52 protein-coding genes (2 of these 52 cut by a window edge) are annotated in these 56,452 nt (G+C 67.1%); 29 read left to right on the forward strand and 23 right to left on the reverse strand.

Features of this window, described 5'->3' with window-relative positions; all coding sequences use genetic code 11:
- A protein-coding gene (locus IEW24_RS20005) for a DMT family transporter (RefSeq protein ID WP_188581940.1) crosses the window boundary here: on the forward strand, positions 1–704 show its 3' portion. The gene continues 244 nt to the left of window position 1, outside the view; the window shows 704 of its 948 coding nt (coding positions 245–948); its start codon lies beyond the left edge, outside the window; the stop codon is at positions 702–704.
- Here the strand turns inward: IEW24_RS20005 and IEW24_RS20010 are convergent.
- Positions 701–1,471: an RluA family pseudouridine synthase gene (locus tag IEW24_RS20010; protein ID WP_188581943.1), complete on the reverse strand. Its 771-nt coding sequence runs from the start codon at positions 1,469–1,471 to the stop codon at positions 701–703. The genes IEW24_RS20005 and IEW24_RS20010 overlap by 4 nt on opposite strands.
- Positions 1,472–1,754: 283 nt before the next feature.
- Here IEW24_RS20010 and IEW24_RS20015 point away from each other — a divergent pair, with 283 nt between their 5' ends.
- Both IEW24_RS20015 and IEW24_RS20020 read left to right on the forward strand, forming a co-directional pair.
- Entirely contained in the window at positions 1,755–2,675 is a 921-nt protein-coding gene (locus IEW24_RS20015) for a DMT family transporter (RefSeq protein WP_244644558.1), read from the forward strand.
- Between the two features lie 122 nt (positions 2,676–2,797).
- Entirely contained in the window at positions 2,798–3,664 is an 867-nt protein-coding gene (locus IEW24_RS20020; protein WP_188581947.1) for a type 1 glutamine amidotransferase, read from the forward strand.
- A 216-nt stretch (positions 3,665–3,880) separates the two neighbouring features.
- On the opposite strand, the gene ispG is transcribed toward IEW24_RS20020, so the two are convergent.
- On the reverse strand, positions 3,881–5,218 hold the full coding sequence (gene ispG / locus IEW24_RS20025; RefSeq protein WP_373870099.1) for a flavodoxin-dependent (E)-4-hydroxy-3-methylbut-2-enyl-diphosphate synthase: 1,338 nt from the start codon (positions 5,216–5,218) through the stop codon (positions 3,881–3,883).
- A gap of 100 nt (positions 5,219–5,318) precedes the next feature.
- Complete coding sequence (locus IEW24_RS20030; protein WP_188581952.1) at positions 5,319–5,939, reverse strand: Fur family transcriptional regulator; 621 nt, start codon at positions 5,937–5,939, stop codon at positions 5,319–5,321.
- Positions 5,940–6,204: 265 nt separating this feature from the next.
- On the opposite strand from IEW24_RS20030, the gene IEW24_RS20035 reads away from it, so the two are divergent.
- The 4 genes from IEW24_RS20035 to IEW24_RS20050 all read left to right on the forward strand — a co-directional run bounded on the left by IEW24_RS20035 (position 6,205) and on the right by IEW24_RS20050 (position 9,268).
- Positions 6,205–6,990 carry a 3-hydroxybutyrate dehydrogenase gene (locus IEW24_RS20035; protein ID WP_188581954.1) on the forward strand — a complete coding sequence of 262 codons (786 nt, stop codon included), beginning with the start codon at positions 6,205–6,207 and terminating at the stop codon, positions 6,988–6,990.
- A gap of 10 nt (positions 6,991–7,000) precedes the next feature.
- A complete protein-coding gene (locus IEW24_RS20040) occupies positions 7,001–8,026 on the forward strand; it encodes a patatin-like phospholipase family protein (RefSeq protein WP_244644559.1) in 1,026 nt (341 codons plus the stop codon).
- 10 nt (positions 8,027–8,036) lie between these two features.
- Positions 8,037–8,462, forward strand: a complete 426-nt coding sequence (locus tag IEW24_RS20045) for a lipocalin-like domain-containing protein (RefSeq protein WP_188581958.1) — start codon at positions 8,037–8,039, stop codon at positions 8,460–8,462.
- 128 nt (positions 8,463–8,590) lie between these two features.
- Positions 8,591–9,268 (forward strand): hypothetical protein, encoded by a 678-nt coding sequence (locus IEW24_RS20050; protein WP_188581960.1) that lies wholly within the window; start codon positions 8,591–8,593, stop codon positions 9,266–9,268.
- 78 nt (positions 9,269–9,346) lie between these two features.
- On the opposite strand, the gene IEW24_RS20055 is transcribed toward IEW24_RS20050, so the two are convergent.
- The 5 genes from IEW24_RS20055 to IEW24_RS20075 all read right to left on the reverse strand — a co-directional run bounded on the left by IEW24_RS20055 (position 9,347) and on the right by IEW24_RS20075 (position 15,791).
- The gene (locus IEW24_RS20055) at positions 9,347–10,519 is read right to left on the reverse strand and encodes a serine hydrolase domain-containing protein (RefSeq protein ID WP_188581962.1); all 1,173 of its coding nucleotides are present in this window, start codon (positions 10,517–10,519) and stop codon (positions 9,347–9,349) included.
- Positions 10,520–10,593: 74 nt separating this feature from the next.
- Positions 10,594–12,591: an acetyl/propionyl/methylcrotonyl-CoA carboxylase subunit alpha gene (locus tag IEW24_RS20060; RefSeq protein WP_188581964.1), complete on the reverse strand. Its 1,998-nt coding sequence runs from the start codon at positions 12,589–12,591 to the stop codon at positions 10,594–10,596.
- Between the two features lie 13 nt (positions 12,592–12,604).
- A complete protein-coding gene (locus IEW24_RS20065) occupies positions 12,605–13,381 on the reverse strand; it encodes an enoyl-CoA hydratase/isomerase family protein (protein ID WP_188581966.1) in 777 nt (258 codons plus the stop codon).
- Entirely contained in the window at positions 13,378–14,985 is a 1,608-nt protein-coding gene (locus tag IEW24_RS20070) for a carboxyl transferase domain-containing protein (protein WP_188581968.1), read from the reverse strand. Before IEW24_RS20070 ends, IEW24_RS20065 begins: the two co-directional genes overlap by 4 nt.
- Positions 14,986–15,155: 170 nt before the next feature.
- Positions 15,156–15,791 carry a TetR/AcrR family transcriptional regulator gene (locus IEW24_RS20075; RefSeq protein WP_188581971.1) on the reverse strand — a complete coding sequence of 212 codons (636 nt, stop codon included), beginning with the start codon at positions 15,789–15,791 and terminating at the stop codon, positions 15,156–15,158.
- Between the two features lie 369 nt (positions 15,792–16,160).
- On the opposite strand from IEW24_RS20075, the gene IEW24_RS20080 reads away from it, so the two are divergent.
- The 7 genes from IEW24_RS20080 (at position 16,161) to IEW24_RS20110 (ending at position 24,597) form a co-directional block, all read left to right on the forward strand.
- Entirely contained in the window at positions 16,161–17,030 is an 870-nt protein-coding gene (locus IEW24_RS20080; RefSeq protein WP_188581973.1) for an ABC transporter ATP-binding protein, read from the forward strand.
- Between the two features lie 8 nt (positions 17,031–17,038).
- Positions 17,039–18,991, forward strand: a complete 1,953-nt coding sequence (locus tag IEW24_RS20085) for a long-chain fatty acid--CoA ligase (protein ID WP_188581975.1) — start codon at positions 17,039–17,041, stop codon at positions 18,989–18,991.
- Between the two features lie 109 nt (positions 18,992–19,100).
- The gene (locus IEW24_RS20090; protein WP_188581978.1) at positions 19,101–19,994 is read left to right on the forward strand and encodes a branched-chain amino acid ABC transporter permease; all 894 of its coding nucleotides are present in this window, start codon (positions 19,101–19,103) and stop codon (positions 19,992–19,994) included.
- Positions 19,994–21,064 carry a branched-chain amino acid ABC transporter permease gene (locus IEW24_RS20095; protein ID WP_188581980.1) on the forward strand — a complete coding sequence of 357 codons (1,071 nt, stop codon included), beginning with the start codon at positions 19,994–19,996 and terminating at the stop codon, positions 21,062–21,064. Before IEW24_RS20090 ends, IEW24_RS20095 begins: the two co-directional genes overlap by 1 nt.
- A gap of 87 nt (positions 21,065–21,151) precedes the next feature.
- Positions 21,152–22,438 (forward strand): ABC transporter substrate-binding protein, encoded by a 1,287-nt coding sequence (locus IEW24_RS20100; protein ID WP_188581982.1) that lies wholly within the window; start codon positions 21,152–21,154, stop codon positions 22,436–22,438.
- Between the two features lie 67 nt (positions 22,439–22,505).
- On the forward strand, positions 22,506–23,348 hold the full coding sequence (locus IEW24_RS20105; protein WP_188581984.1) for an ABC transporter ATP-binding protein: 843 nt from the start codon (positions 22,506–22,508) through the stop codon (positions 23,346–23,348).
- Positions 23,349–23,364: 16 nt separating this feature from the next.
- On the forward strand, positions 23,365–24,597 hold the full coding sequence (locus IEW24_RS20110; RefSeq protein WP_188581986.1) for a phenylacetate--CoA ligase family protein: 1,233 nt from the start codon (positions 23,365–23,367) through the stop codon (positions 24,595–24,597).
- Between the two features lie 273 nt (positions 24,598–24,870).
- Here the strand turns inward: IEW24_RS20110 and metH are convergent, their stop codons facing one another.
- The 3 genes from metH to IEW24_RS20125 form a co-directional block, all read right to left on the reverse strand.
- Positions 24,871–28,617 carry a methionine synthase gene (gene metH / locus IEW24_RS20115; protein WP_188581989.1) on the reverse strand — a complete coding sequence of 1,249 codons (3,747 nt, stop codon included), beginning with the start codon at positions 28,615–28,617 and terminating at the stop codon, positions 24,871–24,873.
- A gap of 84 nt (positions 28,618–28,701) precedes the next feature.
- On the reverse strand, positions 28,702–29,619 hold the full coding sequence (metF, locus tag IEW24_RS20120) for a methylenetetrahydrofolate reductase [NAD(P)H] (protein WP_188581991.1): 918 nt from the start codon (positions 29,617–29,619) through the stop codon (positions 28,702–28,704).
- A gap of 2 nt (positions 29,620–29,621) precedes the next feature.
- Positions 29,622–30,641: an ArsR/SmtB family transcription factor gene (locus IEW24_RS20125; RefSeq protein ID WP_188581993.1), complete on the reverse strand. Its 1,020-nt coding sequence runs from the start codon at positions 30,639–30,641 to the stop codon at positions 29,622–29,624.
- A gap of 256 nt (positions 30,642–30,897) precedes the next feature.
- Here IEW24_RS20125 and IEW24_RS20130 point away from each other — a divergent pair, with 256 nt between their 5' ends.
- The gene (locus tag IEW24_RS20130; RefSeq protein WP_244644560.1) at positions 30,898–32,127 is read left to right on the forward strand and encodes a L,D-transpeptidase; all 1,230 of its coding nucleotides are present in this window, start codon (positions 30,898–30,900) and stop codon (positions 32,125–32,127) included.
- A 98-nt stretch (positions 32,128–32,225) separates the two neighbouring features.
- Positions 32,226–32,699 (forward strand): GNAT family N-acetyltransferase, encoded by a 474-nt coding sequence (locus IEW24_RS20135; protein WP_188581995.1) that lies wholly within the window; start codon positions 32,226–32,228, stop codon positions 32,697–32,699.
- 9 nt (positions 32,700–32,708) lie between these two features.
- Here the strand turns inward: IEW24_RS20135 and IEW24_RS20140 are convergent, their stop codons facing one another.
- Complete coding sequence (locus IEW24_RS20140; protein WP_188581997.1) at positions 32,709–32,993, reverse strand: hypothetical protein; 285 nt, start codon at positions 32,991–32,993, stop codon at positions 32,709–32,711.
- 58 nt (positions 32,994–33,051) lie between these two features.
- Entirely contained in the window at positions 33,052–34,254 is a 1,203-nt protein-coding gene (locus tag IEW24_RS20145; protein ID WP_188581999.1) for an MFS transporter, read from the reverse strand.
- Positions 34,255–34,360: 106 nt separating this feature from the next.
- Here IEW24_RS20145 and IEW24_RS20150 point away from each other — a divergent pair, with 106 nt between their 5' ends.
- Complete coding sequence (locus tag IEW24_RS20150; protein WP_188582001.1) at positions 34,361–35,266, forward strand: LysR family transcriptional regulator; 906 nt, start codon at positions 34,361–34,363, stop codon at positions 35,264–35,266.
- 12 nt (positions 35,267–35,278) lie between these two features.
- Here the strand turns inward: IEW24_RS20150 and IEW24_RS20155 are convergent, their stop codons facing one another.
- Positions 35,279–36,811: a YifB family Mg chelatase-like AAA ATPase gene (locus IEW24_RS20155; RefSeq protein WP_188582003.1), complete on the reverse strand. Its 1,533-nt coding sequence runs from the start codon at positions 36,809–36,811 to the stop codon at positions 35,279–35,281.
- A 239-nt stretch (positions 36,812–37,050) separates the two neighbouring features.
- Between IEW24_RS20155 and IEW24_RS20160 the strand changes: the two genes are divergently transcribed.
- Positions 37,051–37,218, forward strand: a complete 168-nt coding sequence (locus tag IEW24_RS20160; protein ID WP_188582005.1) for a hypothetical protein — start codon at positions 37,051–37,053, stop codon at positions 37,216–37,218.
- Here IEW24_RS20160 and IEW24_RS20165 read toward each other — a convergent pair.
- Positions 37,209–37,550 (reverse strand): acyl carrier protein, encoded by a 342-nt coding sequence (locus IEW24_RS20165; protein ID WP_210324256.1) that lies wholly within the window; start codon positions 37,548–37,550, stop codon positions 37,209–37,211. The two genes, IEW24_RS20160 and IEW24_RS20165, sit on opposite strands and share 10 nt — an antisense overlap.
- 116 nt (positions 37,551–37,666) lie before the next feature.
- Positions 37,667–38,509: a helix-turn-helix transcriptional regulator gene (locus IEW24_RS20170; protein ID WP_188582009.1), complete on the reverse strand. Its 843-nt coding sequence runs from the start codon at positions 38,507–38,509 to the stop codon at positions 37,667–37,669.
- Positions 38,510–38,690: 181 nt separating this feature from the next.
- On the opposite strand from IEW24_RS20170, the gene IEW24_RS20175 reads away from it, so the two are divergent.
- Positions 38,691–39,479, forward strand: a complete 789-nt coding sequence (locus IEW24_RS20175) for a class I SAM-dependent methyltransferase (RefSeq protein WP_188582011.1) — start codon at positions 38,691–38,693, stop codon at positions 39,477–39,479.
- Positions 39,480–39,513: 34 nt separating this feature from the next.
- On the opposite strand, the gene IEW24_RS20180 is transcribed toward IEW24_RS20175, so the two are convergent.
- Both IEW24_RS20180 and gshB read right to left on the reverse strand, forming a co-directional pair.
- Entirely contained in the window at positions 39,514–39,825 is a 312-nt protein-coding gene (locus IEW24_RS20180; protein WP_188582013.1) for a polyhydroxyalkanoic acid system family protein, read from the reverse strand.
- A gap of 35 nt (positions 39,826–39,860) precedes the next feature.
- A complete protein-coding gene (gshB, locus tag IEW24_RS20185) occupies positions 39,861–40,805 on the reverse strand; it encodes a glutathione synthase (RefSeq protein ID WP_188582015.1) in 945 nt (314 codons plus the stop codon).
- Positions 40,806–41,070: 265 nt separating this feature from the next.
- On the opposite strand from gshB, the gene IEW24_RS20190 reads away from it, so the two are divergent.
- Complete coding sequence (locus IEW24_RS20190) at positions 41,071–41,385, forward strand: hypothetical protein (RefSeq protein ID WP_188582017.1); 315 nt, start codon at positions 41,071–41,073, stop codon at positions 41,383–41,385.
- 15 nt (positions 41,386–41,400) lie between these two features.
- Here IEW24_RS20190 and IEW24_RS20195 read toward each other — a convergent pair whose 3' ends face one another.
- The 3 genes from IEW24_RS20195 to IEW24_RS20205 all read right to left on the reverse strand — a co-directional run bounded on the left by IEW24_RS20195 (position 41,401) and on the right by IEW24_RS20205 (position 45,121).
- Positions 41,401–41,715 (reverse strand): hypothetical protein, encoded by a 315-nt coding sequence (locus IEW24_RS20195; protein WP_188582019.1) that lies wholly within the window; start codon positions 41,713–41,715, stop codon positions 41,401–41,403.
- A 66-nt stretch (positions 41,716–41,781) separates the two neighbouring features.
- The gene (locus IEW24_RS20200; protein WP_188582020.1) at positions 41,782–44,403 is read right to left on the reverse strand and encodes a ligase-associated DNA damage response DEXH box helicase; all 2,622 of its coding nucleotides are present in this window, start codon (positions 44,401–44,403) and stop codon (positions 41,782–41,784) included.
- Positions 44,404–44,488: 85 nt separating this feature from the next.
- Complete coding sequence (locus tag IEW24_RS20205) at positions 44,489–45,121, reverse strand: hypothetical protein (protein ID WP_188582023.1); 633 nt, start codon at positions 45,119–45,121, stop codon at positions 44,489–44,491.
- 342 nt (positions 45,122–45,463) lie between these two features.
- On the opposite strand from IEW24_RS20205, the gene olsB reads away from it, so the two are divergent.
- Positions 45,464–46,579, forward strand: a complete 1,116-nt coding sequence (gene olsB / locus IEW24_RS20210) for a l-ornithine N(alpha)-acyltransferase (protein WP_188582024.1) — start codon at positions 45,464–45,466, stop codon at positions 46,577–46,579.
- 167 nt (positions 46,580–46,746) lie between these two features.
- Positions 46,747–47,085 (forward strand): hypothetical protein, encoded by a 339-nt coding sequence (locus IEW24_RS20215; protein WP_188582026.1) that lies wholly within the window; start codon positions 46,747–46,749, stop codon positions 47,083–47,085.
- 119 nt (positions 47,086–47,204) lie between these two features.
- On the opposite strand, the gene katG is transcribed toward IEW24_RS20215, so the two are convergent.
- Positions 47,205–49,382, reverse strand: coding sequence for a catalase/peroxidase HPI (gene katG, locus IEW24_RS20220; protein WP_188582029.1), 2,178 nt, complete (start codon positions 49,380–49,382; stop codon positions 47,205–47,207).
- A gap of 128 nt (positions 49,383–49,510) precedes the next feature.
- Here katG and IEW24_RS20225 point away from each other — a divergent pair, with 128 nt between their 5' ends.
- Positions 49,511–50,437, forward strand: coding sequence for a LysR substrate-binding domain-containing protein (locus IEW24_RS20225; protein WP_188582031.1), 927 nt, complete (start codon positions 49,511–49,513; stop codon positions 50,435–50,437).
- An 82-nt stretch (positions 50,438–50,519) separates the two neighbouring features.
- Positions 50,520–51,881, forward strand: a complete 1,362-nt coding sequence (locus IEW24_RS20230; RefSeq protein WP_188582033.1) for an RsmB/NOP family class I SAM-dependent RNA methyltransferase — start codon at positions 50,520–50,522, stop codon at positions 51,879–51,881.
- 108 nt (positions 51,882–51,989) lie between these two features.
- On the opposite strand, the gene galE is transcribed toward IEW24_RS20230, so the two are convergent.
- The gene (galE, locus tag IEW24_RS20235; RefSeq protein ID WP_188582036.1) at positions 51,990–52,976 is read right to left on the reverse strand and encodes a UDP-glucose 4-epimerase GalE; all 987 of its coding nucleotides are present in this window, start codon (positions 52,974–52,976) and stop codon (positions 51,990–51,992) included.
- Positions 52,977–53,161: 185 nt separating this feature from the next.
- Here galE and galU point away from each other — a divergent pair, with 185 nt between their 5' ends.
- The 5 genes from galU to IEW24_RS29115 all read left to right on the forward strand — a co-directional run.
- The gene (galU, locus tag IEW24_RS20240; RefSeq protein ID WP_188582038.1) at positions 53,162–54,049 is read left to right on the forward strand and encodes a UTP--glucose-1-phosphate uridylyltransferase GalU; all 888 of its coding nucleotides are present in this window, start codon (positions 53,162–53,164) and stop codon (positions 54,047–54,049) included.
- 119 nt (positions 54,050–54,168) lie between these two features.
- Complete coding sequence (locus tag IEW24_RS20245; protein ID WP_188582040.1) at positions 54,169–54,774, forward strand: class I SAM-dependent methyltransferase; 606 nt, start codon at positions 54,169–54,171, stop codon at positions 54,772–54,774.
- A 91-nt stretch (positions 54,775–54,865) separates the two neighbouring features.
- Positions 54,866–55,447 (forward strand): histidine phosphatase family protein, encoded by a 582-nt coding sequence (locus IEW24_RS20250; protein WP_188582041.1) that lies wholly within the window; start codon positions 54,866–54,868, stop codon positions 55,445–55,447.
- Entirely contained in the window at positions 55,444–56,163 is a 720-nt protein-coding gene (gene pyrF, locus IEW24_RS20255; protein ID WP_188582043.1) for an orotidine-5'-phosphate decarboxylase, read from the forward strand. The genes IEW24_RS20250 and pyrF overlap by 4 nt, the downstream gene beginning before the upstream one ends.
- A gap of 32 nt (positions 56,164–56,195) precedes the next feature.
- On the forward strand, positions 56,196–56,452 hold the 5' end (the start) of the coding sequence (locus IEW24_RS29115) for a DUF1330 domain-containing protein (RefSeq protein WP_373870101.1). The gene runs 388 nt beyond the window's last position; only the first 257 of its 645 coding nucleotides appear in the window; it begins with the start codon at positions 56,196–56,198; its stop codon lies beyond the right edge, outside the window.

A 56,452-nucleotide genomic window follows, 5' to 3' on the forward strand; every position in this document is an offset into this window, starting at 1 on the left:
TGTTCGGCCGCTGGCGGCCACTCACCCGGCGGGACTGGCTGGTGCTGATCGTGGCCGGCTGCCTCAACAACGCGCTCTATCTCGGCCTCAGCTTCAGCGGCATGCGCACCGTGTCGTCCGGCCTGACGGCGGTCATCATCTCCGCCAATCCGCTGCTGACTGCGCTGGTCGCCGGTCCGGTGCTGGGCGAACGGCTCACGCTGCGCAAGCTGGCTGGCCTGCTGATGGGCATGGCGGGCGTGGCCATCGTGCTGCGATCGCGCCTCGTGAGCGGGCATGAGGATGTCGCCGGCACGCTGCTGGTCATCGCCGGACTGCTGGCGCTCACCGGCGGCACGCTGGTCTACAAGCGCCTCACCACCTCCGCGAACCTCTGGCAGGCGAGCGGCATCCAGTGCTTCGCGGCGGGCATCGCCCTGCTTCCGGTGGCGCTGGCGACGGAGAGCATCGCTGACATCCACCTGACGGCGTCCTTCCTCTGGGCCTTCGCCTTCATCGTGATCGGCGTGTCCATCGGCGGCTACAGCCTGTGGTACTTCATCCTCGGCCGCTCCAGCGCCACCGAGGCCACGGCGCTGCACTTCCTGATGCCGCCGCTGGGCCTGTTCTTCGGCTGGGCGCTTTTGGGCGAGGGCATCCCGCTGGTGGACATCCTCGGCATCCTGCCCATCGCGGCAGGCATCTGGCTGGTGACGCGGGGCTAGAACGCCGCGTCCGCCGCCTCCTCCAACGCCGCCACATCCAGCCCTAACGCCGTCAGCGTCTCCACCATGTGCTCCGGCAGCGGCGCGCGGCAGTCGATGGGCGGGCCGTTCTTGGCCACCGGCAGCACGATGCGGCGGGAATGCAGATGCAGCATCGGCCCGCCGGGCAGACGCGAGGCACCGCCATAGATGGCATCCCCGTGGATGGGGAAGCCGAGATGGGACAGATGGGCACGCAATTGATGGGTGCGGCCCGTCACCGGCGAGAGCGCCAGCACTGCCAGCCCGTCCACCCGCGCCAGCACGCGGAAATCGGTGATCGCCTCCTGCCCGCCCGGCGTGCCCCTGGGCACCGCCTGCATCCACCAGCCGCGATGGGGCGAACGCTTGGCCAGCGGCTGGTCGATGCGGCCGGTGTCCTCCACCGGGGCGCCCTTGGCCACCGCCACATAGGTCTTGTCCGCCTTGCCCTCGGCGAACAGGCGGTTCAGCAGGGCCAAGGCCTTGCCGTGGCGGCCGAGCACGAGGCAGCCGGAGGTGTCCTTGTCGAGCCGGTGCGCCAGTTCCGGCGCGCGCGGCAGGCCGAAGCGCAGGCCGTCCAGATGGTCGTGCAGCGTCTCGCCGCCCTTGGGGCCGGGATGCACCGGCAGGCCAGCCGGCTTGTCCAGCACCAGCACCATGCCGTCGCGATGGAGCAGGCGGGCGGCGAGCGGCGAGACCGGGGCGTCGGGCCGGGGTGCGGGCGGGGCTTTGGAGGGTGCGGACATGCGCCCCAGATAGCACGCCCGCCCGTCTTTGGCAGGGCGGCACGGCCGCGCTCGCTCCGCGCCATGCGCATGCGCTTGGGGAAGTGCATGCAGCTTTGTCTGTTTCGCCGCTTTGGAGCGGCGCGCTATCCCTTGTTTCAAAGGATTTAAAGAAGGCCGAAACGGCCTCCGGGGGAACAATGTCAGTCCATTACCACCCGGCGCAGGCCGGGACCGCATCGACGTGGCTTGGGCGCAGGCGTAAGCGCGTATCTGCCGTCGCGCGGCGTGCATGAGGCCCGGCATGCGCGCGCCCGGCTCTCCCTCCGGCACCTCCTCCACCATGCTCGGCATCGGCCTCATGTGCCTTGCCGTCATGTCCTTCGCGATCACGGATGCCACTGCCAAGTGGCTGAGCGGGCACATCAATGTCGCCATGGTGGTGTGGGCGCGCTACGTGATCCACTTCCTCCTCGCGCTGATGGTGTTCAATCCATGGACGGTGCCGGGCATCCTGCGCACCCGGAAACCCCTGCTTCAGCTCGGCCGCTCGGCGCTGCTGTTCGGCTGCACGGCGCTGAACTTCTCGGCCCTCCAGTTCCTGCAACTGGACCAGACCGTCTCCATCATGTTCTCGGCGCCTTTCTTCGTGGCGCTGTTCGCCGGCCCCCTGCTGGGAGAATGGGTGGGCGCGCGGCACTGGGTGGCGATCTCGTTCGGCTTCGCCGGCATCCTGCTGGTGGCCCAGCCGGGGGCGGGCGGCATACATCCGGCGGCGCTGCTCTCGCTGGCGGCTTCGGTCTGCTACGCGCTCTATTCGATCATCACCCGCATGCTGGCCAATCATGATCCCTCGGCCACCACCCTGTTCTATTCCTCACTGGTGGGGTCCATTGCCGCATCGATCCCGCTGCCCTTCCTGTGGGAGACGCCTTCCGAGCCCCTGGTTTATGGCGCCATGCTGGAGCTGGGCGCGGTGGCGGGCGTCGGGCACATGCTGTTGATCGTGGCCCATCGCCACGCCCCGGCAGCGACGCTGGCGCCTTATCTCTATGTGCAGATCGTCGCCATGGTAGGCCTCGGCTGGCTGCTGTTCGCGCAGGTGCCGAGCGCCTGGACCGTCGCCGGCGCGGCGGTGGTGGTGGCCTCGGGCATCTATCTCCTGCTCAACGAGCGACGGGAGCGGGCCGCCCGCACGCTGGATGCCACCATCGGCGGCGAGTGAAAGCCTTGGTAAATAAAGTGGGCGCATCCTCGCTTTCGTCAAAATGCGCCTTATGCTGCATGAGCTAACGCCCGTTGCGCGACCGCGCCGGGCCGGCAACCCCAACCGTACCCTGGTCCATCATGTCTGCTCCCCGTCTTCTGGTCGTCGAAGGTAATGTCGCCGAGGCCCGCGCCCGGCAGATCAGCTTCGGAGGCGAGGCGGCGAGCGAGGGCTATGCGCGGCTGCTGCGCGAAATCCTGCCGATGGGCGTGGTGGACATCTGCTATCCGGCCGACCCCGGCGCGAATCTCCCCGACGCGGGCGGGCTGGAGGGCTATGACGGCATCGCCATCACTGGCTCCTCGCTGAACATCTATAACGGCGGGCCGGAGATCCAGAACCAGATCGACCTCATCCGCGCCGCCTTCACCACCGGCACGCCCATCTTCGGCAGTTGCTGGGGGCTTCAACTGCTTACGACAGCTGCGGGCGGCAGCGTGCGGAAAAACCCGCGCGGCCGGGAGTTGGGCTTTGGGCGCCGCATCCGCGTCACCGAGGATGGCCGCGATCACGGCATGTTCGCTGGCAAGCCACCGGTGTTCGAAGCCATGACCGTGCATCTGGACGAGGTGGAAACCTTGCCCGAGGGTGCGACCCTGCTCGCTACCAACGACCATTCGCAGGTGCAGGCGGTGGAGTTCAAGGCCGGCCAGAGCAACGCCTGGGGCGTGCAGTATCACCCCGAATATCCGTTCCGCGAGATGGCGGCCATCTTCCGCCGCCTGCGCCCCTCGCTGGTGGCGGAAGGCTTCTTCCCCGACGAGGAGCAGGAAGAGGCGTTTATCGGCGATCTGGAAATGCTGGAGCGCGAGCCGGGCCATGCGGGTCTGCGCTGGAAGCACGGCATCAACGGCGCGCTGATCACCAAGGAACTGCGCACGGCTGAGATACGCAACTGGGTCGCCCATCAGGTGCTGCCCGAGCGCAGCCGGCGCGGCCGAGCCTGAGGGAGGCCCTCACCGAGGCACCCTCGCCTCAAGTGCACCGTTATGCCCGGGCTTGTCCCGGGTATCCACGCGGTGGCGCTCGAAACAGGCTTCAGAAGTCCGCACTGTCGGCACGGCGTGGATGGCCGGGACAAGCCCGGCCATGACGGTCTATTGCTTCAGAAACGCTGTGTGCAGAAGAACACTCGCAGCCGCCGAACCTGCGTAGCGCCCGCCTCACTCCGCCGCGGGCTTGGCAACCTCGGCCTGCGCGGCGACGCCGAAGCGTTTGGCCACATATTCTTCCACCATCTTGCGGAATTCGGCCTGCAGGTTGGGGCCGCGCAGCGTGCCCACCTTCTTGCCGTCCATATAGATGGGCGCGCTCGGCACCTCGCCGGTGCCGGGCAGCGAGATGCCGATGTCGGCATGCTTCGATTCGCCCGGCCCGTTCACGATGCAGCCCATCACCGCCACGTTGAGCGTCTCGACGCCGGGATAGAGCTTCTTCCACTCCGGCATGCGCTCACGGATCATGTCCTGCACGCCCTGCGCCAGCTCCTGGAAGGTGGTGGAGGTGGTGCGGCCGCAGCCGGGGCAGGCGGCCACCAGGGGCACGAAGGTACGCAGGCCCATGGTCTGCAGGATTTCCTGCCCCACCTGCACCTCGCGGGTGCGGTCGCCGCCCGGCTCGGGGGTCAGCGACACGCGGATGGTGTCGCCGATGCCCTGCTGGAGCACGTAGCCCATGGCCGCCGTGGAAGCGACGATGCCCTTGGAGCCCATGCCCGCCTCGGTCAGGCCGAGGTGCAGCGCATAATCGGCGCGGCGCGAGAGCTCCGTATAGACGGCGATCAGATCCTGCACCGCCGAGACCTTGGCGGACAGGATGATCCGGTTGCGGGCAAGGCCGATCTCTTCCGCGAGCTGGGCCGAGAGGAGGGCCGAGCGGATCAGCGCCTCGCGGGTGACGGCGCGGGCTTCCGCCGGCTTCGGCAGCTTGGCGTTCTCGTCCATGAGCGCGGTGAGCAGCTCCTGATCGAGCGAACCCCAGTTGGCGCCGATGCGCACCGCCTTGTCATGCTTGATGGCGGTCTCGACGATGGCGGTGAACTGGCGGTCCTTCTTGGCGCCGAAGCCCACGTTGCCGGGGTTGATGCGGTATTTGTCCAGCGCCTCGGCGCAGGCGGGATGGTCCGCCAGCAGCTTGTGGCCGATGTAATGGAAATCGCCCACCAGCGGCGTGGTGATGCCCTGCCGCAGCAGGCGCTCCTTGATGCGCGGCACGGCGGCGGCGCTCTCGTCGCGGTCCACCGTGATGCGCACGATTTCCGAGCCGGCGCGGCTGAGCGCTGCCACCTGGCGGACGGTCGCTTCGATGTCGGCGGTGTCGGTATTGGTCATCGACTGCACCACCACGGGTGCATCGCCGCCCACCAGCACATGGCCCACGGGCACCGCCACCGTAGGGCGGCGGAAGGCGGGGCCGGCTTCCAGAAGCTGATCGGGAACGACAGGGACCGGCGCGCACCCGGCCAGATCCGGTCCGGGGGAAGCGGGGGTGTCCAGCGTCATGACCATTTGTCCTTTGCCGGCTAAACCGGGCTTGTCCACGCCGCGCGGGCGCTCTTCGGCCACGCCGGCCCGTCGGAGGTAGGCGTCCGGCGCCTGCCCGTCAACCGCCGCTGCGGTCTTCACCTGCGGGAGCGGGCACGGCTTGCCCCCGGCAATGGGCGCAGCAGCCGGCCACTTCCAGCACCCGCTGGCGGGGCTCGAAGCCGGCCGAGCGCGCGGCCCAGGCCAGATCGCGGCCGACCGCGTGCGAGCCGACCTCGCGGGTGGAGCCGCACTGCTCGCAGATCAGGAACACCACCACGTCATCCGCCTCATGCGGATGGCCGCAGGCGAGGAAGGCGTTGCGGCTCTCGATGCGATGGGCGAGGCCCTCGGAGACGAGGAAGTCCAGCACGCGATAGACGGACATGGGTGGCGGCTTGTCGCCGAGATCGCCCAACCGCTCCACGATCTCGTAGGCGCCGAGCGGCACATGGCTCTCGGCCAGCACCTGCATCACGCTGCGGCGCAGGGGGGTGAGGCGCAGGCCCTTATCGGCGCACAGCTTCTCCACCCGCGCCAGCGCGCCGGAGACGCACTCGCCATGGTCATGGTCCGGGCCGTGGTCGTGCCCGTGATGATGGCCATCGTCATGCGCATGGTCCGCATGCGCATGCGAATGATCGTGCGGCGGGTGATCGCCGCTGACCGGGGCGTCCGGCGGGGGAGCAACGGAAGTCATAAGAGACAATGTAGCGGGCCGCGCGCTTCCTTGCCATGCCCTCCATCGTCCGACCGACGCGGGCGCAAGCGACACGCAAGGGAAGCGGCCAGAAATCTTTCGGGATCGACCGGACATGCCCGAGCACGAGCGTTGCGAAAACCGGTCAACCGTCGCAAGGTTCGGGCGCGGGCGGCTGCCCGCCGCCATGACGCTGCCGTCACACCTCTCGGCTACAAGAGGCGTGAGAGGCGCGCTCCGTCGCCAGACTTGAGGAACCGAAATCATGTCCATCAAGGGTAAGGTCGCCGTCGTCACCGGGTCCACCAGCGGCATCGGGCTCGCCTATGCGCGGGCATTCGCGGCGGAAGGCGCCAATGTGGTCATCAACGGCCTCGGGGATGCCGCCGCCATCGAGGCCGAGCGCGCCCGGATCGAGAGCGACTTCGGCGTCAAGGCGCTCTATTCCGACGCCAACATGCTCAAGGCCGAAGAGATCACCGGCATGGTGAAGCTGGCCGAGACCGAGCTCGGCGCCTGCGACATCCTCGTGAACAATGCCGGCATCCAGCATGTCGCCCCGGTGGAAGACTTCCCCATCGACACCTGGAACATGATCATCGCCATCAACCTGACGGCGGCCTTCATCGCCTCCAAGGCGGCGATCCCCGGCATGAAGGCGAAGAAGTGGGGGCGCATCATCAACACCGCCTCCGCCCATGCCCTCGTCGCCTCGCCCTTCAAGTCGGCCTATGTCTCGGCCAAGCACGGCATCGCCGGCCTGACCAAGACCATCGCGCTCGAGACCGCCACCCACGGCATCACCGCGAACGCCATCTGCCCCGGCTATGTCTGGACGCCGCTGGTGGAGAAGCAGATTCCCGATACCGCCAAGGCGCGCGGCATGACGGAAGAGCAGGTGAAGCAGGACGTGATCCTCGCCGCCCAGCCCACCAAGGAATTCGTGACGGTGGAGGAAGTGGCGGCGCTGGCGGTGTTCCTCGCCTCCGACAATGCCCGTTCCATCACCGGAGCCATGCATCAGATCGACGGCGGCTGGGTGGCCGAATAAGCCGCCCCCCGTGGCCAAGGCCATAAGCCTCGCACTGCAAGGGGGAGGCGCCCATGGCGCCTTCACCTGGGGCGTGCTCGATCGCCTGTTGCAGGAAGACAGCATCACCATTTCCGGCATCTCCGGCACCAGCGCCGGGGCCATGAATGCGGTGGTGCTGGCCTCGGGCCTTGCCAAGGGCGGGCCTGAGGCGGCACGCGCGGCGCTGGAGCAGTTCTGGCGCGACGTCTCCCGCGACGGGCGCATGTCGCCGCTCCAGCGCACCGCCTTCGACCGGCTGTTCGGTTCCTGGTCGCTGGCGCAGAACCCGGCCTATCTGGCCTTCGAGGTGGCCTCGCGCTTCCTCTCGCCCTACGATCTCAACCCGCTCAATATCAATCCGCTGCGGGACATCCTCACCGCCCATGTGGATTTCGAGGCCATCCGTGCCTCGGACGTGAAGGTGTTCATCTCCGCCACCAATGTGCGCACGGGGCGCGCCCGCATCTTCGGTCATGAGGAGATGACCGCCGAGGCGGTGATGGCCTCCGCCTGTCTGCCGCAGCTGTTCCAGGCGGTGGAGATCGACGGGGTGCCCTATTGGGACGGCGGCTACATGGGCAATCCGCCGCTGTTTCCGCTCTATGAGAAGGTGGAGGCGGAAGACCTGCTTCTGGTGCAGATCAACCCGATCCTGCGCGAAGAAACGCCGCGTACGGCGGCGGAGATTCAGAACCGCATCAACGAGATCACTTTCAACGCCTCGTTGCTGGCGCAGCTGCGCATGATCCAGCGCGGCACCGAGCTGATCGAGCAGGGGCTGCTATCGCGCTGGACGCTAAAGGATCACCGCCTGCGTCGCATGCGCCTGCACCGCATCGGCGGCGAGGACGAACTGGCGAAGATGGACGTGTCGTCCAAGATGAACCCGGAATGGGCCTTCCTGAAGCATCTGCACGACATCGGCCGGCAGAGCGCGGAGACTTTCCTCGCCGCCCATTTCGACGACATCGGCACCCGCAGCACGCTGGACCTCAAGCTTGAGCTGGAGGATTGAGGGGAATGTCATGACATCCGCAGCGAACCTGCTGGGCACATGGCGCATGCTGTCGTGGACGCGCACATCCGTCGCCACCGGCGTAGTTGAGGATGCGCTCGGCCCCAACCCCATCGGCTACATCGCCTATCACGCCGACGGCCGGATGATGGCCTTCGTCCAGCGGCGGGAGCGGCTGGTGCCGGACGGTCCGCTGACCCCGGCGCAGAAGGCGGAGCTGTTCGATTCCATGCTGGCCTATACGGCCGCCTATCGGGTCGAAGGTGACAGAGTGATCCACACGGTGGATGGCTCTTGGAACCCGCTCTGGGGCCGGGAGCCGCTGATCCGGCCGTTCACGCTCGACGGTGATCATCTGGTGATCAGCGGCGCACCGGGCCATGATCCCGTGACCGGCGACGAGGTGGTGTACCGGATGGAATTCGAGCGGGTGTAGGTGCGCGCCTTCTGCATCGCCCCCGTTTCCAGTGCGTGATCTTGCGTGAGGCCGCGTCACGGAACATCGTGCGCACCCGCCGGTTATTTTGCCGGCGGAGCGGTCGGTCGTTGCAAGGGAGCCGGGTGGTGCATCAGGGGCGCGCGGGATTTTTTCATCGTCTGGTTTTTGCGGCGGCGGGCGTCGGGGCCGCGTTCTGGGGCATGGCCGCGCACGCGCAAGCCGTGCCGCCGGGCTTCGATCAGCAGGCGGCCTTCAATCGTCTCCTGCTGTCGCCCACTATGCAGACATTCATCGCGACCAACGTCAATGCGCTCGAGAACCCGGTGCTGAAGGCGGAGTGCCCCAGCCTGAAGGTGCTGGAGGCCAACCGATACGACATCGTTCAGCGCCCCGTGTTCGAGCAGAACGGGCAGAGCGTGGGCCTGAAATCCGGCGTCTGGGTCAGCATGGTGAAGGTGGAGCGTTGCGGCCAACCGACCATGCGGCGGCTGCTCATCAAATATGAACCGGATCAGAAGCGCTTTCAGGCGATCCCTCTGCTGCCCGGCGATTTCCGTGGCAATCTGCAACTGGAAGTCGACGCCCGGCGGATCGTCATTCCCGGCGTCATGGCGCTCGCCAAATGCAGCGACGGCAAGCAAGTGTTCGCGCTCGACGTGAGATCCGGAGGTCCGTCCACGGCGGAGGGCTGGTCGGAGAGCTGGAGGCTGCAAACCTGCGGCCGGAAGGCAACGGTGACGGTCCTCTACCGCAAGGTCGGCGACGGCATGGACATCACCGGCAAGGACATCAAGGTGGAGTGAGGCGGGCGTAGCCGGCCATACCCGGCACGGCACCGGCGGCGCGCTCGACCGGCCGGCGGTGCTTGAAGGCCGGCCCCCTCAATCCTCCAGCCTGCTCACCGCCGGCCAGCCGAACACGCCGGTCGCGCGCTTGAGGATGGCGTCCACCAGCACGTTGCCGCTCTCAGAGCCGGTCATGATCACCATGCCCTGCCCGCGCTGCGGGAAGAACAGCATGTAGGCCTGATAGCCGGGGCTCTGGCCGCGCTTCATGGCGATGAGGTCGTTGCCCGTGCCGGCCACCGCAATGCCCAGCCCGTAGGGGCCCTTGGCCTGCGCCGTGAACATCAGGCGCGCGGTCTCCGGCTTCAGCAGAGCATTCGCCTCACCGCGATAGGCCGCCGAGACGATCACCATCAGCCGCGCCAGATCGGCCGGCGTGGACCACAGCCCGGTGGCGGCGAGCTCAGGCAGCACGCGCCAGCCGCCCACCAGCGCCGTGCCCGAGGCCTCGTGGCCCAGCGCCAGCGAATAGGCGCGCTCCTTGGGCGGGGGCTGGCGGAAGAAGCTGTCGATCATGCCGGTGGGTTTCAGCACCAGCGCTTCCATGGCGGTGGCGAAGGGAAGGCGCGTCACATCCTCGATCAACTGCTGGATCACCTCATAGGAGCCGGCCGAATAGGCAAAGCCGCTGCCCGGCACCCGCTCCACCTTGATGGGCGGAGCGTTGGACCAGGTGTCGCCGGCAAGGATCTGCTTGAGAGTGGGAATGCGCGAGCCCGGCGGATAGCCGGCGTAGGCCGGCACGCCGATGCCGGCTGTCATGCTGAGCAGGCCGCGCAGCGTCACCGGATGGCCGCGTGTGAACTCGCTTTCGGGGATATGCCAGGATTTCAGCTGGGCATTGACGTCGCCGTCCAGCGACAGCCGTCCGTCTTCCACCAGCCGCAAGGCGGCGATGGCGGTGACGAATTTGGACAGTGTGCCGGCCTGAAACGGGCTGACCGAACTGTCGCTGCCCAGCGCACCGGCCTCGGCGAGCTTGCCGCCCTCCACCACCGCGAGGCTCACCGAGGTGATGTGGAGGAGGGTCATGGCGTCCCGCAGACCCATGCGGTCGGGGCCGGTGAGGGACAGGCCCTCGTTCAGTTCTTCCAGCTTGGCGCGGATGTCATCCTGCGCGCGCGCGGCAGGGACGAAGCCGGCAAGGCCGAATGTGAGCGCGAGCGCAAGGATGAGGACAGTGACGACCGGGCGGCGATCGGCAAACATGAAGGTACACGCTCCGGGACGGATGCAGTGCGGTACTCAACCACAATCATGGTTGCAACTGAAATTGCTTTTGTTCAGTTCAATTCCTCCAGCACCAGCAGTTCCGCACCCTCGTCCACCAGATCGCCCACGGAAAAGTGAAGCTTGGCCACGCGCCCGTCGCGAGGGGCGGTGACGGTGTGCTCCATCTTCATGGCCTCCACCACCACCAGCGCGGTGCCCTTTGTCACCTCCTGCCCATCCTCCACGGCAATGCGAATCACTGTGCCGGGCATGGGCGCAACGAGACGGCCGGCGGTGCCTGTGGCATCGATCGAGGCAACGCGGGGATCGACGAAATCGATCGCGCGTTCGGTGCCGCCGGCAAAGACGGTGAGCTTCATGCCGGAGCGCACCACCCGCGCTTTCAGCCGCACGCCGGCGAGTCGCGCCGCGAGCGTGCCGTCCGCCTCCCGCGTGCCTTCCACCGGCAACGGTCCGCCCGGCAGGTCCAGCACGAAGCCGTTCGGCCGGTAGTGGGCGCGCACCGCGATGCGGGCGCCCTGATCGGAGAAGGTGAGGTCCACGTGCGCCGCCCTGTTGAGCCGCCAGCCGGGGGCGAGGCCCCAGGGCGAGAAGGGGTCCGCCGGATCGGCGGCGGCGGCCGAGACGCGAGCCTCTTCCAGCAGGATGGAGAGAGCAGCGAGCGCCAAAGTGCGGTCGTCCGCCGGCTCCGGCATAGGCAACAGGTCGGCCGCATGGCGGGCGATGAAGCCAGTGTCGAGATCCGCAGCGGCGAAGGCCGGATGGCCGGCGATGGCGGCAAGGAAGGTGCGGTTGGTGGCAAGGCCCACCACTTCGGTGGCGGCGAGCGCGGCGGCGAGCCGCCCCACCGCCTCGGCCCGGTCGGTACCGGCGGCGATGATCTTGGCGATCATCGGGTCGTAATGGATGGAGACGCTGTCCCCGGCCCGCACGCCTGCATCCACTCGTACGCCGGGCACGTCCACCGGCAAGCGGAGGTGATCGAGCCGGCCGACCTGGGGCAGGAAATCCCGTTGTGGGTCTTCCGCATAGAGGCGGACTTCGATGGCGGCACCCTGAAGCGGAATCTGCTCCTGCGTGAGCGGCAACGGCTCGCCGCGTGCGACCCGCAACTGCCACTCCACCAGATCCTGCCCGGTAATGGCTTCGGTGACGGGATGCTCCACCTGCAGGCGGGTGTTCATCTCCATGAAGAAGAAGCCGTCGCCCTCGGCGATGAATTCCACCGTGCCGGCGCCCACATAGCCCACGGCTTTCGCGGCATCGACGGCCGCCTTGCCCATGGCGGCGCGGCGCTCGGGCGGAAGGCCGGGCGCGGGGGCTTCCTCCACCACCTTCTGGTGGCGGCGCTGGATGGAGCAGTCGCGTTCGTGCAGATAGACGGCATTCCCGTGCGTATCGGCGAACACCTGCACCTCGATATGGCGAGGACGGGTGAGATATTTTTCGATCAGCACCCGGTCATCACCGAAAGCACCTTTCGCCTCGCGTTGGGCAGAGGCGAGGGCGTCGGCAAACTCGCCGGCCACATTGACCACCTTCATGCCCTTGCCGCCGCCGCCGGCGGAGGCCTTGATGAGCACGGGATAACCGATGCGGTCCGCCTCGCGGGCAAGCAGCGTGGGATCCTGATCGGTGCCGTGATAGCCGGGAACCAGCGGCACGCTGGCCTTCTCCATCAGCGCCTTGGCAGCGCTCTTCGAGCCCATGGCGCGGATGGCGGAGGCGGGCGGCCCCACGAAGATGATGCCGGCGTTGACGCAGGCGTCGGCAAACTCCGCATTCTCGGAGAGGAAGCCGTAGCCGGGGTGGATGGCATCCGCCCCGCTCTTCTTTGCGGCCTCCAGAATGGCGTCGATGCGCAGATAGCTCTCGCGGGCGGGGGCGGGGCCGATGGGCCAGGCTTCGTCCGCCACTTCCACGTGCAGCGCGCGGGCGTCCGCGTCCGAATAGACCGCCACCGTGGCGATGCCCATGGCTTTGGCGGTGCGCATGACGCGCACGGCGATTTCGCCGCGATTGGCGACGAGCAGCTTGCGCAGGCTCATGCTGTTCCTCCGCTCATGATCTGCCCCATTCGGGTTTGCGTTTTTCGAGGAAGGCGGCGAGCCCCTCGCGCCCGTCCGCGCTGGCGCGCTGGTCGGCGATGCGATGGGCGGTGTTGGCGATAACGTCGTTTGAGAGCGGCCGGTCTACGGCGGCGATCAGCGCCTTGGTGGCCGCCACCGCCTCAGAACTCGCGGCGCGCAGGGCTTTCAGGTAGCGGGCGAGGGCGCCGTCCAGCTCCTCCGGCGGCACCACCTCATGCACGAGGCCGAGGCGGCGGGCGGTCTGGGCAGAGAAACGTTCGGCGGTGAGGAAGAAGCGCCGAGCCTCCCGCGCGCCCATGGCCCGCACCAGATAGGGGCTGATGACAGCCGGGATGAGGCCGATGCGCACCTCTGTGACGGCGAATTCCGCCTCCGGCACGGCCACTGCGATGTCGCAGCAGGCGATCAGCCCGAGCGCCCCGGCGAAGGCCGAGCCCTGGACGCGGGCAAGGGTGGGCTTGGGGCAGGTGTCGATCACCTGCATCAGCCGGGCGAGCTTTTCCGCATCCGCCACGTTCTCGGCGTGGGAATAGGCGGCCATGCGGCGCATCCAGTTGAGATCGCCGCCGGAGCAGAAGGTCGGACCTTCCGCCCGCAGCAGGATGGCGCGCACGGTGGAATCCGCGCCCGCCGCTTCGTAGGCTTGCGTGAGCGCGTCGATCAGCGTGTCGTCGAAGGCGTTGTGCACCTCCGGCCGATTGAGAGTGAGGAAGGCGACGCCGTCCTCGTGGGAGATGAGAAGGCTCACATCCGGAACACGCCGAAGCGCGTCTCCCTCTCGGGGGCGTTCAGCGACGCAGACAGGGCCAAAGCCAGCACCATGCGGGTGTCGGCGGGGTCGATCACGCCATCGTCCCACAGCCGGGCAGAGGAATAATAGGGATGGCCCTGCACCTCGTATTGCGCCTGGATGGGGGCCTTGAAGGCGGCTTCTTCCTCGGCCGCCCAACTGCCGCCGCGCCCCTCGATGCCGTCGCGCTTCACCTGTGCCAGAACGTTGGCCGCCTGCTCGCCACCCATTACCGAGATGCGCGCATTGGGCCACATCCAGAGGAAGCGCGGATCATAGGCGCGCCCGCACATGCCGTAATTGCCAGCACCGAATGAGTTGCCGATCACCACGGTGAATTTGGGCACGCTGGCGCAGGACACCGCCGTGACCAGCTTGGCGCCATCCTTGGCGATGCCGCCGGCCTCGTATTTGCGGCCAACCATGAAGCCGGTGATGTTCTGCAGGAAGACCAGTGGGATATTGCGCTGGCAGCAAAGCTCAACGAAATGCGCGCCTTTCTGCGCGCTCTCGGAGAACAGGATGCCGTTATTGGCGATGATGCCCACCGGATAGCCGAAGATGTGGGCAAAGCCCGTCACCAGCGTCTGGCCGTAAAGCGGCTTGAACTCGTCGAATTCGGAACCGTCCACGATGCGGGCGATGATCTGCCTCACGTCGAACGGCTTCTTCGGATCCTGCGAGACGATGCCGTAGATCTCCTCCGCATCGTAGAGCGGCGCCTTCGGCGGCCGGATCTCAAGCCCGTGGTCCTTGCGGCGGTTGAGCCCGGCGACGATGGTGCGGGCGATGCCGAGCGCATGCGCGTCGTTCTCCGCCATGTGGTCGGAGACGCCCGAAGTGCGGGTGTGCACGTCCGCCCCGCCCAGTTCTTCCGCCGTAACCACCTCGCCGGTGGCGGCCTTAACCAGCGGCGGGCCGCCGAGGAAGATGGTGGCCTGGTTCTTCACCATGATGGACTGGTCGGCCATGGCCGGCACATAGGCCCCGCCCGCCGTGCACGAGCCCATCACCACCGCGATCTGGGCGATGCCCTCCGAGGACATGTTGGCCTGATTGAAGAAGATGCGGCCGAAATGCTCGCGGTCCGGGAACACCTCGTCCTGATTGGGCAGGTTGGCGCCGCCTGAGTCCACCAGATAGAGGCAGGGCAGATGGTTTTCCCGGGCGATGGCCTGCGCCCGCAGATGCTTCTTCACCGTCATGGGAAAGTAGGTGCCGCCCTTCACGGTGGCATCATTGGCCACGATCATGCACTCGCGGCCCGATACGCGGCCGATGCCGGTGATGATGCCGGCGGCGGGCACCTCGTCGTCATAGAGGCCGTGGGCAGCCAGCTGCGAGAGTTCGAGGAAGGGCGAGCCGGTGTCCAGCAGGGTGCGAATGCGATCGCGCGGCAGCAGTTTTCCGCGCTTCAGGTGGCGTTCGCGGGCCACCGTCCCGCCGCCTTCCGCGATGTGATCCACGGTCTGGCGCAAGTCGGCAACGCTGGTCGCGAGCGCCTCCCGGTTGCGGGCGTAGGCGTCCGAGCGGCGGTCTACCGCATCCTCGATGATGGCCATTGGGTCCGTCCCTCGAGCGTTTCACCCTTCATCCGGTGGAGCGGACGCACGGCTCCACCGGCCGGAAAACCGGCCTCAAGGGTCGCCAGACGTATCCTCCACCGCCGGTCAGCGCCGGCTTCTTATGGAAACGATCGTGCGTTTTTTTAATTGCGCCCGCAAGGGGCAATTCACGCCCGCTTCAATTGCCGCGGCGCGGCTGCGGTGGGCAGTACCCCCGCAGCCACCCCGCCGGTGACGAGATCGGTATAGATGATCACCAGTTCATCCTGGCTGAGGCGGCCTTCGGGCCGGTACCACATGCAGATTCCGGTGAGCATGGAGATGATGGCATAGGTGCTCACGCGCGGCTCGGTGACTTTGAAAACCCCCTCGGCGACACCGGCGCGCAGGATTTCCTCCAGCAGGCCCTCATAGCGCCGTCGCATGGCCACCACCTCGGCGCGGTGCGCCTCTTCCAGGCTGCGGATCTCCATGTTGGCGATGAACACATGGGCCATGCGCGTCATATGGTAGCGCAGGTGGAAGCCCACATAGGCGCGCAGCCGCTCCGTGGGCGTTGTGCACCCTGCGAGCGCTTCGTCCACCCTGGCCTGCAGGTCCTCCATGTGGTCGCGCACGATGTCGAACAGCAGGCTCTGCTTGTTGTCGAAATATTTGTAGAGCGAGCCCGATTGCAGGCCGACCTCGGCCGCCAGCTGCCGCAGGCTCATGGCCTCGTAGCCGTGCCGGTAGATCAGCTTCACGCCCGCCTGGCGGATCGCCTCGGCCGTGCGTGCGCCATTGGACCCCACTGTCCGCGCCATGTGCGCTTTCGTCCTTCGCCCCGACGGTTCGACGCTGCGATGCTGAACGCGCAGGGCCATCCGGTCTTGTGATTTCGGAAGGGGCGCATCGGCCTTGCGATGCCGGACCCTTCGGTGTCTGATGCTGCCGCGAACGCTGCGCGACGCGGGTTAGATTGATCGTCCTGTCGCCGCCGCGCAAGTGAGACATGTCTCTCTCGCTGCGCGAAGAGGGCTTGACCACATCAAAAAAAGAACGTTCGATTGTTTCTGCAACCCGACGCATGATCGGGGCAAAACAAGGCGCCCCACGCCAACTTTGAACGGGCGCCACACCGGAGGAAGCGCACGGCCATAAGGCCGGCGAACGCCTCCGCATGGGAGGACGGCATGGGAGGAGAGCCAAGCGGCGTTGCCGCGGGCGCGACGCTGCTCGACGTGCGTGATGTCTCGCTGCGCTTCGGTGGCCTCCGGGCGCTGAGCGAAGTCTCATTTTCCGTGGAGAAGGGCGAGCTGTTCTCCATCATCGGCCCCAACGGCGCCGGCAAGACCTCGCTTCTGAACTGCATCTCCGGACGCTACTCGCCCAGCGAGGGCCGCATCGGCTTCGAGGGCCGCGACATCACGCGCCTGAAGCCCAACAAGCGCGCCGCCATCGGCATCGGCCGTACCTTCCAGAACCTGGCGCTGTTCCACCACATGAGCGTGCTCGACAACATCATGGTCGGCCGCCACCATTTGCTGAAGAACAACTTCCTCACCGGCGCGCTCTACTGGATCGGCGGCGCGCAGAAGGAGGAACTGGAGCATCGCCGCAAGGTGGAGGACGTCATCGATTTCCTCGACATCCAGCATGTGCGCAAGGCCACCGCCGGTACCCTCTCCTACGGGCTGCGCAAGCGGGTGGAACTGGCCCGTGCCGTCGCCCTTGAGCCGAAACTCATTCTCCTCGACGAGCCCATGGCGGGCATGAACCTTGAGGAGAAGGAGGACATGGCCCGCTACATCGTGGACCTCAATGAGGAGTGGGGCATGACCATCATCATGATCGAGCACGACATGGGCGTGGTGATGGACATCTCTCACCGCGTGATGGTGCTGGATTTCGGCCGACGCATCGCCCACGGCCAGCCGGCTGAAGTGCTGGCCGATCCCCATGTGCGCAAGGCGTATCTGGGCGAGGAGGATGTGGAAGACCCGTTCGAGCAGGAGGCGCCCGCCGCCACCCCCGGCGCCGCCGTGCGCCAGCTCTCCGCGTGAGGCGCGCCATGACGCAGCTTCCGGTTCCGGCCTATCCGGATGTCACCCGCCACGACACCTTCCCCAAGCTGCTGGCGCTGCATGCGGCCGAGCACGGGGCCGACATCTGGCTGCGCGAGAAGGATCTCGGCATCTGGAACGCCTATACGTGGCGACAGGTGGAGGACCGCGTGCGCCAGATGGCGCTCGGCCTTCTGGAGCTGGGTGTCGGGCGTGGCGACGTCATCGGCATCATCGGCGACAATCGGCCGGAATGGCTGATGGGTGAGATCGCCGCTCATGCGGTGGGCGGGATGTCGCTGGGCATTTATCGCGATGCGCTGGCCGACGAGGTCGCCTATCTCATCACCTATGCCGGCGTGCGGGTGATCTTCGCCGAGGACGAGGAGCAGGTGGACAAGCTGCTCCAGTTGGGCGACCGCATCCCCACAGTGCAGCACATCGTCTATGCCGACCCGCGCGGCCTGCGCAAATATGACGATCCCCGCCTGATCCCGCTCTCCGACGTGAAGGCGCGCGGGGCCGAGCGGCATGCCCGCGAGCCCGGCTGCTATGCGGGGCTTGTGGCTGCCGGCAACGGGGATGACGTGGCGATCCTGTGTACCACGTCCGGCACCACCTCGCACCCCAAGCTCGCCATGCTCACCGGCGGGGCAATGCTGCGGCATTGTGCGGCTTATCTTGCCGCGGATCCGCGTACGCCGGAGGACGAATATGTCTCGGTGCTGCAGATGCCGTGGATCATGGAGCAGATCTACGCCTTTGGTCAGGCGCTCATCTCTCGCATGAAGGTGAACTTCGTGGAGGAAAGCGAAACCACCATGGCCGACATGCGCGAGATCGGCCCCACCTTCGTGCTGTTCGCCCCCCGCGTGTGGGAGCAGATTGCCGCCGACGTGCGCGCGCGCATCATGGATGCCTCCTTCTTCAAGCTCGCCATGTTCGAGTTCGGCATGGCGCGCGGCCTCAAGGCACTGGACGAGGGGCGGCGCTCAAGGCTGGCGGACTTCGTCCTTTTCCGCGCCCTGCGCGACCGGCTGGGCTTCTCTCGCCTCGTCTCGGCCGCCACCGGCGGGGCGGCGCTGGGGCCGGACACCTTCCGCTTCTTCCTGGCGCTCGGCGTGCCCATGCGCCAGCTCTACGGCCAGACCGAACTGCTCGGCGCCTATACGCTGCACGCGCGCGACGACGTGAATTTTGACACTGTGGGCAAGCCGTTCGCGGGCGTGGACATCCGCATCGACGATCCGGATCCCAACGGGCTGGGCGAGATCATCACCCGCCATCCCAATCCCTTCGCGGGCTACTACCTCAATGAGGAAGAGACCGCGAAGTCGCTGGAAGAAGGTGGCTGGCTGCGCACCGGGGATGCGGGCTATTTCGACAAGCGCGACCACCTCGTGGTGATCGACCGCGTGCGCGATCTCGCCCGCACCGTGCAGGGCGACCGCTTCTCGCCGCAATATATCGAGAACAAGCTGAAATTCTCGCCCTTTGTGGCCGAGGCCGTGGTGTTGGGTGACGGGCGCGAGAGTCTGGCTGCCATCATCTGCATCCGCTTCCCCATTGTCTCCAAATGGGCTGAAAAGAACCGCATCGCCTTCACCACATATACCGACCTGTCCTCGCGCCCCGAGGTGACGGAGCTGCTGCGTTCGGAGGTGGAGAAGGTGAATGCGACGCTTGCGGAAAAGCAGCGCCTCTCGCGCTTCCTGCTGCTCTACAAGGAGCTGGACGCGGACGACGGCGAGCTGACCCGCACCCGCAAGGTGCGGCGCGGCGTCATCAATGAGCGCTATGGCGAGATCATCGACGCCATGTATCGCGGTGATCGCAAGATCGACGTGGACACCACCATCGCCTTTCAGGACGGCACGAAGCAGCGCATCCGCACGGTGCTGAACGTGGTGCCTCTTGATCCCCAGGCGCCGGATGGCGCGGGCAAGAGGAGGGCGGCGTAATGGCTGTTCCTGCACGCGCGGATGGAGCGCCGTGGCCCGGCGAATGGGTGCCGACGGGTGGCCCGGCCGGATCCCGATCACACACTCTCCCCCTCACGAGGATCGCCCGATGACCTCCTCGCTCCTCATCCAGCTCATCATCAACGGGCTCATCATCGGCACGCTCTATGGCGTGGTGGGCATGTGCTTCGTGCTCATCTACAAGGCCTCGCAGGTGGTGAACTTCGCGCAGGGTGAGTTTCTGCTCATCGGCGCCTGGGCCTGCTGGTGGCTGCTCACCTACTGGCAGATCCCCTTCTTCTGGGGCTTCCTCATCTCCATCGCCTTCATGATGGTATTCGGCCTCGTGCTGCAGATGTTGGTGCTGCGCCCGCTCATCGGCGAGCCCATCATCTCCGTCATCATGGTGACGATCGGCCTCAGCATCTTCTTTCAGGCGCTGATGAAGTGGATGTTCGGCACCTTCGCCCAGCCCTTCCCGCCCATCTTCAGCGTACAGCGGGTGGAGATCCTCGGCCTTCAGGTGCAGACCGCCTATCTCATGTCCACGGCGGTGAGCCTTGCGATCATGGCGGGATTTGCGTGGTTCTTCAAATACTCGCGTATCGGCCTTGCCATGCGCGCCACCGCCTATTCGCAGCAGGTGGCGCAGTCGCTCGGCATCTCCGTACGCCAGATGTTCGCGCTCTCCTGGGGTATCTCGGCGGCGGTCTCGGCGGTTGCCGGCGTGGTGGTGGGCATCGTCAATGGCGTGTCCTCGGCGCTCTCCTATTTCGGCATCAAGGTGTTTCCGGCCGTCATCCTCGGCGGGCTGGATTCCATCTTCGGCGCGGTGGTGGGCGGGCTCATCATCGGCGTGCTGGAGAATGTCGCCCACTATTTCGACAGCCAGTTCCTCAAATGGGGCAACCTCTATGAGATCGCGCCCTTTTACGCCCTCATCCTCATTCTGATGATCAAGCCTTACGGCCTGTTCGGCACCCGCGACATCGAGAGGGTCTGATGGCGACCACTTCGCTCCGCCCCTGCGGCGACTATCGTTCCAGCTACCGGGCCGACCAGACGCTGTTCGACACCCGCCTCTCCATGCTGTTCTGCGCGGGCGGCGTGGTGCTGCTGCTGTTCGCGCCTTTTGTGCTCTCCGGTTATGTGCTGAGCCTGATGATCCAGATCGGCTATCTGGGTATCGCCGCGCTGGGCCTGAACATTCTGGTCGGTTTCTCCGGCCAGATCTCCATCGGCCATGCTGTGTTCTACGGCTTCGGTGGCTTCGCCTCCTGCTATCTGTCGCACAAGGGCGTACCGGTGCCGCTGGCCATTGTGCTGGCGGGGCTCTGGACCACGGCGGTGGGCCTGCTGTTCGGCCTGCCGGCAGCAAGGGTGAAGGGCCTCTATCTGGCCATCGCCACGCTCGCCGCCCAGTTCATCCTCCAGGACTTTTTCGTGCGCGCTACGTGGTTCACCGGCGGCACCTCCGGGGCGGTGGCTGAGCCTTTCACCCTGTTCGGCTTCGATATGTCGGGCGACCACCGCTATTTCTACGTGGTGCTGTTCTTCTTCGTGGTGCTGTATCTGGGCGCCGCGAACCTGATGCGCAGCCGCGACGGCCGGGCGCTGGTGGCGGTGCGTGATCATTATCTCTCCGCCGAGATGATGGGGGTTAATCTCACCAAATACCGCACCATGGCCTTCGGCATCTCCTCCTTCTATGCCGGCATCGCGGGTGCGCTCTATGCGCACTACATCGGCTACATGTCGGTGGAAGGGCTCGACATCCTGTTCTCCATCCAGTTCCTCGCCATGATCATCATCGGCGGGCTCGGCTCGGTGATGGGTTCCCTGCTCGGCACCATCTTCATGGTGCTGCTGCCCGAACTGACCGGCGCGCTGGCCGGCGCGCTTCAGGGCAGTGCCATCGACAAGGCGCTGCATCTGAAGGACGGCATCACCTACATGCGCGAGATGCTGATCGGTGCGGTCATCATCCTGTTCCTGATCTTCGAGCCGGATGGCCTCGCCCATCGCTGGCGCCAGATCAAGGCTTACTGGAAGCTGTATCCCTTCTCGTACTGAGTATCCGCTTAAATTGGGGATGGCCGGAACCGGAGGCAGAAGACCACCGGGCCGGGGTTGAGGAAACCGTCAAGAGGAGACAGACGCATGAGGACCGTTGCTTTATCGCTCGTCTCGGTGCTGGCGCTCGCTGCCGCCACGCCGGCGCTGGCCCAGCAGACCATCAATATTGGCCACCTCGCCGATTATTCCGGCGGCACCTCGGACGTGGGCCAGCCCTACGGACAGGGCGTGCAGGACACCATCGCGTTCATCAACAAGAATGGCGGGGTGAACGGCAAGACCATCAATTCCGACTTCAACGAATACGGCTATCAGGTGCCGCGCGCGCTGGCCGCCTTCAAGAAGTGGACGTCCGGCTCCGACAAGGTGGTGGCCATCCAGGGCTGGGGCACGGCGGACACCGAGGCGCTGGTCGCCATGGTGACCAAGGAGCAGATTCCCTATTATTCCGGCTCCTATTCCGCCTCGCTGACCGACCCCACCGGCAAGGCCGGCCCCAAGAGCGAGCGCGCCGCGCCCTATAATTTCTTCTACGGCCCGTCCTATTCTGATGCCGCGCGCGCCATGGTGCAGTGGGCGGCGGACGACTGGAAGGCCAAGGGCGGGCAGGGCAAGCCCAAGTGGGTGCACATGGGTGCCAACCACCCCTATCCCAACTCGCCGAAAGCCGCCGCCGAGGCCTATGCCAAGGAACTGGGATTCGACGTGCTGGAGCCCATCACCTTCGCTCTGACGCCGGGTGACTACACCGCCCAGTGCCTGACCCTGAAGCAGGGCGGCGCCAATTACGCCTATCTCGGCAATACGGCCGGCTCCAACATCTCGGTGCTGAAGGCCTGCGAGACGGCGGGCGTGAAGGTGCAGTTCCTCGGCAATGTATGGGGCATGGGCGAGGAGGCCATGAAGGCCGCCGGTACGGCTGCCAACGGCGTCGTCTTCCCGGTGCGCACCGCCGTGACCTGGACCGGCTCCGCGCCGGGGCTGGAGACCTTCAAGGAGATCTCCAAGCAGTCCGACCCCTCCGGCAACGCCTATCGCTCCGTGCATTACATGACCGCCGTCTGCACCGTCCTCTACATGAAGGAAGCCATGCAGTGGGCGGACAAGAATGGCGGCGTAACCGGGCCGAAGATCGCTGAGGGCATGTACCAGAAGAAGGACTGGGTGCCCGAGGGCACCACCGGCGTGTGCAACCCCTCCACCTGGACCAACACCGACCATCGCCCGACCATGACGGTGGACCTCTATCGCTCGGTGGTGAGCGGGCCGACGGACGGTTCGCTGGCCGAGCTGGTGAAGTCCGGCGCCATCAAGCTGGAGAAGGTCGCCACCATCAAGCTCGACCGCAAGACCGAGCTGCAGGGCTGGTGAGCCAAGGCTGAGGGCGGGGCGCCACCGCGCGCCCCGCCCTGACCATCTGATCAACGGAGAGACCGCCATGGCCGAGGCCGCGCTGAAGATGGACGCCCCGCCTGCCGCGAGCACGGGCACGCCGCTGCTGGCCGTGGACAATATCGAGGTGGTCTATAACGACGTCATCCTCGTGCTGCGCGGCCTCTCGCTGAAAGTGCCCAAGGGCCAGATCGTGGCTCTACTCGGCTCCAACGGCGCGGGAAAGTCCACCACGCTCAAAGCCATCTCCGGCCTGCTGAAGTCCGAGGACGGCGAGGTCACGCGCGGCGACATCACCTTCGAGGGCGAGCGGATCAAGGGCATCGAGCCAGACCGCATCGTGCGCAAGGGCATCTTCCAGGTGATGGAAGGCCGCCGCATCATCGGCGACATGACCGTGCTGGAAAACCTGCGCCTCGGCGCCTTCACCCGCCGCGACAATGGCGTGAAGGAGGATATCGAGCGCGTCTATCATTATTTCCCGCGCCTGAAGGAGCGCACGGGCCTTGCCGGCTATCTCTCCGGCGGCGAGCAGCAGATGCTGGCCATCGGCCGGGCGATCATGGCGCGGCCGAAGCTCATCCTCATGGACGAGCCCTCCATGGGCCTCTCGCCGCTGCTGGTGAAGGAGGTGTTCGCCATCATCAAGCAGCTCAACACCGATCTCGGCGTTACCATCCTGCTGGTGGAGCAGAACGCGCGCGTGGCGCTCTCCGTGGCCGATACCGGCTATATCATGGAGCAGGGCAAGATCGTGCTCGATGGCACCGCTGACCAGTTGCGCAACAATGAGGATGTGAAGGAATTCTACCTCGGGCAGGGCGGCGGCGAGGAGCGCAAGTCGTTCAAGAATCTGAAATCCTTCAAGCGCCGCAAGCGCTGGCTGTGAGCGAGGCGAGGCCGAGATGACCGTGACCTTCGACGCGCTGGAAACCCGCGACCCGCAAGTCCGCGAAGCCGAGCTGATGACGGCGCTGCCGCGCCAGATCGCGCTGGCGAAGACCCGCTCGGCCTATTTCGGCACCCTGCTGGCGGATGTGGACCCGGAGGCCATCACCAGCCGCGCGGCATTGGCGAAACTTCCCGTCACCCGTAAGTCGGCGCTGCTGGACTTGCAGCCCAAAAGCCTGCCGTTCGGTGGGCTGAACGGCACGGTGCCGGGCGGGCTCGCGCGCATCTTCATGTCGCCGGGGCCGATCTACGATCCGGAAGGGCGCAAGCCCGATTACTGGCGCTTCGCCCGCGCGCTCTATGCCGCCGGTTTCCGCGCCGGCGAGATCGTGCACAACTGCTTCTCCTATCACCTCACCCCCGCCGGCTCCATGGTGGAGAGCGGCGCCCATGCGCTCGGCTGCGCCGTGGTGCCCGGCGGTGTGGGGCAGACCGATCTGCAATTGCGCGCCATCGCCGACATCCGCCCCAACGGCTATGGCGGCACGCCCTCGTTTCTCAAGATTCTCCTCGACCGTGCGCGGGAGGAGGGCACGGACATCTCTTCCCTCACCAAGGCGCTGGTCTCGGGCGAGGCCTACCTGCCCGCCCAGCGCGCCGAGTTCAAGGCGGCGGGCGTCATCGCGCGCCAGTGTTACGGCACCGCGGACCTCGGCCTCGTCGCCTATGAGAGCGAGGCGGAGGAGGGGATGATCGCCGACGAGCATCTGATCATCGAGATCCTGCGCCCCGGCACCGGCGATCCGGTGGAGGAAGAGGGCGAGGTCGGCGAGGTGGTGGTGACGCTGCTGGAGGAGGACTATCCGCTGGTGCGCTTCGCCACCGGCGATCTCTCCGCCGTGCTGCCGGGCATCAGCCCCTGCGGGCGCACCAACACGCGCCTGCGCGGCTGGCTCGGCCGGGCGGATCAGGTGACCAAGATCCGCGGCATGTTCGTGCATCCGGTGCAGGTGACCGCCGCCGTGAAGAAGCACCCCGCCGTCGCCCGCGCCCGTCTCGTGGTGGAACGCGCGGGCGATCAGGACGACATGGTGCTGGAGTATGAGGCTTCCGGCAGCGTCGCCGAGGAGCGCCTGCTGGACGACCTGCGCGCCGCCACCAAGCTGCGCGCGCGCCTCGTGCCGCTGGCGCCGGGGACGCTCCCGGCTGACGCCAAGACCATCGAGGACCGCCGTCCGGTGGGCTGAGCGGGCGCTCAGTTCTCGGCGCGCTTCCTTTGGATACAGCCAGAGCCGAAGCGCAGTGCGCCGCCCCTCCCATAACAGACCGTCATCCCCGGACTTGATCCGGGGATCCACGTGGCTGTTCCGGGTATAACGCTTGGCAAGCAGCGGATCAGTCCCGCCTTCCCTTCACACGTCGCACCATCGGCCCGACGTGGATGCCCGGGTCAAGCCCGGGCATGACGCTTCCTCTGTGGGACAGCCCGGGCTCTGCTGGTCCGGACCGTTTCGCTCCCCTCACTCCGCCGCGGCGCGGCGGGTGGGGTCGTAGTTCAGGATGGGGGCGAGCCACTTCTCGCCCTCCGCCACCGTCCAGCCCTTGCGGGCGGCATAGTCTTCCACCTGATCGCGCTCGATGCGGCCGACGCCGAAATAGGCGCTTTCCGGATGGGCGAAATAGAGGCCCGACACCGCCGCGCCTGGCCACATGGCGAAGCTCTCCGTCAGCTCCAGCCCGATCTGGCTGGTGGCATCCAGAAGCTCGAACAGCGTGCCCTTCTCCGTATGGTCGGGCTGGGCCGGATAGCCCGGCGCCGGGCGGATGCCGCGATACTTCTCCGAGATCAGATCCTCATTGGTGAGACCCTCGTCCGGGGCATAGGCCCAGAACTGGGTGCGCACCAGATGATGCATGCGCTCGGCAAACGCCTCCGCGAGACGGTCGCACAGGGCCTTGAGCAGGATGGCGGAATAGTCGTCGTTGGCCGCCTTGAAGGCGTCGGTGCGCTCCTGCTCACCAATGCCGGCTGTCACCGCGAAGCCGCCGATATAATCATGCACGCCCGTGTCCACCGGAGCGATGAAATCGGCCAGAGCGAGGTTGGAGCGGCCCTCGCGGCGGGCGAGCTGCTGGCGCAAGGTGTGCAGCGTGGCACGCGGCGTCATGCGGCCCTCGTCGTGGAACAGCACGATGTCGTCGTCCACCGCATTGGCCGGCCAGAAGCCGATCACGGCCTTCGCCGTCACCCACTTCTCGTCGATCATCTTCTTCAGCATCGCCTGCGCATCGGCGAAGAGGTTGCGGGCGGCCTCGCCCACCAGATCGTCCTGAAGGATGGCCGGATACTTGCCCGTCAGCTCCCACGAGGCGAAGAAGGGCGACCAGTCGATGAAGGGCACCAGATCCGCGAGGTCGTAGTCCTCGAACACCTTGGTGCCGAGGAACGTCGGCTTGGCGGGGGCTTCCGCCTTGAAGTCCAGCTTCAAAGCGTTGTCACGGGCGCTCTTCAGCGGCACGCGCTGCTTGTTGGCATCGGCGCGGGCATGGGCATCGGCCAGCTTCACATATTCGGCCTTGATGTCGGCCATGTAGGTGTCGCGGGTCTCGGGGCTGAGCAGGTTGGAGACCACGCCCACCGCGCGGCTGGCGTCGGTCACATAGACCGCCTGCCCGCGATGATACTGCGGGGCGATCTTCACCGCCGTGTGGACACGCGAGGTGGTGGCGCCGCCGATGAGCAGCGGCACGACAAAGCCTTCGCGCTCCATCTCGGAGGCCACCGTCACCATCTCGTCCAGCGAGGGGGTGATGAGGCCGGAGAGGCCGATCACGTCCACCTTCTCCGCCTTGGCCACTTCGAGGATCTTGGCGGTGGGCACCATCACGCCGAGGTCGATGACCTCGTAATTGTTGCACTGGAGCACGACGCCGACGATGTTCTTGCCGATGTCGTGCACGTCGCCCTTGACGGTGGCCATGAGGATCTTGCCCGCAGCCGAGGCCTCGGTGATCCCCATTTCCTCCTTTTCCTTCTCCATGAAGGGCATGAGATAGGCCACCGCCTGCTTCATCACGCGGGCGGACTTGACCACCTGCGGCAGGAACATCTTGCCGGCGCCGAACAGGTCGCCGACGATGTTCATGCCGCTCATCAGCGGGCCTTCGATCACATGCAGCGGGCGGGCAGCGGCGGCCCGCGCCTCCTCGGTGTCGGCCTCCACATATTCGGTGATGCCGTTCACCAGCGCATGGGCGAGGCGCTTGTCCACCGGCTGCGTCCGCCAGGTGAGGTCGGCTTCCTTCTTCTCCTTGCCGGCGCCGCCCTTGAAACCTTCGGCCAGAGCCAGCAGGCGGTCGGTGGCGTCGGGGTTGCGGTTGAGCACCACATCCTCGCAGGCCTCGCGCAGCTCGGCGGGGATCTCGTCATAGACCGCGAGCTGGCCCGCGTTGACGATGCCCATGTCCATCCCGACCTTGATGGCGTGATAGAGGAACACCGCGTGCATGGCCTCGCGCACGGGCTCGTTGCCGCGGAACGAGAAGGAGAGGTTGGAGACGCCGCCAGAGATGTGGGCGTGCGGCAGGTTCTGGCGGATCCAGCGCGTCGCCTCGATGAAGTAGACGCCATAGGGCGCATGCTCCTCGATGCCGGTGGCCACCGCGAACACGTTGGGATCGAAGATGATGTCTTCCGGCGGGAAGCCGATCTCATCCACGAGGATCCTGTAGGCGCGCGCGCAGATCTCGGTCTTGCGCTCGAATGTGTCGGCCTGGCCCTGCTCGTCGAAGGCCATCACCACCACGGCGGCGCCGTAGCGGCGCACGAGGCGTGCATAGTGGCGGAACTGCTCCTCCCCCTCCTTCATGGAGATGGAGTTCACGATGCCCTTGCCCTGAATGCACTTCAGGCCCGCTTCGATGATGTCCCACTTGGAACTGTCCACCATCACCGGCACCCGCGAGATGTCGGGCTCGGAGGCGATGAGGTTCAGATACTCGACCATGGCCTTCTTGCTGTCGAGCAGGCCCTCATCCATGTTGATGTCGATGACCTGCGCGCCGCTTTCCACCTGATCGCGGGCCACATCCAGCGCCGCGCCGTAATCGGCATTGGTGATCAGCTTGCGGAAGCGGGCGGAGCCGGTGACGTTGGTGCGCTCACCCACGTTCACGAACGGGATCTGCGGCGTCAGCTCGAACGGCTCGAGGCCGGAGAGGCGCAGCATGGGGTCGAGCTCGGGCAGCGGGCGCGGCGGCTTGCCGGCCACCGCCTTGGCGATGGCGCCGATATGGTCCGGCGTGGTGCCGCAGCAGCCGCCCACGATGTTGACGAGGCCGGAGGCGGCGAACTCGCCCACCAGCTCGCCCATGGCCTCGGGGCTCTCGTCATAGAGGCCGAACTCATTGGGCAGGCCGGCATTGGGATAGGCGCAGACGAAGGTGTCCGCCACCCGGCCGAGCTCGGCGATATGGGCGCGCATCTCCTTGGCGCCCAGCGCGCAGTTGAGGCCGATGGAGAAGGGCTGCGCGTGGCGCAGCGAATACCAGAAGGCGGTGGGCGTCTGGCCGGAGAGGGTGCGGCCGGAAAGGTCGGTGATGGTGCCGGAGATCATCACCGGCAGGCGGCAGCCCTTCTCCTCGAACACGGTCTCCACCGCGAACACGGCGGCCTTGGCGTTCAGCGTGTCGAAGATGGTCTCGATGAGGATGATGTCGGAGCCGCCGTCCATCAGGCCGCGCACTTCTTCCGCATAGGCCACGGCCAGCTCGTCGAAGCTGGTGGCGCGGAAGCCGGGGTTGTTCACGTCCGGCGAGATGGAGGCGGTGCGGTTGGTGGGGCCGATGGCGCCGGCGACGAAGCGCGGGCGGCCGTCGCGCTTTTCGGCCTCATCGGCGGCCTCGCGGGCGAGGCGCGCGCCTTCCACATTCAGCTCATAGGCCAGCGCCTCCATGCCGTAGTCGGCCTGGGCGATGGTGGTGGAGGAGAAGGTGTTGGTCTCGACGATGTCGGCGCCGGCGAGGAAATACTTCAGGTGGATCGCCCGCACGTCGTCCGGGCGGGTGAGGTTGAGGATGTCGTTATTGCCCTTGATGTCCTGCGGCCAGTCGGCGAAGCGCGCGCCGCGATAGCCGGCCTCGTCCAGCTTCAGGCCCTGGATCATGGTGCCCATGGCGCCGTCGAGCACGAGAATGCGCTCGCGGGCGGCGGCGAGAAGGAGGGGCGTGCGGTCGGCCGGAGCGGCGGAAGCGGGGACGGTCGTCATGGGGCACCCGTGGAGCCGTGCCGCCGGGCGGGCGGCCGGAAAGAGGAACCGGCGGGACCATCCCGCCGGGACATCAGTTCGTCGTCAGGCCGAAGCCGCCTCGGCCTTCACCTCCACCGGGGCGCGCAGGCCCAGGAGGTGGCAGACGGCATACACGAGATCGGCGCGGTTCAGCGTATAGAAATGGATATCCGTGACACCACGATCAACCAGATCCATCACCTGCTCGGCCGCCACGGCGGCGGCGATCAGCTTGCGCGTTTCCGGGTCGTCGTCCAGTCCTTCGAAGCGGGCGGCCAGCCAGTCCGGCACACTGGCGCCGGTGGCGGCGGCAAACTTCGCGGCCTGCTTGAAATTGGTCACGGGCAGGATGCCGGGCACGATCGGAATGTCGATGCCACGCGCGTGCACCTTGTCCAGATAGCGGAAATAGACGTCGTTATCGAAGAAGAACTGGCTGATGGCGCGGCTGGCGCCAGCCTCCACCTTGCCCTTCAGCACGTCGATGTCGGCGTCCAGGCCCGGGCTTTCCGGGTGCTTCTCGGGATAGGCCGAAACGGACACCTCGAAATCGCCCAGCTTCTTGATGCCAGCCACGAGATCGGCGGCATAGGCATAGCCGCCGGGATGGGGCTCATAGGCGGTACCCACCCCGGTGGTCGGGTCGCCGCGCAGGGCCACGATGTGCTTCACGCCGGCGTCCGCATAGGAGCGCACCACCTCGTCGATCTCCGCCTTGGTGGCGGCGACGCAGGTGAGATGGGCGGCAGGCGCCAGCGTGGTTTCCTTGACGATGCGCGCCACGGTGGCGTGGGTGCGCTCGCGGGTGGAGCCGCCGGCGCCATAGGTCACGGAGACGAAGCGCGGGTTCAGAGGCGCAAGCCGGCCGATGGAGGCCCAGAGCGTGCGCTCCATCTCCTCGGTCTTGGGCGGAAAGAATTCGAACGAGACGGAGACCGGCGGCTTACCCAGCGCGCGGCTCGCCCTGACGGGCCCGGACATACTCAACCCTCCCTCAATTCCCCGGTCTGGTCCCGCTTGCGCGGGTCACGGCCCAGCCAGAGCGATACGATCAGGCGGCCCTCGGCGTCCTGCGCCGGGGCCAGCGTCTTGAAGCCCACGGGCTCGAGCCCGGCCTGCGTCATCCAGCCGGCCACCGTCTCGGCAGAGAAGCCGAGGCGGCGGTGGGCATGGGCGTCGCGCAGGAATTCGAGATCGTGGGGTGCGAAGTCGACCACCAGCAGGCGCCCGCCGGGGCGCAGCACACGGGCGGCCTCGCGCACGGCGCGCGCGCCGTCGTCGATGAAGTGCAGCACCTGATGGATGATGACGGCATCGAAACTGTCGCGCGGCATGGCCAGATTGAAGATATCGCCCTGCCGCACGGAGCAGTTGCGCAGGCCCGCGCGCTCCAGATTGGCGCGCGCTACCGCCAGCATGTCGGGCGAGAGGTCGAGCCCGAGCCCGCGCGAGATACGCTCGCCGAACAGCTCCAGCATGCGGCCGGTTCCGGTGCCCAGATCCAGCAGCGCCTCCATGGGGGCATCGCCCATGATCTCCAGCGCGGCGGCTTCCACTTCCGCCTCGGGGGCGTGCAGGCCGCGGATGCGGCCCCACTCCTCCGCATGGGCGCGGAAATAGGCCTGCGCGGCGGAGGCACGGGCGGCGCGCACATCGGCGAGGCGCTCGCGGTCGCGCTGGAGGATGGGGTCGGCGGTGTCCAGCAGCGCTAGCAGGCGGGCGGCGAGCACGCCGTTGGCGCCCTCGGTGGCGCGGCGATAGAAGACCCAGCTGGCCTCGCGATGCCGCTCCACCAGCCCGGCCTCGGCCAGAAGCTTGAGATGGCGGGAGATGCGCGGCTGCGACTGGCCCATGATCTCGGTGAGATCGGAGACGGTGAGGTCAGCCTCTCCCAGCACCGCCAGCAGGCGCAGGCGCGTGTCCTCGCCGGCCGCCTTGAGGCCGTCGAGCAGGGTGCCGAACGCGAGGCGCGGCGAAAATTCGGAGGGCAGACCGAAAGACATAAAGATATCTTTATGTGCAAAGAAAGCACAGTGCAAGAGGACTCGTTAACGAGGCTTGCATGGGGCCTTCACGATCCTTTGTCGGCGGCCTACCAAGCATTGCACCGCACTGCCGCGAGGACTACAGACCGAATCTCGGAACCAAATCCGCGTCTGTGTCCTTGAAGCCACAACAGCACGTCCTGAGATCACGGTGGGTCGTGATTTACGGCCGCGTTTCCAATTTTGACACGTTTTCGGGGTTAACACCGGTCCCATGACGCTGCGCAAAACCATCCTCCTCTCCCTCGGGGCCTCGCTGCTCGCCGTGTCGGCGCACGCGCAGGGCCTTCCCGGACGCTACTACCTGCCGACCTCGGGCGACGAGACGACGGGTGCCGTGACCACCGAGGCGCCTCCGGCGGCTCTGCCGCAGTCCGGCCCGGCGGGTTCCGTGCCCGGCTATGACGACCCTTATGCGCGCCCCGCCCGGCGCAGCGATGCGGTCGAGAGCGCCCCGATTGCCGCGCCCTCCGGTGCCGCGCAGGCCACGTATCCGCAGCAGGGCTACGCCACCGCTCCGCAGGGCTATCCGCAGCAGCAGGGTTACGCCCAGCCTGCGGCGCAGGGTTCGCAGCCCATGTCTATTGCCCCGCAGGGCGGCTATGCCGCCGGCCAGCCGGTGCAGAGCCAGCCGCAGGGTTATCCGCAGCAGGGCTACCAGCAGCCTCAGCAGGCTTATGGCCAGCAGGGCCAGCAGGTAGCGCCGCGCGCCGGCTACGCTCCGCCGCAGAGCTATGAGCAGCAGCAGGCCATGCAGCCGGGCCAGAACCCCTCGCAGGGTTATGTTGTCCAGCCGCAGCAGGGCTACGTGCAGCCGGGTCAGGGCCAGGGCTACGTCCAGCAGCAGGCGGCGGTTCAGCCTCCGGCTGGCGTGTATGGCGCCAATTCGGCCGTGGTGCCCGGCACCAACGAGGCCCCGTCCGGTCCGCGCATCGAGGATGTGGACCCGAGCGAGCCGGTTCCGGATCGCTTCCGCCGCCAGGAAGTGGCCTATGTGACCACCCAGCCGGCCGGCACCATCGTCATCGATACGCCGAACACCTATCTCTATTACGTGATGGGCAACGGCCGGGCCATGCGCTACGGCATCGGCGTGGGCCGCGACGGCTTCGACTGGGCCGGCACCGAGAAGATCTCCCGCAAGGCCGAATGGGCCGACTGGCGTCCGCCGGCGGAGATGATCCAGCGCCAGCCTTACCTGCCGCGCTTCATGGCCGGCGGCCCGGGCAATCCGCTCGGCGCCCGCACGCTCTATCTGGGCGGCACTATCTATCGCATCCACGGCACCAATGAGCCGCAGACCATCGGAAAGTTCGTGTCCTCGGGCTGCTTCCGCATGCTCAACAACGACGTGGAAGACCTCTACGCCCGCGTGAATGTGGGCACCCGGGTGGTCATCCTGCCGAAGGGCGGCGCCGGCCGTCAGGCCAACGCCCAGCGCTGATCGCGCTCTGGCTCCAGCTTCAAAAGGGCGCGCCTCGGGCGCGCCCTTTTTCGTTTGCGCCCGGTCGTGCTAGCGAAGGGGCAGGGCAGGAGAACGGCATGAGCGGGACGGTTTCAGGCGTGCAAAGCGTGGTCGTGCGGCACCCCGTAGCGGCGGATGAAGCGAACTGGCGCCGCCTCTGGGCCGGCTACAACGATTTCTACAACGCCGACGTGCCCGACGAAGTGACGTCCTATACGTGGCGGCGTGTGCTCGATCCGGCCTCCGACGTCTTCGGACTCGTCGCGGAGGTGGACGGGCAACTGGCCGGCATGGCGCTCTGCGTGGCGCATGAGGGTACGTGGAGCCTGTCGAAGCTCTGCTATCTCGAAGATTTGTTCGTCGATCCGTCCGTGCGCGGGGCGGGCGTGGCGCGGGCCATCATGGATCATCTGGTGGCGCTGTGCGAAGCCAACGGCTGGTCCGACCTCTACTGGCACACCCGCGATACCAATGCCGCCGCCCGCCGGCTCTATGACAGCTACGTCAAGGTGGACGACCATGTGCGCTATCGCATGGAGCTGAACCGCTGATCGCTGCCCTCACTCCACCGCCGTGTGATCGCGGCCGCAATGACCGCACCTGCGGCGGGGGATGGGACTGCGGCCGGTAATCAGGCCCTTGCCGCTGCTGAAGAGCGAGAGGCCACAGGTGGGGCAGGCGAACAGATAGAGCGCCGCCAGCCCGTGACCGAGCCAGAAGGCCGCCCCGAACAGCAGGCCCACCGGCCCGAGCGTGCCGCGCAGAAGCGGCAGCCACCACGGAAAGCTGATCAGCACCAGGGCGCTCCAGAGTGCGAACAGCCAGGACCTGACGTAAATCGACATCTCACCTCTGCGGTTCGCGGCGGCAGCGGCGGCATTGAACAGTGTTCGTGCCGCCACCTCAATGCCGGGCAGCCCGGCCGGAGCGCGCCATCAGCGCCGCCGCCAGTATGGCGAGGACCGCCACGGCCGCCGCCAGATAGCCGATGCTGCCGATGCCGAGCCCGGTGATGGCGGCCCCGCCCAGCATGGCGCCAAGGCCGATGCCGGCATTGGCCATGGAGACGTTGAGGGTTCCGGCCAGCGCGCGGGCATGGCTGGCGGCCTGTATCACCCGTACCTGACAAATGGGATAGAGGGCGGTGTTCGCCAGTCCCCACACCAGCAGCGCCGCGATCAGTCCGGCCCGGCTGTCGGCTAGCGGGACGATGGCGGCCATGCCCACCGCCAGCACCGCCACGGCGAGCAGGGTGGCGCGCAGCGGATCGCGCCCCGCCATGTGCCCGCCCAGCCAGTTGCCCCCGAGGCCGACCACGCCGAAGCCCATCAGCCACCATCCGACCGCGCCGGGCGGGATGTTGGCCACCCGCTCAAGAAGATCGGCCAGATAGGTATAGGCGGTGAACATGGCGGTGAAGACCAGCACCGACAGCCCGAGATGGGCGAGGAAGCGTGGCGACCGCATGATCTGCAACTGCGTGCCCAGATGCAGACGCGCCGGCCGGGCGACGGCGGGCATGACCACTGCCAACAGGCCAGCGGCGATGGCGGACAAGGCGGCGAGCCCCCAGAAGGTGCCGCGCCAGCCGAAGCCGTCGCCGGCCAGCGTGCCGAGCGGAATGCCGAACACCATGGCGCCGGCAATGCCCATATAGACGTTGGAGACGGCCTTGGCGGCATGGGCCGGCCCGGCGATCTCGCCGGCGGTTTCGCTGGCCGTGCCCCAGAAGACGGGCAGGGCCATGGCCGGCACGAACCGCGCGAGGCCGAGGATCCAGACATTGGGCGCGAGGGCCGCCAGCGCATTGGACGCCGCGAAGATCAGCAGCAGGACGATGAACAGGCGCTTGCGATCGAGATGCGAGACGAGGCCGGTGAGCAGCGGGCCGAACAGCATCACGGTGAAGGCGAACAGCGTCACCAGCCAGCCGGCGGCCGCCACCGAGATGCCGAGATCCCGCGCGAGGCCCGGCAGCAGGCCGACGATGATGAATTCGGTGGTGACGATGAGGAAGGCCGAAAGGGCCAGCAGCCAGATGGCCAGCGCGTCCTGGCTTGTTCCGGCCGCTTCGGCCCGGTGCTGCTGATCGGTCGATGCACGCATACTCGCCTCCACGCTGAAGGCGCCTCTCTAGCATTGACCATCCGGATCGAAGCACGGCATTAATTCGCAGGATTATTGACCTTTGATCAAAGGTGCGGCCGGACTCATGCTGCCGTCTGAGCGTCTGAAGGGGATCGAGGCCTTCGTGGCCGCCGCGGATCTGGGCAGCTTCACCGCGGCGGGGCGGCGGCTGAACCTGACGGTGTCAGCGATCAGCAAGAGCGTCGGTCGACTGGAAGCCCGGCTCTCCTGCCGGCTGTTCGAGCGCACCACCCGTGCCCTGAAGCTGACCGATGCGGGCGTCGCCTTCTACGGCACCTGCGTGCGCGTGCTGGGAGATCTGGCCGATGCCGAAGCGGTGCTGGCCTCCCACGGCACCGCGCCCGCCGGGCGGATCCGGCTCGATGTCCCCGTGGCCTTCGGCCGCCTCCGGGTGATGCCGCTGCTGCTGGCGCTGGCCGAGCGCTATCCGGCGCTACAGCCGCAGGTGTCCTTCACCGACCGCTTCATCGACATCATGGAGGAGGGGGTGGATGTGGCGGTGCGGATCAGCGCCACCAGGACATGGGCCGAAGGGCTGGCGCGCCGCTATATGGGCACGGAGACCGTGATCTTCTGCGCCGCGCCGGCCTATCTCGCGCGCCACGGCACGCCGGCGGTGGCCGACGATCTCCTGCGGCTGGACGCCATTCTCTATGCCCGTGCCGATGGCGGCGTGTCGCCCTGGCGGTTCGCTGGGCCGGGCGGCGGCGAGCTGAAGTCCGGGCCGGCACGCATGGTGCTCGGCAGCGCCGAGGCCCAGATCGGCGCGGTGAAGGCCGGCTTCGGTGTGGCGCAACTCGCCACATGGCTGATCGCCGATGAACTGGCGAGCGGCGCGCTGGTCCAGATTCTGCCGGATCAGGCGACGGACGGCCTGCCGCTGCATCTGGTGTGGCCGAAATCCCGCCAGCTCAGCCCCAAGGCGGATGCGGTGATCGGCTTCCTTGGTGAGCAGTTGCGCATCGACTAGAGCCGGATCGGCTCAGGCCGCCGCGCGCGGCTTGTCGGCCAGCGCGCGATAGGCGAGCGCCTCGGCCAGATGGGCGCGACCCAGCGTCTCGGCGCCCGACAGGTCCGCCAGCGTGCGCGCCACCTTCAGCACCCGGTGATAGCCGCGCGCCGACAGCCGCATGGCCTCCGCCGCCTCGCGCAGCAGTGCCTGTCCGGTGGCGTCGGGGCGGGCCACCAGATCCAGCAGCGGGCCGGTGGCTTCCGCATTGGTGGCGATGTCCGGCCGGTCCAGCGCCGCATAGCGCGCCCGCTGCAGGTCGCGGGCGGCGGCGACGCGGGCGGCTACCTCCGCGGAGCCCTCCTGCGGCGGCGGCAGCACCAGATCGGCGGCGGTGACGGCGGGCACTTCCAGATGGATGTCGATGCGGTCGAGGAAGGGGCCGGACAGGCGTGCCTGATATTCATCCGCACAGCGCGGCCCGCGCTTGCAGACGAAGCCGGCCTCTCCCGCCCGTCCGCACTTGCACGGGTTCATGGCGGCCACCAGCTGGAAGCGCGCCGGATAGGTGACGCGGGCATTGGCGCGGGAAATGGCCACCTCGCCGATCTCCAGCGGCTGGCGCAGGCTGTCCAGCACCTGGGATGAGAATTCCGGTAGCTCGTCCAGAAACAGCACGCCCAGATGCGCCAGCGACACCTCGCCCGGCCGGGCCTTCAGCCCGCCTCCCACCATGGCGGCCATGGAGGCGGAATGATGCGGGGCGCGGAACGGGCGGCGGTCCACCAGCGCCCCGTCCTCGATGGCCCCGGCCACGGAAGCGATCATGGAGACGGCCAGCATCTCGGCTGGCACCAGCGGCGGTAGGATGGAGGGCAGCCGCTGGGCCAGCATGGACTTTCCCGAGCCGGGCGGGCCCACATAGAGCAGATTGTGCCCGCCGGCGGCAGCCACCTCCAGCGCCCGCTTGGCTGTTTCCTGCCCCTTTACGTCGCGCAGGTCCGGCCCTCCCGCGCGTGCACCCTTCAGGCGCGGATCGGGGCGGGCAAGCACCTGCCGGCCAGTGACATGGTTGGCCAGCTGGATCAGCGAGACGGGGGCGAGGATGGCCATGTCCGGGCTGGCCCAGGCGGCCTCCGCGCCGCAGGCTGCGGGGCAGATGAGGCCATGGCCGCGCGCATTGGCGCCGATGGCGGCGGGTAGCACGCCCGCCACGGCCGCGATGGAGCCGTCCAGCCCCAACTCGCCGACCACGGTGAAGCTGTCCAGCGCATCGGCGGGAATGGCGCCGATGGCGGCCATGAGGCCCAGCGCGATGGGCAGATCGTAATGGGAGCCTTCCTTGGGCAGGTCGGCGGGGGCGAGATTGACGGTGATGCGCCGCGCCGGCAGCGCGAGGCCGGAGGCGATGAGGGCGGCGCGCACCCGTTCCTTGGCCTCGGTGACGGCTTTGTCCGGCAGGCCGACGATGGTGAAGGCGGGCAGGCCGGGGGCCACATGCACCTGCACGTCCACGGGGCGCGCATTCACGCCTTCGAACGCCACCGTCGCCACCCGCTGGATCACGCCTGCCGCCCTCCGGGGGCCAGAAAAGAAGGCCGTCTAGCTATATCTCAAGCTATTCAAGCCAAGGACTATAGAAGGATGAAGGACAACAGAAACAATGCCTCCAAGCCTAGTAGAGCTGGCGTCACGGCACAAGAACAGGGTGGCAGCGGGCATTGATGCAGCGCTTATGGCCGGGCGCGAGTTTGGGATCGCGCGTTTATGCGGGTTCGGGTGAGCTGTGCGCAGGAGGTGACACCATGTCTTACCAAGCCCCCGCCACGCTCGCGGCAAGCCTGTTCTGCCGTATGGCCCGCGCGCCCATGGATGGTCCTGCACTGCGGTGGGGTCTCAGGATCGCGGCCGTGGTGCCGCTGGCGATGGGCGTGCTCGCGCTGGCTGTGCTGGTGGTGCCGCTTCAGCCCTGACCGGCGCCTGGGTTCATGGCCATGGCCTCGGCGGCGAAGCTATCGGCCAGAAAGGGCGGCTGCTTGTAGAAGCCGGCCAGCCAGCTCGCGAGCAGGCAGAGCTCTTCCAGCCGCACCAGCTCGTTGAGCGCGCCTTCGGGGAAGCGGATCTTGAACGCCTCGCTGAGGGCGTCCATCACCTGTTCCAACTGCTCCGCCTGCAGGCCGAGATCCTCTTCAATGGCGGCGTTACGGGTGAGCTGGTCTTCCGGAATCCCGTAGTCGTCGCGGATCAGTTTCACGATCCAGCGGAACATGTTCATCCAGTTCTTAACGTCTTCCGCGCCGCGCATGAGAGCCCCCGCGCCGATCTGAAACCGGCGCATGATTCCGTGCCTTAGCGGCGCCTATCATGCGAGGCTTGGGTTTGGCTTGCATTGCGGTAAATGCACTCAGGCCGATAATACCGTTAAATCCGGGGTGTTAGCACCACCAGCCGGGCCCGCCCGCCGGGCAGGGGCGCAAGGGTCAGCTGATCGAAGCGCAGCACGGCACCGTCCGCATCGAGGAAGGTGCGCAGGCCCCCCTCCCGCCCCAGCACGGCTTGTCCGTCCCAGAGCCGGGCGAACAGGGGCGAAGTGTCGCGCAGCTCCGCCACCAGCGCGGCCAGTGCGGGCTCGCTCATGTGCCGGGAGGTGTCGGCGCGGAATTCCGCCAGCACCCGGCGCGCCCGCGCCTCATGATCGGGGATGAGTGCCGGGGCCGCCTGGGTGGCGAAGATGAAGCGCAGCAGGTTCGGTCGGCCCGTGTCCGGGGCGATGTCCAGCCAGCCCCTGAAGAGAGCGCTGGCCGGGGCGTTCCAGCCGATGGCATCCCAGCCGCCGTCCAGCAGATAGGCCGGGAAGGGCACGGCCTCGATGAGGCGAAGCAGCGGGTTTAGCGTCTCTGGCGCGGCGGCGGCGGGCGGGTCGGGGTCTTCCTTTCCCGCAAGGTCGAACAGATAGGCGCGCTCGGCCGGAGAGAGGCCGAAGGCGCGCGCCAGCCGACCCACCGCCGGGGCCGAGAGAGACACCTCGCGCGCCTGCTCGATCCAGCTCAGCCATGTGGCTGACAGGCCAGCAAGCTGCGCCAGTTCCTCGCGCCTGAGGCCCGGCGTGCGGCGGCGGCGCAGATCGGTAAAGCCGTGGCTTGCCGGCTCCATGGCCTCGCGCCGGGCACGCACGAACGCTGCCAGCATGCGGCGGCGGCCGGCTTCGGCGCGACTGGTGTCCGTGCGGGTGGTTCCCTTGGAAGAAGCGGGAGGGGCGATCATGGTGGTCAATATACCAGGATAAGATTGCCTCTGGCACCCTGTTAAGAGCCGCTCCAAGCTTGCACCTGTCCGGCCGGTTCACCACCGCCGCGACCGCACGCCGCTTGCCGGTGACGTCGGTCGCGCGGATGATGCCGGTGCCGGCCGCCGCCAGACCGTTCCCCAGATAAGGATGCTTCCCATGTCGAGTGCCGCCGCCCAGCCGTCCGCCCCCCGTCACGAGGGGCTGGTGTCCGCCCGCTTCAGCCCGCAGGCGCAGGCCTATGTGGCCAGCGAAGTGCATGCGAAGGGTGCGGATCTCGCGGCGCTGGCGGAGCGGCTCGCTGGGGCGAAGGTGGGGCGCATGCTCGATCTGGGCTGCGGCGGCGGCCATGTCGCCTTCACCGCCGCCCCGCATGTGGGGCATGTGGTGGCCTATGACCTGTCCACCTCCATGCTGCAGGCAGTTGGAGACGAGGCGCGCAAGCGCAGCCTCGACAACATTTCCACCGAACAGGGCGTGGCCGAGGACCTGCCCTTTGATGACAACAGCTTCGATCTGGTGGTCTCGCGCTACAGCGCCCACCACTGGAGCGATGTCGGCGCGGGCCTGCGGCAGGCACGCCGAGTGGTGAAGGACGCTGGTACGGTGATCTTCATGGATGTGGTGGCCCCGCCGCAGCCGCTGCTCGACACCTTCATGCAGAGCATCGAGATCCTGCGCGACACCTCCCATGTGCGGGACTATTCGGTGCCGGAATGGGCGGTGGCGGCGGAGAAGGCCGGGCTCGTGCTCACCGAGGTGGTGACGCGGCGCCTGCGGCTGGAATTCTCTTCCTGGATCGCCCGCATGAAGACGCCGGAGGTGATGTCCGCCGCCATCCGCGCCTTGCAGGACGGCGCCTCGGCGCCGGTGCGGGCCTATTTCGAGATCGAGCCCGACGGCACCTTCACGGTGGACACGGCGAGCATGGTCTTCAAGCCGGTGTGAAAGTGATTGGGGCCGGCGCTGCCGGCCCCGGTCCCTACTTCTTTTCCAGCAGCAGGGTGCCCTGCTTCTGCACCACGTCGCGGATCTTGCCGGCGGCGAGCGAGAGGAAGCCGGGCAATTCGAGGGTCAGGTGCACCTGATCCTCGGCCACGTCCATCTGTCCCGGTACCTCGAAGCCCATGGCGGCGACGCGGAAGTCCACATGGGCGTCGGTCCAGGTCTCTTCCCTGATCTCGACCTTGTCGCCGTACTTCTCGCGCAGATGGGCCGCGCCCTCCTGGATGCGGCGCACCGCCTCATCGCGGCCGAGCTTGTGGGGAACGGAACAGGTGAACGGGGCGGCCATGGGTGTCCTTTTTTCCTAACAGTCACGCAGTACCCTCAGGCGCCGCGCTTTTCCTCGATGCGGTCCCAGATCTGGGCCGCGATGTCCGGCCCGCCGAGGCGCTTGATGGCGCGCAGGCCCGTGGGCGAGGTGACATTGATCTCGGTGAGATTGCCGTCGATCACATCGATGCCCACGAAGATCAGGCCCATCCTGCGCAGCGACGGCCCGATGCGGGCGCAGATCTCCTGCTCGCGGTCGGTGAGGTCGGTGGGCTTCGCCGCCCCGCCGCGCACCATGTTGGAGCGCAGGTCGCCCTCGCTCGGCACGCGGTTCACCGCGCCCGCCGCCTCGCCATCCACCAGGATGATGCGCTTGTCGCCATGCTTCACCTCGGGGAGGAAGCGCTGGATCACCCAGGGCTCGCGGAAGGTGGCGGAGAACAGGTCGTAGAGCGAGCCGAAGTTGAGGTCGCCGTCCGCCAGACGGAACACAGCGGCGCCGCCGTTGCCGTACAGCGGCTTCATCACCACGTCCTTGTACTCGGCCCGGAACGCCTTGATCTCATCGAGATCGCGGGTGATCAGGGTCGGCGGCATGAGGTCGGGAAATTCGGTGACGAAGATCTTTTCCGGCGCGTTGCGCACATGGGCCGGGTCATTCACCACCAGTGTCTTGGGGTGGACGCGCTCCAGCAGGTGCGTCGTCGTGACATAGGCCATGTCGAACGGCGGATCCTGGCGGAGCAGCACCACGTCCTGCTCGGTCAGCGGGATGCGCCGCTTCTCACCCAGGGTGAAATGCTTGCCGGCCTCGTCGGCCACGGTGAGATCCTCCACCGTGGCGAACACGGTGCCGTCGCGCATGGCGAGGCGCTCGGGGGTGTAGTGGACGAGGCTGTGCCCGCGCCGCTGGGCTTCCAGCAGCAATGCAAACGTGGAATCGCCCGCGATGTTGATGTGGGCGATATGGTCCATCTGGACCGCGACCTTGAGGCTCATGGGAAGCTCCGGCGAGTGCCCGGAAAGGCGTGTCCCGCCCTATCTAGACCTCCCGTCGCTGCACCGCCAGAGCCGGGAGCGATGTTTGCGCACGCAGCCTTCGGACGCAGTGCACCGCGCCCGCCTGCGTGAGAGCCTCCCGCTCAAGCGCTCCCTGCGCGGGGGGCGGTTCATGGGGCGACGCTCACTCGGCGGCAGGGTTGACCCCGCCCCTGCGCCTGTCCTACCCCCGCCCCTCCCTGCGTTCCGGGGAAGGAGTTTTGTCGTGTTTCTCGTCTCTTGGTCGGGCGTCGGCTTCCTGTCGCCAGCTTTTCTTATTGGCGGCATGCTCGCCAGCATCCCGCTGCTGCGCAGCCTGCTCACGTCCGCCTACGGCCTTCAGGCGGCGGTCTATCTGGGCAACGGCTTTGGCCTGATGCAGGGCGCGCTGGCCAATCTCATCGTCTTCACGCTGATCAGCCGCTTCACGCGGGCCGGGCACAGCTTTCTGGCCTTCGGTCCGCGCGCATGGTCGCTCATCGGCCTCGTAGGCGGTCTCGCCATGGCTGCCTATGGCTGGAGCCTGAGCGTTCCGGGTTGAGCGGGGCACAACGGCTCAACTGCCGTTGCGCTTCTTCACCTTGCGGATGGCCTTCAATTGCAGGCGCAGCGCGGCGAGGGCGTCCCGCTCCTTTTCGGAGAGGTCGCTCTTGTCCATGTGCTTCATGATGACCTCGAGCGCATCGCCCATGCGCCCGAGTTGCCGGCCGTAGCTGCCGACCTCATCGAGGATGGCCTCCTCGGCCTGCGGATTTCCCGACTGGCCGAGATTGACGCTGATCCCGGTGAAACTGGCGTTCTCGAAGAAGCGCCATGGATTGATCGCCTGCCACAACTGCTCCGGCGCCATCCCCCTGAACACCCGTGCCATCTGCTCCCCCTCCCCCATGTGCGAAGGGGAAATGCTGCGTGAGAGAGGGACAGGTTGCAAGGCCAGTCAGTGCAACGTCTTCGTGGGCGGCTCCCCCATCGCCTCGCGCACCAGCTCATCCTCGGCCTCGGCGAGCAGCGCGTCGTTGCTCTCGGGGCCGCCCACGCTCTCGCGGCCGATCTCCAGCAGGACGGGCACCGAGAGCGGCGACACCCGCTCCAGCGGCTGGTGCACCACGTGGCCCTTGATGCGCATGAGCATGTCGGAGAGGCGGCGCACATCGAGCAGGCCGGTGGCCGCATCCGCGCGGGCGGCGCGCAGCAGGACGTGGCCGGGCTCGTGCCGGCGCAGCACGTCATAGACGAGGTCCGTGGACATGGTGACCTGACGGCCCGTCTTCTCCTTGCCCGGAAACCGCCGCTCGATCAGCCCGGCGATCACCGCGCAATAGCGGAACGTGCGCTTCATCAGTGCGCTTTCGGCCAGCCACGCCTCCAGATCGTCGCCCAGCATGTCGGCGTCGAACAGGTCGGCGAGGGACAGCCGCCCATCCTTGATCGCCGCCTGCATGTCGCCGGCGCCGTAGATGGCAAGGGCATAATCGTTCGCCACGAAGCCCAGCGGCATCAGCCGGGCGCGCTCGAGGCGGCGGGTCAACAGCATGCCGAGAGTCTGATGCGCGAGGCGGCCCTCAAAGCTGTAGGCGACAAGATAGTGCCGCCCGGCACGCTCGAATGTCTCCACCAGCAGCTCCTTGCGGCCCGGCAGGCGGGAGCGCTTCTTCTGCAGTTCCAGCCATTCGCGCACCTGCTCCGGCAGGCTGGCCCAGCGCGACGGCGTCGCCAGCAGCGCCCGCACGCCGGCGGCGAGGAAGGTTGAGAGCGGAAATTTTCCGCCCGCATAGGAGGGCACGCGCGGCTCGGTTGCGCTGGAACGGGAGACATAGACCTCGTCCTCCGCCATGGTCTCGTAGCGCAGGATCTCGCCGGCGAAGACGAAGGTGTCGCCGGGCACCAGTTGCTCGACGAAATATTCCTCCACTTCGCCCAGCACCCGCCCGCCCCAGCGCGGCCGCCCTGCGGGGCCGTTCTTGGCGGCGCCGCGCGCTGAGACGAGGCGCACCCGCAGCATGGTGGCCTCGACGATGGTGCCCACATTCATGCGGTAGGTCTGGGCCACCTGCGGGTTCGTCACCCGCCACAGCCCGTCCTTGGTCTGGCGGATCTTGGCGAAGCGCTCATAGGCGCGCAGCGCGTAGCCGCCGGTGGCGACGAAATCCAGCACCGCGTCGAAATCGTCCCGGCTGAGCGCACGATAAGGCGCGGCGCTCGCCACCTCGGTGTAAAGCGCGTCCGCCGAAAAGGGCGCGGCGCAGGCGCTGCCGAGGATATGCTGGGCGAGCACGTCCAGCGCCCCCTCGCGCTCCGGGGGGGTGTCCTGCGCGCCCGCGGCTACCGCCTCCAGCGCCGCCCGGCATTCCAGCACCTCGAAGCGGTTGGCGGGGACCAGCACGGCGTGGGAGCTTTCGTCCAGCCGGTGGTTGGCGCGGCCGATGCGCTGCATGAGGCGGGAGGAGCCCTTGGGCGCGCCCACATTGATCACCTGATCTACATCTCCCCAGTCGATGCCCAGATCCAGCGAGGACGTGCAGACCACGCCCTTGAGACGCCCGGCCGCCATGGCCGCTTCTACCTTGCGCCGTTGCTCAACATCCAGCGAGCCATGGTGGAGGGCGATGGGCAGGTTGTCGTCATTGATGCGCCACAGCTCCTGAAACAGCATCTCCGCCTGCCAGCGGGTGTTGACGAAAACCAGACTCGTGCGGTGGGACGAGATGAGGGCGTAGATGTCCTTCAGCGCATGCAAGGCGGTGTGGCTGGCCCATGGCATGCGGGCCTTGCTCTCCAGCATGGAGAGGTCCGGAGCCGCACCGCCGCTGGCGATCACCAGATCAGCAAGGGTTTCCTTCTTGGGTAGATCCGTTCCCTGTCGCACCAGATAGCGCCGCAGGTCGTCGGGCTCGGCCACGGTGGCGGAAAGGCCCACCGTCTGGAGACCGGGCGCGATGGTCCGCAGCCGGGCCAGCGCCAGCGAGAGCAGATCGCCGCGCTTGGAGGTGACGAGGGCGTGCAACTCGTCCAGCACCACCCGCTTCAGCCCATTGAACAGGAATTCGGCGTCCTTCGAGGCCAGCAGCAGTGCGATCTGCTCCGGCGTGGTGAGCAATATGTCCGGCGGGTCGCGGCGCTGGCGCTGGCGGCGGGAGGCGGAGGTGTCGCCGGTGCGTGTCTCGATACGGATGGGCAGGCCCATCTCGGAGACCGGCGCCTCCAGATTGCGGGCGATGTCCACCGCAAGTGCCTTCAGCGGCGAGATATAGAGCGTGTGCAACGGCGAGATGCGTGGCGGCGGCGTACGGCCGACGTTCCCTTCCTCGGCCTTCTTGGCCTTCGCTTTGGCCTTGCGGGCTTCCGGGCTGCGGGCCTCGGAGAGCTCCACCAGCGTGGGTAGGAAGCCGGCCAGCGTCTTGCCGGCGCCGGTGGGGGCGATGAGCAGGGTCGAGCGCCCGGCGCGCGCGGACGCGAGAAGGTCCAGCTGGTGCTTGCGCGGCAACCAGCCCCGCGCCGCGAACCAGCGCTGGAAAAGTTCGGGAAGGGCGCCGCCGCGCCGCTGCTTCAGGGTCGACACACGCCGAAGATAGGCATGCCCCGCGTCTTTCGCGAGCGGGGCCTTGAGCAGGATGCTCCCGCCCGGAGGCGGGAGCGAACTGCCGTCAGATGGCGTTGATGGCGAGCGCTTCCAGATAGGTGATCTGGCAGAGGTCGCCGAGCTGCACCTGCGCCATGTTGTTCAGTACCTGCTGGTCCACCGCCTTGATGGTGCGCACCTGTCCGTCCGGTCCCTCGAAGCTGATGGAGCCGTTGGACTTGTCGATGTTCACCAGAATGGTGGTGATGGTGACGCGGCGCACGCCGAACCCCTGCGGCCAGCCGGGCAGGCCGTCTTCCACCGCAACTTCGCCCACCACTTCGCCGGGCTTGCCCTGACGAGCCTTGCCGAGCGCGGTGACGACGCCGGGCACCAGGCGAATCAGCAGCTGCTGGTTGTTGCGCACCCCGTTAATGTCGCCCGCGATCAGCGGCACGCGCACCGCCCAGCGCTTGCCGGACGCACCTTCCAGCACCAGCCGGCGGGTCTTCGGGTCCATGGAGACCACGCGCGCCTTGTAGGTGAGCACCGTCACCGGGCCGACGCCGGGCACCAGCACGGTGGATGCCATGGCGGTGGGCATGTTCTGCGCCAACGCGGGGGCGGCGATGAGCGCCGCGCCGAAGGTCGCGCCGAGCGCAAGGGCGCGGCGGCGGGACAGCCGGAGGGTGAGGGCGGGGGTGGACGTTTCAGGCATGGAACGATCCTCGTGCGATCCGGCGGCCTGAGGACGCGCGGCACCGGACCCGTCTGTCCGCCCGCCATCCCCCCGCGGGAATGGCACTCACCTACCATGTCGGATTCGCCCGCCGCAACCGCGCCGGGTGGTTGCGGGGCTGCGCAAGCCATTGTCACAATGGCTTCTGAAAACTATGGTGAAGGTGTCATTCACGATCGCATCAGGTTCGGCTCCGGCGGCGATAAGCTGCTGAAATCACGGCAGGTGCGGGGTTCGGACGGTCGGCGCGAAGGCGGCGGCGGGATGGACGGCCAAGGCCCGGCGGCGGGCCGGACGAGAATGGCGGGAAGGGGCGATGCGATGAAGCGCGGCATTCCGGGTGAGACCCCATTCAGTCTCCCGGCCCTCTTCGGCAAAGGCATGGACGTGGCCAAGGGAGGCTTCGCCAAGCTGCCGGCCGCGTTTTCGGCCGGCCCTTTCGCCAGCGACATGAAGGGTGAGGCCGCGAACCTCAATACCCCCAATCTCACGCCTCCCAAGCTCGATGCGCACAAGCCCATCTTCTTTCCGGCAAGCCTGCCGGCGGCCTCGCAGAAGCTGGTGACGGATTTCCGTGCCATCAGCGGCATCCGCCATCGCGAGGCGCTGCCGGTCAGCGAGGAGCCAGTGGTGCTCGGCCGCATCGGCGCGCTGGAGGTGCGGCTCGCCCGCACGGCGCGCGATGTCCGCCGCGCGCAGCGCCTGCGCTACAAGGTCTTCTATGAGGAGATGTCGGCCATCGCCGATACGCCCTCGCGCCTCGCCCGCCGCGATTTCGATGCCTTTGATGCGGTGTGCGAGCATATCCTCGTGCTGGACCATGATGCCGGCAAGATGGTGCTCGGGCGCAGGAAGCCCAAGGTGGTTGGCACCTATCGCCTGCTCCGGCAGGAGGTGGCCAACCGCCACGGCGGCTTCTATTCGCAAAGCGAGTTCGACGTGAACGGGCTGGTGGATCGCCACCCGACCCTGAAGTTCCTGGAGCTGGGCCGCTCCTGCGTGCTGAAGCCCTATCGCAACAAGCGCACGGTGGAACTGCTGTGGCACGGCATCTGGACCTATGTGCTGCGCAACCGCATCGACGCCATGCTGGGCTGCGCCAGCCTTGAGGGTACGGACCCGGACAAGCTGGCGCTGCCCTTGTCCTTCCTGCACCACAATGCGCTGGCTCCCGAGGCGTGGCGCACCCGCGCCTTGCCGAGCCGCTATGTGGAAATGAACCGCATGGCGAAAGAGGACATCAACCCCAAGGCGGCGTTGCTCTCCCTGCCGCCGCTGGTGAAGGGCTATCTGCGCCTTGGCGGCTATGTGGGCGAGGGCGCAGTGACCGACCATCAGTTCGGCACCACGGACGTGCTGGTGATCCTGCCCGTCTCGGTGATCTCGCCGCGCTACGTGGAGCACTTCGGTCCGAGCGCGAACCGCCACGCAATATGAGCGTGGCGTCCCCATCGCGACCTTAGCTGCATCGGCTGTTATGGCTGCGCGGTGCGGCGGATCGCTGCCCGCAGATGCTGCCCCGCACGGGTTTGCCCGTCGAGCGCGCTCATGACACCTGCACGGTTTCTGACGCTATAGGGATCTTCTTCGCCTCATGATTGCGAATGAGGTGTATTTTTACCGCCATAAATAGAGGCGAGGAAAAAGGCTTTCATTTGCGTCGGTGGCGGCGAGCAATTTTCTTTGAACATTTGCGAGGGCTGGGGCAGTACTGCCGCGAAACGCCGGTATTGGAACGGATGAAGCAGGCCGAATATCTCCGCGATGAGCTGCAGCGCCTGCGCCAGATCGCGTCAAACGAAGATCTGAAGACGCTTGCTTATCTGCTGGAGGTGGCGGAGCGCGAGGCCAATGTCGTCTTCCGCATGAAGAGGCAATTGGCGTTGGCTCTGCAGGCGCGGCAGGTGGCACGTCGGCCAGGGGCGGAAGTGCAGGAGGGCTGATCCTGCGCCGGCACAAGGCAGGTGGCCGTTGATCAGGCGTGCAACAATTGTTGCCGTATCCTTCGTAAATACAAAAGCCCTCGCCGCCGGAAGCCCGACGGCGAGGGTACTCAGTTCGATCAGGCCAGATCGAAGCGGTCGAGGTTCATCACCTTGGTCCAGGCGGCCACGAAGTCGGTCACGAACTTCTTCTTGGCGTCGGACGAGGCATAGACCTCCGCCAGGGCGCGCAGGATGGAGTTCGAGCCGAACACCAGATCCACGCGACTACCGGTCCACTTCAGCTCGCCCGAGGTGCGGTCGCGACCCTCATAGACGTCGGTGACGTCCGGGGCGGCCTTCCACTGGGTGCGCATGTCCAGCAGGTTGACGAACACCTCGTTGGTCAGCGCGCCGGGGGTGGCGGTGAGAACGCCCGCGTCGGAGTTGCCAACGTTGATGTTGATGGCGCGCAGGCCACCCACCAGCACGGTCAGTTCGGGCGCGGTCAGGGTGAGGAGCTGCGCCTTGTCGATCAGCGCCACCTCGCCCGGAACCTTCACGCCGGACTTGCGGTAGTTGCGGAAGCCGTCCGAGGTCGGCTCCAGCCACTGCATGGCGTCCACGTCCGTCTCGGCCTGCGAGGCGTCGGTGCGACCCGGGGAGAAGGGCACGGAAACGTCCTGACCGCCGGCCTTGGCGGCCTGTTCCACGCCCACATTGCCCGCCAGCACGATCAGGTCGGCCAGCGAGATCTTCTTGCCGCCGGTGGCGTTCAGGTTGAACTCGCCCTGGATACGGGTGAGCGCCTTCAGCACCTTGTCGAGCTGCTCGGGCTGGTTGACTTCCCAGTCCTTCTGCGGGGCGAGGCGGATGCGCGCGCCATTGGCGCCGCCGCGCTTGTCACCGCCACGGAAGGTGGAGGCGGAGGCCCAGGCGGTGCCCACCAGCTCGGAGACCGTGAGGCCCGAGGCCAGCACGGCCGCCTTGAGGGCGGCGATGTCGGCTTCGTCCACCAGCGGGTGATCGACCGCCGGCACCGGATCCTGCCACAGCAGCACTTCCTTCGGCACTTCCGGGCCGAGGTAGCGCGTACGGGGACCGAGATCGCGATGGGTCAGCTTGAACCAGGCGCGGGCAAAGGCTTCGGCGAAGGCCTGCGGGTTCTCCAGGAAGCGGCGGGAGATCTTCTCGTAGATCGGATCGAAGCGCAGCGACAGGTCCGTCGTCAGCATGGTGGGCTTGTGCTTCTTCGACGTGTCGTGCGCATCCGGGATCACGTCCGGAGCGTCCTTCGCCTCCCACTGGATGGCGCCGGCCGGGCTGCGCGTCTGCACCCATTCAAACTTGAACAGGTTCTCGAAGAAGTGGTTGCTCCATTGGGCCGGGGTCTGGGTCCAGGTCACTTCCAGGCCGGAGCCGATGGCATCCCCGCCGAAGCCCGAGCCGTAGCTCGACGCCCAGCCGAGGCCCTGCGCCTCAAGGGCGGCGGCTTCCGGATCCGCGCCCTTGTGGGATTCGGCGGCCGCGCCGTGGGTCTTGCCGAAGGTGTGGCCGCCGCCGATGAGCGCGACGGTCTCTTCGTCATTCATGGCCATGCGGCCGAAGGTCTCGCGGATGAAGCGGGCCGCGGAGAGCGGATCGCCGTCGCGATTCGGGCCTTCGGGGTTCACATAGATGAGGCCCATCTCGGTGGCGGAGAGCGGGGCGTCGAACTTGTCGAGCGCGCGATGCTCCAGCCATGTGGCCTCCGAGCCCCAGACAACGTCCTGATCGGGCTCCCAGGTGTCCTCACGGCCGCCGGCGAAGCCGAAGGTGCGGAAGCCCATGGTCTCGAGGGCCACGTTGCCGGTGAGGATGAGCAGGTCGGCCCAGGAGATCTGCTGACCGTACTTCTGCTTGATCGGCCACAGCAGGCGGCGCGACTTGTCGATGTTGACGTTGTCCGGCCAGCTGTTGAGCGGGGCGAAACGCTGCTGCCCGCGACCGCCGCCGCCACGGCCGTCGGCCAGGCGATAGGTGCCGGCGCTGTGCCAGGACATGCGCACGAACTGCGGTCCGTAATGGCCGAAGTCGGCCGGCCACCAGTCCTGCGAATCGGTCATCAGCTTGCGCAGGTCGTTCTTGAGGGCCTGATAATCAAGCGCCTTGAACGCCTCGCGGTAGTTGAACCCACCGTCCAGCGGATCGGACTTGGCGGAGTGCTGGTTGAGGAGGTCCACACGCAGCTGGTTCGGCCACCAGTCGCGATTCTGGGTGCCCCCGCTGCCATGGGCCACCGGGCATTTGCCCGTGGGCGCGTCAGTTGTCGCGTTCATGCTTCCCTCCATAAGGGCGGGGCGGATCGAGACACTCGAACCGCTCCCGCGCTCTGCTGAGGGCGTCTTACCAAACCTCTTTCATTAGATTAATTCCGATTTACTGATCGGCGTGATAAGCTGAGATTATGAAGAATCTGACTTTGCGCCAATTGCGTTATTTTGAGGCGCTTGCCCGGCACGGCCATTTCCGTCATGCCGCCGAGGCCTGCGGCATTTCCCAGCCCGCTCTGTCCATGCAGATCAAGGAGTTGGAGCAGGAGGTGGGGACGAAATTGTTCGAGCGCAGCGCCCGGCAGGTGCGGCTCACCAGTTTCGGAGAGGAGTTCGCGCCCCGCATCCGCGATATTTTACGCTCCCTCGACGAACTGGGGGATCTGGCGCGGGCCTCACAGGATCGGCTGATGGGGCGGCTTCGCATCGGCGTCATACCCACGGTGGCGCCCTATCTGCTGCCGACCCTGATCGCCAGCCTGAGCGAGCATGAGGGGCTCGACATCCATGTGCGGGAGACGCAGACACCCCGCCTCCTGCAGGAGCTGGAGGATGGCCGGCTGGACACAGCGGTGGTCGCCCTGCCGGTTTCCGAGCCGGCGCTGATCGAGGTGCCGCTGTTCACGGAGAACTTCGTTCTGGTCCGCCCCGGCGCCGATGCGGACAAGCCGATCCCTGATCCGGAGGAACTGCGCGAGATGCGGCTGCTGCTGCTGGAAGAGGGGCACTGCTTTCGCGATCAGGCGCTGTCCTTCTGCGAGGTGGACACGCGGGTGACGCCCAAGCGCGATTTTCTGGAGGCCAGCTCCCTGTCCACGCTGGTGCAGATGGTGGATGCCGGCATCGGTATCACGCTGATCCCTGAGATGGCGGTGACGGTAGAGACGCGCTCGGCCTCCGTGTCCGTGGCGCGCTTCGGCAATCCGCAGCCCTCGCGCACCATCGGCATGGTCTGGCGCAAGACCAGCCCGCTGACCAAGCAACTGATCCAGATTTCCGATGTGGTCCGCCGTGCCACCGTCGGCCTTAACGCGGCCGGCCCTGCGTCGGCTGGGGGCTAGCCCTGACGAGGCCGCCATTGGCGCGGCGTGTCCCTTTCGCCTATGGTGCCGCCCCGTTTCCAGCCTGATTGATCGTCTGTCCGTGACCCCAGCCGCCCGCCTGCAAACCACTCTCGAACTGCTGCACGACGTCGATCGTGTGGCGCGTCCCGTCGATGCCGTCGTCTCGGCCTTCTTCCGGGCCCGCCGCTATATCGAGGAGGCCGATCGCGGCCGCATTCTCGATCTCATAACCGCGCTGTTGCGCCATCACGCCCGCCTTGGCTGGTGGCTGGCCAAGCACGGGCGGGAGGACACCCCGCGCAACCGCCTTCTGGCCTGGCTGGCGCTGGACGGCACCCGGACCCGCGACCAGATCCAGAACCTGTTCAGCGGCAAGCAGTTCGCGCCTGCCCCTTTGAGGGATCACGAGCGCGGTCTGCTCGGCAAATTGCAGGGTTGCACCATCGAGCACCCCGCCATGCCGGACGAGGTGCGGTTCGAATGCCCCGAATGGGCGCTCGAGCCCCTGAAGAGGCGGTTCGGTGCCGCGCTCCCGCGCGAGATGGCGGCGATGCTCACCGACGCGCCGCTCGACCTGCGCGTCAATCCCATCAAGGCCACGCGCGACGGCGCGCTGGCAGCGCTGAAGGCGCTTGGCCTGCCCGCCGAAGCCTCGCGCATGGCGCCTTACGGCATCCGCGTGCATCAGCGCTTCTCCTTGTCCCGTTTCGCTATGCTGAAGAGCGGCGAGGTGGAGATTCAGGACGAGGGCTCGCAGCTGGTGGCGCGGGTGGTGGATGCGCGACCGGGCGAGCGGGTGGTGGATTTCTGCGCCGGGGCCGGCGGCAAGACGCTGGCGATCGCCGCGCAGATGGCCAACAAGGGCCATGTGATCGCCTGCGACGTCATGGAAAGCCGCCTGAAGCGCGGTGCCGAGCGTTTTCGCCGGGCGGGCCTGCACAATATCGAGACCCGGCACCTCGCCAGCGAGACCGACAAGTGGGTGAAGCGCCACAAGGGCTCCTATGACCGCGTGCTGGTGGATGCGCCGTGCAGCGGCACCGGCACGTGGCGGCGCAATCCGGATGCGCGCTGGCGCACCCTTGGGCCGGGCCTGAGCAATCTGCTGCCGTTGCAGGCCGGCATTCTCGCCAGCGCGGCGCGGCTGGTGAAGCCGGCCGGACGGCTGGTCTATGCCACCTGTTCGCTGCTGGCCGAGGAAAATGAAGAGCAGGTGGCGGCGTTTCTGGCGGCGCATCCGGCATTCCGGGTGGTGCCGCTGCGGGAGGTGGCGCCGGAGCTGAACTTTTCGGCGCACCCCGATTATCTGGCGCTGACCCCCGCCCGCCACGACACCGACGGCTTCTTCGCCGCTGTCCTCCAGCGTGAGGCGGCGCAGGTGGTGGAGGAGATGGCGGAAGGTGTCTCTGCGGAGCCGATCGACCCCGGTCCCGGACAGTAATTAGGCAGCAGTGTCGTCATCCCCGGTCCAAGTGTGAGGCTCGGGAATGACGACCTGTGCTGCGGGCGGCCGTGCCTTGAACGTCGTCGGAGCCGGATTTATCCGCCTCTAGTTGCGCTTGCGGTCCAGATCGCGCTCCCAGTCGAGCGCGGTGCGCACGATGGTGGTGAGGTCGTCCAGCTTCGGCTGCCAGCCCACCGTGGCGCGGATCTTGTCCGCCTTCGCGACGATGGCCGCCGGATCGCCGGGGCGGCGCGGCGAGATCGTCACCTTGAAGTCCACCTCGGAGACCTTCTTCACGGTCTCGATGACTTCCAGTACCGAATAGCCCTGCCCGTAACCGCAGTTGAAGACGGCGCTTTCGCCGCCCTGCCGCAGGTAGTTCAGCGCGTCCAGATGCGCGGCGGTGAGGTCGCTCACATGGATGTAGTCGCGCAGGCAGGTGCCGTCCGGGGTGGGATAGTCGGTGCCATAGACCTGCATGCCCGCGCGCTTGCCCAGCGCGGTCTCGCAGGCGACCTTGATGAGATGGGTGGCGCCCGCCGTGGACTGGCCGGTGCGGCCGGCCGGATCTGCGCCCGCCACGTTGAAATAGCGTAGCGCCACATGGCGGAGCGGGAAGGCCACGGAGGTGTCCTCCAGCATCCACTCGCTCATGAGCTTGGAGCGGCCATAAGGCGAGATGGGCGAGAGCAGGGCGTCCTCGGCCACCGGATCATTGCCCACCATGCCGTACACGGCGGCGGTGGAGGAGAAGATCATGTGCGGCACGCCGGCCTTGACCACGGCCTCCAGCAGGGCGCGGGTCTTCACCGTGTTGGCGTAGTAGTAGCCGAGCGGATCGCTCACCGATTCAGGCACGACGATGCGCGCGGCGAAGTGCACCACCGCCGTGATGTCATGCTCGGCGATGATGCGGGCGACAAGCTCGCTGTCCGAAACATCGCCTTCGATGAAAGTGGCGTTGGGATGCACGGCCCAGCGGAAGCCGGTGGACAGATTGTCCAGCACCACCGCCGGTTCGCCCGCATCGATCAGGGCCAGAACCATGTGGCTGCCGATATAGCCTGCACCACCCGTAACGAGCACCGCCATGTACCGTCCTCCTTGGCTGTTGGAGGAGAAAGTGGGCTTTGTGCGGTGGCGCGTCAATGCGTTCTCCCCACTGGGAAAACGCATTTATTTTGCAACTATTTTCGAGCTTTGCCGTTGTTTTGCCGCCGGCATCAGTCCTGTGTTACGAACCCGGTGTCCACCCACGAAACGCACGGTGTTCATATATGCCCAAGCCCCTCCGTAAAGCCATTCTGCCGGTCGCCGGTCTCGGCACGCGTTTCCTGCCCGCCACCAAGGCGGTGCCGAAGGAAATGCTGACCGTCGTGGACCGGCCGGTGGTGCAGCACGTGGTCGATGAGGCCGTGGCTGCCGGCATCGAGCACATCGTGTTCGTCACCGGCCGCAATAAAGCGGTCATCGAGGACCATTTCGACCGCCAGTTCGAGCTGGAAAAGACGCTGGCCGACCGCGGCAAGACCAAGGAACTGGCCCAGCTCGACCGCGACACGCCCAAGGCCGGCACCACGTCCTTCACCCGCCAGCAGTTGCCGCTGGGCCTCGGCCATGCGGTGTGGTGCGCGCGCGACCTGATCGGCGACGAGCCCTTCGCGCTGCTGCTGCCCGACATGCTTCACCTGCCCAACGGCAACGGCAAGGGTTGCCTCACCAGCATGGTGGAGACCTACAACCGCACCGGCGGGAACGTCGTCTCGGTCTATGAGGTGCCGGACGACCAGACCCACCAGTACGGCATCGTCGGTCTCGGTAACGAAACCTCTACCGGCGCCAACGAGATCAGCAGAATGGTGGAGAAGCCGGCCTCGGGAACGGCACCCAGCAATCTGGCCATCTCCGGCCGCTACATCCTCCAGCCCACCATCTTTGACCTGCTGGCCAAGCAGGAGCAGGGCGCCGGCAACGAGATTCAGCTCACCGATTCGATGCTGCGCCTGATGGAGCGCGAGCGCTTCTTCTCGGTGCGGTTCGACGGCACGGTCTATGACTGCGGCTCGAAGATCGGCTTCCTCATGGCGAACGTCGCCTACGCCATGTCGCGCCCCGATATTGCCCCGGAATTCCGCGCCGAGCTGGGCCAGTTCCTCGAAGCGTGACATTACGGAATGTGAGAGGCGCTCCCGGCGCATGCCGCTGGGAGCGCCTTGACCCGTCTGGCGATCCCGTCTAATCGCCAAGCTGTTCCTTTGCTTGATCCGGCCGGAGCCGACCGCGCATGCTCCAATCCCAAGACCGTCGCTGCGCCCCCGCGAAGCCCCTCAAAGACGAGGTCCGCTTCCTGCAGTCATGGTTCCAGAGCCCGCTGAAGACCGGCGCCGTTTCCCCCTCGGGGCGCGCGCTGGCCCGGATGATGGCTAGTTATCTCGACCCCCGGACCGAAGGTCCGGTGATCGAGCTCGGACCGGGCACCGGCCCGGTGACCAAGGCGCTGCTGGAGCGGGGTTTTGCCCCGGAACGGCTGTTCCTGATCGAGTACAATCACGAATTCTGCAATCTGCTGCGCAAGCGCTATCCCGGCGTGACCGTCATCCAGGGTGACGCCTACGCCATGCGCGATACGCTCAATGGACGTCTGGATGCCCCCGCCGTTGGCTGCATCTCGTCCTTGCCGCTCTTCACCAAGCCGCCGCACGATCGCGACCGCATGGTGAACGAGGCGTTCGATCTGTCGGTGCCCGGAGCGCCGTTCGTGCAGTTCACCTATGCGCTGGTTTCCCCCGTGCCGCTCAAGCATGGCGAGATCAATGGCGAGCGCTCGCCGCGCGTGTGGCTGAACCTGCCGCCGGCCTGCGTCTGGGCCTATCGCCGTCCGACGGCCTGAGCACCCATCCTGTCTCCGGGCTTCCCTCCCGGAGACGCCAGAGCCGGACCTGCTCCAGCCGGACCTGCTCCAGGTTTACAGGGGCCAATCCATGACCCCCTTTCTCTATGTCAGCCATCCTCAGGTTCAGGTGGACCCGGCGGTGCCGGTGCCGGACTGGGGCCTCTCGCCGCTTGGCCGCGCTCGGGCCGGGGCGTTGGCCGGAGAGCCATGGCTGATGGTCTATGGCCGCGTCATCTCCTCCACCGAGGAGAAAGCGAAGGAGACGGCCGGTATTCTCGCCACAGCTCTGGGCTTGCCCGTCGAGGTGCGGGACGACCTGCATGAGAATGATCGCTCGGCCACGGGCTATCTGCCCGAAGCCGAGTTCCAGCAGGTGGCCGACGCCTTCTTCGCCAACCCGCACACGAGTGTGCGCGGCTGGGAGCGGGCGCAGGATGCGCAGGACCGTATCGTGGCCGGCGTGATGCTGGCTCTGGCCGAGGCACCACGAACGCCCACGCTTTTCGTCGGCCATGGGGGCGTCGGCACGTTGCTGCTGTGCCATCTGGCAGGCTATGCCATCTCCCGTGTCCATGATCAGCCGCCCGTCGGGGGCGGCTGCTGGTTCCGCCAGACCGCCACCGAAACGCCGGATCGCTGGCGTCCCCTGGAAGAGGCCCCTTCACCGTGACCGATACGCCCGCCGACATCCGCGACCGCCTGATCGTCGCCCTGGACTTCCCGAACGTCGCCGCCGCCGAGGCTCTGGTCTGGCAGTTGGGCGATGCGGTGAGCTTCTACAAGATCGGCCTTGAGCTGACGGTGGGCGGCGGGCTCGACCTCGCTGCGGACCTGATCGAGGCCGGCAAGAAGGTCTTCCTCGACCTCAAGATGCACGACATCGGCAACACGGTTGAGCGGGCCGTTGCCGCCGCTGCCGAGCGTGGCGTGTCCATCCTGACAGTTCACGCCTATCCGCAGACCATGGCCGCCGCCGCCCGTGGCGCTGCCGGCAGCAAGCTCGAAGTTCTGGGCGTCACGGTTCTGACCTCCTATGACGCGGCCGATCTTGCTGCCGCCGGTTATTCCGGCACGGTGGAGGAGACCGTGCGCCGCCGCGCGATGCAGGCGCAGGAGGCCGGCATCGCGGGGGTGATCTGCGCGCCTACCGATGCCGCCATGGTACGCGCCGCCACCAGCCCGACGTTCCAGATCGTCACCCCTGGTGTGCGCCCGGCCGGCGCGGACGTAGGCGACCAGAAGCGCATCGCCACGCCCGCCGCGGCCATGGCTGCCGGTGCCAACCGCATCGTTGTGGGTCGGCCCATCACCGCTGCGGCTGCGCCAGCCGAGGCGGCTGCGGCTATTCTTGCCGAACTGACGCAGGCGGTGGGTGAAACGGCCTGAAGCCGGACGAACAATAACGGGGAGGGAACGCCATGGCCGATGGGACAACGCCGAAGGGCTATTGGGTAGCCGCCGTCGACGTGACGGATGCCGATGCCTATACGCCCTACACCAAGGCCAACGGGCCGCCCATCGCCGCCCATGGCGGGCGCTTTATCGTGCGCGGCGCCGCGCCGACCGTGATGGAGGGGCGGGGCCGCTCCCGCAATGTGGTGGTGGAATTCCCGAGCTATGACGTGGCGCTCGCCGCCTATGGCGATCCCGGCTACCAGACCGCCATCGGCATGCG

The sequence above is a fragment of the Azorhizobium oxalatiphilum genome (assembly GCF_014635325.1).
In the GTDB taxonomy this organism is placed as follows: domain Bacteria; phylum Pseudomonadota; class Alphaproteobacteria; order Rhizobiales; family Xanthobacteraceae; genus Azorhizobium; species Azorhizobium oxalatiphilum.

Excerpts from the sequence above, each read along its gene's own strand:
- galE (WP_188582036.1), bottom strand. The coding sequence starts at position 52,976 with ATGGCGGTGCTCGTTACGGGTGGTGCAGGCTATATCGGCAGCCACATG.
- IEW24_RS20010 (WP_188581943.1), bottom strand. The coding sequence starts at position 1,471 with ATGTCCGCACCCTCCAAAGCCCCGCCCGCACCCCGGCCCGACGCCCCG.
- IEW24_RS20075 (WP_188581971.1), bottom strand. The coding sequence starts at position 15,791 with ATGGCGCGGACAGTGGGGTCCAATGGCGCACGCACGGCCGAGGCGATC.
- IEW24_RS20175 (WP_188582011.1), top strand. The coding sequence starts at position 38,691 with ATGTCGAGTGCCGCCGCCCAGCCGTCCGCCCCCCGTCACGAGGGGCTG.
- IEW24_RS20205 (WP_188582023.1), bottom strand. The coding sequence starts at position 45,121 with ATGCCTGAAACGTCCACCCCCGCCCTCACCCTCCGGCTGTCCCGCCGC.
- gshB (WP_188582015.1), bottom strand. The coding sequence starts at position 40,805 with ATGAGCCTCAAGGTCGCGGTCCAGATGGACCATATCGCCCACATCAAC.
- IEW24_RS20105 (WP_188581984.1), top strand. The coding sequence starts at position 22,506 with ATGGCCGAGGCCGCGCTGAAGATGGACGCCCCGCCTGCCGCGAGCACG.
- IEW24_RS20215 (WP_188582026.1), top strand. The coding sequence starts at position 46,747 with ATGAGGTGTATTTTTACCGCCATAAATAGAGGCGAGGAAAAAGGCTTT.
- IEW24_RS20060 (WP_188581964.1), bottom strand. The coding sequence starts at position 12,591 with ATGAGCCTGCGCAAGCTGCTCGTCGCCAATCGCGGCGAAATCGCCGTG.
- olsB (WP_188582024.1), top strand. The coding sequence starts at position 45,464 with ATGAAGCGCGGCATTCCGGGTGAGACCCCATTCAGTCTCCCGGCCCTC.
- IEW24_RS20170 (WP_188582009.1), bottom strand. The coding sequence starts at position 38,509 with ATGATCGCCCCTCCCGCTTCTTCCAAGGGAACCACCCGCACGGACACC.
- IEW24_RS20180 (WP_188582013.1), bottom strand. The coding sequence starts at position 39,825 with ATGGCCGCCCCGTTCACCTGTTCCGTTCCCCACAAGCTCGGCCGCGAT.
- ispG (WP_373870099.1), bottom strand. The coding sequence starts at position 5,218 with ATGACGCTGGACACCCCCGCTTCCCCCGGACCGGATCTGGCCGGGTGC.
- IEW24_RS20160 (WP_188582005.1), top strand. The coding sequence starts at position 37,051 with ATGTCTTACCAAGCCCCCGCCACGCTCGCGGCAAGCCTGTTCTGCCGT.
- IEW24_RS20135 (WP_188581995.1), top strand. The coding sequence starts at position 32,226 with ATGAGCGGGACGGTTTCAGGCGTGCAAAGCGTGGTCGTGCGGCACCCC.
- IEW24_RS20090 (WP_188581978.1), top strand. The coding sequence starts at position 19,101 with ATGACCTCCTCGCTCCTCATCCAGCTCATCATCAACGGGCTCATCATC.
- IEW24_RS20020 (WP_188581947.1), top strand. The coding sequence starts at position 2,798 with ATGTCTGCTCCCCGTCTTCTGGTCGTCGAAGGTAATGTCGCCGAGGCC.
- IEW24_RS20100 (WP_188581982.1), top strand. The coding sequence starts at position 21,152 with ATGAGGACCGTTGCTTTATCGCTCGTCTCGGTGCTGGCGCTCGCTGCC.
- IEW24_RS20110 (WP_188581986.1), top strand. The coding sequence starts at position 23,365 with ATGACCGTGACCTTCGACGCGCTGGAAACCCGCGACCCGCAAGTCCGC.
- IEW24_RS20095 (WP_188581980.1), top strand. The coding sequence starts at position 19,994 with ATGGCGACCACTTCGCTCCGCCCCTGCGGCGACTATCGTTCCAGCTAC.
- IEW24_RS20015 (WP_244644558.1), top strand. The coding sequence starts at position 1,755 with ATGCGCGCGCCCGGCTCTCCCTCCGGCACCTCCTCCACCATGCTCGGC.
- IEW24_RS20140 (WP_188581997.1), bottom strand. The coding sequence starts at position 32,993 with ATGTCGATTTACGTCAGGTCCTGGCTGTTCGCACTCTGGAGCGCCCTG.
- IEW24_RS20145 (WP_188581999.1), bottom strand. The coding sequence starts at position 34,254 with ATGCGTGCATCGACCGATCAGCAGCACCGGGCCGAAGCGGCCGGAACA.
- IEW24_RS20085 (WP_188581975.1), top strand. The coding sequence starts at position 17,039 with ATGACGCAGCTTCCGGTTCCGGCCTATCCGGATGTCACCCGCCACGAC.
- katG (WP_188582029.1), bottom strand. The coding sequence starts at position 49,382 with ATGAACGCGACAACTGACGCGCCCACGGGCAAATGCCCGGTGGCCCAT.
- IEW24_RS20080 (WP_188581973.1), top strand. The coding sequence starts at position 16,161 with ATGGGAGGAGAGCCAAGCGGCGTTGCCGCGGGCGCGACGCTGCTCGAC.
- metF (WP_188581991.1), bottom strand. The coding sequence starts at position 29,619 with ATGTCCGGGCCCGTCAGGGCGAGCCGCGCGCTGGGTAAGCCGCCGGTC.
- IEW24_RS20250 (WP_188582041.1), top strand. The coding sequence starts at position 54,866 with ATGACCCCCTTTCTCTATGTCAGCCATCCTCAGGTTCAGGTGGACCCG.
- IEW24_RS20225 (WP_188582031.1), top strand. The coding sequence starts at position 49,511 with ATGAAGAATCTGACTTTGCGCCAATTGCGTTATTTTGAGGCGCTTGCC.
- IEW24_RS20045 (WP_188581958.1), top strand. The coding sequence starts at position 8,037 with ATGACATCCGCAGCGAACCTGCTGGGCACATGGCGCATGCTGTCGTGG.
- IEW24_RS20030 (WP_188581952.1), bottom strand. The coding sequence starts at position 5,939 with ATGACTTCCGTTGCTCCCCCGCCGGACGCCCCGGTCAGCGGCGATCAC.
- IEW24_RS20125 (WP_188581993.1), bottom strand. The coding sequence starts at position 30,641 with ATGTCTTTCGGTCTGCCCTCCGAATTTTCGCCGCGCCTCGCGTTCGGC.
- galU (WP_188582038.1), top strand. The coding sequence starts at position 53,162 with ATGCCCAAGCCCCTCCGTAAAGCCATTCTGCCGGTCGCCGGTCTCGGC.
- IEW24_RS20165 (WP_210324256.1), bottom strand. The coding sequence starts at position 37,550 with ATGCGCGGCGCGGAAGACGTTAAGAACTGGATGAACATGTTCCGCTGG.
- IEW24_RS20150 (WP_188582001.1), top strand. The coding sequence starts at position 34,361 with ATGCTGCCGTCTGAGCGTCTGAAGGGGATCGAGGCCTTCGTGGCCGCC.
- IEW24_RS20070 (WP_188581968.1), bottom strand. The coding sequence starts at position 14,985 with ATGGCCATCATCGAGGATGCGGTAGACCGCCGCTCGGACGCCTACGCC.
- IEW24_RS20035 (WP_188581954.1), top strand. The coding sequence starts at position 6,205 with ATGTCCATCAAGGGTAAGGTCGCCGTCGTCACCGGGTCCACCAGCGGC.
- IEW24_RS20130 (WP_244644560.1), top strand. The coding sequence starts at position 30,898 with ATGACGCTGCGCAAAACCATCCTCCTCTCCCTCGGGGCCTCGCTGCTC.
- metH (WP_188581989.1), bottom strand. The coding sequence starts at position 28,617 with ATGACGACCGTCCCCGCTTCCGCCGCTCCGGCCGACCGCACGCCCCTC.
- IEW24_RS20245 (WP_188582040.1), top strand. The coding sequence starts at position 54,169 with ATGCTCCAATCCCAAGACCGTCGCTGCGCCCCCGCGAAGCCCCTCAAA.
- IEW24_RS20055 (WP_188581962.1), bottom strand. The coding sequence starts at position 10,519 with ATGTTTGCCGATCGCCGCCCGGTCGTCACTGTCCTCATCCTTGCGCTC.
- IEW24_RS20195 (WP_188582019.1), bottom strand. The coding sequence starts at position 41,715 with ATGGCACGGGTGTTCAGGGGGATGGCGCCGGAGCAGTTGTGGCAGGCG.